The 57,671-nt window shown below is 38.8% G+C and carries 36 protein-coding genes (2 of these 36 only partly in view); 14 read left to right on the plus strand and 22 right to left on the minus strand.

What is annotated here, in order from left to right:
• The 10 genes from VCM39_RS16910 to VCM39_RS16955 all read left to right on the plus strand — a co-directional run.
• Nucleotides 1-1,014, plus strand: partial view of a M16 family metallopeptidase gene (locus tag VCM39_RS16910; protein ID WP_322932733.1) — the end only. It extends 1,803 nt beyond the left edge of the window; 1,014 of the gene's 2,817 nt are visible here — the last part of the coding sequence; the start codon falls outside the window, past its left edge; the stop codon is at nt 1,012-1,014.
• The gene (locus VCM39_RS16915) at nt 1,011-2,498 is read left to right on the plus strand and encodes a DUF5687 family protein (RefSeq protein WP_289293897.1); all 1,488 of its coding nucleotides are present in this window, start codon (nt 1,011-1,013) and stop codon (nt 2,496-2,498) included. The genes VCM39_RS16910 and VCM39_RS16915 overlap by 4 nt, the downstream gene beginning before the upstream one ends.
• Nucleotides 2,499-2,632: 134 nt before the next feature.
• Nucleotides 2,633-3,406: an ABC transporter ATP-binding protein gene (locus tag VCM39_RS16920; RefSeq protein WP_289293899.1), complete on the plus strand. Its 774-nt coding sequence runs from the start codon at nt 2,633-2,635 to the stop codon at nt 3,404-3,406.
• 6 nt (nt 3,407-3,412) lie between these two features.
• Entirely contained in the window at nt 3,413-3,925 is a 513-nt protein-coding gene (locus VCM39_RS16925) for a C40 family peptidase (RefSeq protein WP_221650609.1), read from the plus strand.
• A gap of 15 nt (nt 3,926-3,940) precedes the next feature.
• On the plus strand, nt 3,941-4,831 hold the full coding sequence (locus VCM39_RS16930; RefSeq protein WP_289293901.1) for a TraB/GumN family protein: 891 nt from the start codon (nt 3,941-3,943) through the stop codon (nt 4,829-4,831).
• A 92-nt stretch (nt 4,832-4,923) separates the two neighbouring features.
• Nucleotides 4,924-5,601, plus strand: a complete 678-nt coding sequence (locus VCM39_RS16935) for an HAD-IA family hydrolase (protein WP_289293903.1) — start codon at nt 4,924-4,926, stop codon at nt 5,599-5,601.
• 261 nt (nt 5,602-5,862) lie between these two features.
• Nucleotides 5,863-6,180 (plus strand): 50S ribosomal protein L21, encoded by a 318-nt coding sequence (gene rplU, locus VCM39_RS16940; RefSeq protein ID WP_251235571.1) that lies wholly within the window; start codon nt 5,863-5,865, stop codon nt 6,178-6,180.
• A gap of 21 nt (nt 6,181-6,201) precedes the next feature.
• Nucleotides 6,202-6,471 carry a 50S ribosomal protein L27 gene (rpmA, locus tag VCM39_RS16945; RefSeq protein ID WP_002559523.1) on the plus strand — a complete coding sequence of 90 codons (270 nt, stop codon included), beginning with the start codon at nt 6,202-6,204 and terminating at the stop codon, nt 6,469-6,471.
• 225 nt (nt 6,472-6,696) lie between these two features.
• Nucleotides 6,697-7,971: a serine--tRNA ligase gene (gene serS, locus VCM39_RS16950; RefSeq protein ID WP_289293906.1), complete on the plus strand. Its 1,275-nt coding sequence runs from the start codon at nt 6,697-6,699 to the stop codon at nt 7,969-7,971.
• Between the two features lie 137 nt (nt 7,972-8,108).
• Entirely contained in the window at nt 8,109-10,397 is a 2,289-nt protein-coding gene (locus tag VCM39_RS16955) for a bifunctional dihydroorotate dehydrogenase B NAD binding subunit/NADPH-dependent glutamate synthase (RefSeq protein WP_322932734.1), read from the plus strand.
• An 84-nt stretch (nt 10,398-10,481) separates the two neighbouring features.
• Here VCM39_RS16955 and panD read toward each other — a convergent pair whose 3' ends face one another.
• Complete coding sequence (gene panD, locus VCM39_RS16960) at nt 10,482-10,835, minus strand: aspartate 1-decarboxylase (protein WP_002559520.1); 354 nt, start codon at nt 10,833-10,835, stop codon at nt 10,482-10,484.
• 22 nt (nt 10,836-10,857) lie between these two features.
• Complete coding sequence (panC, locus tag VCM39_RS16965) at nt 10,858-11,706, minus strand: pantoate--beta-alanine ligase (RefSeq protein WP_289293908.1); 849 nt, start codon at nt 11,704-11,706, stop codon at nt 10,858-10,860.
• Between the two features lie 246 nt (nt 11,707-11,952).
• Here panC and VCM39_RS16970 point away from each other — a divergent pair, with 246 nt between their 5' ends.
• Both VCM39_RS16970 and VCM39_RS16975 read left to right on the plus strand, forming a co-directional pair.
• On the plus strand, nt 11,953-12,777 hold the full coding sequence (locus VCM39_RS16970; protein ID WP_221650604.1) for a glycogen/starch synthase: 825 nt from the start codon (nt 11,953-11,955) through the stop codon (nt 12,775-12,777).
• A 24-nt stretch (nt 12,778-12,801) separates the two neighbouring features.
• Nucleotides 12,802-14,391, plus strand: coding sequence for a DUF4270 domain-containing protein (locus VCM39_RS16975; RefSeq protein ID WP_322932735.1), 1,590 nt, complete (start codon nt 12,802-12,804; stop codon nt 14,389-14,391).
• Between the two features lie 270 nt (nt 14,392-14,661).
• Here VCM39_RS16975 and VCM39_RS16980 read toward each other — a convergent pair whose 3' ends face one another.
• From VCM39_RS16980 to VCM39_RS16990, 3 genes are read right to left on the minus strand one after another with little or no spacing between them, the layout of a single operon-like run.
• The gene (locus VCM39_RS16980) at nt 14,662-16,059 is read right to left on the minus strand and encodes a glycoside hydrolase family 57 protein (protein WP_221650602.1); all 1,398 of its coding nucleotides are present in this window, start codon (nt 16,057-16,059) and stop codon (nt 14,662-14,664) included.
• 15 nt (nt 16,060-16,074) lie between these two features.
• The gene (locus tag VCM39_RS16985; protein WP_221650601.1) at nt 16,075-17,343 is read right to left on the minus strand and encodes a glycosyltransferase; all 1,269 of its coding nucleotides are present in this window, start codon (nt 17,341-17,343) and stop codon (nt 16,075-16,077) included.
• A 14-nt stretch (nt 17,344-17,357) separates the two neighbouring features.
• On the minus strand, nt 17,358-19,298 hold the full coding sequence (locus VCM39_RS16990; RefSeq protein ID WP_221650600.1) for a glycogen debranching enzyme N-terminal domain-containing protein: 1,941 nt from the start codon (nt 19,296-19,298) through the stop codon (nt 17,358-17,360).
• Nucleotides 19,299-19,468: 170 nt separating this feature from the next.
• Here VCM39_RS16990 and VCM39_RS16995 point away from each other — a divergent pair, with 170 nt between their 5' ends.
• A complete protein-coding gene (locus VCM39_RS16995) occupies nt 19,469-20,104 on the plus strand; it encodes a rhomboid family intramembrane serine protease (protein ID WP_221650599.1) in 636 nt (211 codons plus the stop codon).
• Between the two features lie 82 nt (nt 20,105-20,186).
• Here the strand turns inward: VCM39_RS16995 and VCM39_RS17000 are convergent, their stop codons facing one another.
• The 17 genes from VCM39_RS17000 to VCM39_RS17080 all read right to left on the minus strand — a co-directional run bounded on the left by VCM39_RS17000 (nt 20,187) and on the right by VCM39_RS17080 (nt 57,346).
• Nucleotides 20,187-24,473 carry a two-component regulator propeller domain-containing protein gene (locus VCM39_RS17000; RefSeq protein WP_322932736.1) on the minus strand — a complete coding sequence of 1,429 codons (4,287 nt, stop codon included), beginning with the start codon at nt 24,471-24,473 and terminating at the stop codon, nt 20,187-20,189.
• Between the two features lie 346 nt (nt 24,474-24,819).
• Complete coding sequence (locus tag VCM39_RS17005; RefSeq protein WP_322932737.1) at nt 24,820-28,536, minus strand: pectinesterase family protein; 3,717 nt, start codon at nt 28,534-28,536, stop codon at nt 24,820-24,822.
• A gap of 32 nt (nt 28,537-28,568) precedes the next feature.
• Entirely contained in the window at nt 28,569-30,521 is a 1,953-nt protein-coding gene (locus VCM39_RS17010) for a GDSL-type esterase/lipase family protein (RefSeq protein WP_322932738.1), read from the minus strand.
• A 218-nt stretch (nt 30,522-30,739) separates the two neighbouring features.
• A complete protein-coding gene (locus tag VCM39_RS17015) occupies nt 30,740-32,623 on the minus strand; it encodes a GxGYxYP domain-containing protein (RefSeq protein WP_221650594.1) in 1,884 nt (627 codons plus the stop codon).
• Between the two features lie 14 nt (nt 32,624-32,637).
• Nucleotides 32,638-35,172 (minus strand): alpha-L-arabinofuranosidase C-terminal domain-containing protein, encoded by a 2,535-nt coding sequence (locus VCM39_RS17020; RefSeq protein ID WP_322932739.1) that lies wholly within the window; start codon nt 35,170-35,172, stop codon nt 32,638-32,640.
• Between the two features lie 3 nt (nt 35,173-35,175).
• Nucleotides 35,176-37,689 (minus strand): glutaminase family protein, encoded by a 2,514-nt coding sequence (locus VCM39_RS17025; RefSeq protein ID WP_322932740.1) that lies wholly within the window; start codon nt 37,687-37,689, stop codon nt 35,176-35,178.
• Nucleotides 37,690-37,708: 19 nt separating this feature from the next.
• Nucleotides 37,709-38,584, minus strand: coding sequence for a hypothetical protein (locus tag VCM39_RS17030; protein ID WP_322932741.1), 876 nt, complete (start codon nt 38,582-38,584; stop codon nt 37,709-37,711).
• On the minus strand, nt 38,577-40,556 hold the full coding sequence (locus VCM39_RS17035) for a hypothetical protein (RefSeq protein WP_322932742.1): 1,980 nt from the start codon (nt 40,554-40,556) through the stop codon (nt 38,577-38,579). The genes VCM39_RS17030 and VCM39_RS17035 overlap by 8 nt, the downstream gene beginning before the upstream one ends.
• 12 nt (nt 40,557-40,568) lie before the next feature.
• Nucleotides 40,569-41,351, minus strand: coding sequence for a DUF3823 domain-containing protein (locus VCM39_RS17040; RefSeq protein ID WP_221650590.1), 783 nt, complete (start codon nt 41,349-41,351; stop codon nt 40,569-40,571).
• Between the two features lie 14 nt (nt 41,352-41,365).
• The gene (locus tag VCM39_RS17045) at nt 41,366-43,165 is read right to left on the minus strand and encodes a RagB/SusD family nutrient uptake outer membrane protein (protein WP_002559503.1); all 1,800 of its coding nucleotides are present in this window, start codon (nt 43,163-43,165) and stop codon (nt 41,366-41,368) included.
• A gap of 11 nt (nt 43,166-43,176) precedes the next feature.
• A complete protein-coding gene (locus VCM39_RS17050) occupies nt 43,177-46,320 on the minus strand; it encodes a TonB-dependent receptor (protein ID WP_322932743.1) in 3,144 nt (1,047 codons plus the stop codon).
• 116 nt (nt 46,321-46,436) lie between these two features.
• Entirely contained in the window at nt 46,437-47,726 is a 1,290-nt protein-coding gene (locus VCM39_RS17055) for a T9SS type A sorting domain-containing protein (RefSeq protein WP_122200916.1), read from the minus strand.
• A gap of 31 nt (nt 47,727-47,757) precedes the next feature.
• On the minus strand, nt 47,758-50,013 hold the full coding sequence (locus VCM39_RS17060; RefSeq protein WP_322932744.1) for a GH92 family glycosyl hydrolase: 2,256 nt from the start codon (nt 50,011-50,013) through the stop codon (nt 47,758-47,760).
• Between the two features lie 6 nt (nt 50,014-50,019).
• Nucleotides 50,020-50,322, minus strand: a complete 303-nt coding sequence (locus VCM39_RS17065; protein WP_221650587.1) for a hypothetical protein — start codon at nt 50,320-50,322, stop codon at nt 50,020-50,022.
• Nucleotides 50,323-50,469: 147 nt separating this feature from the next.
• A complete protein-coding gene (locus VCM39_RS17070; protein WP_407934697.1) occupies nt 50,470-52,959 on the minus strand; it encodes a GxGYxYP domain-containing protein in 2,490 nt (829 codons plus the stop codon).
• A gap of 254 nt (nt 52,960-53,213) precedes the next feature.
• Nucleotides 53,214-55,514: a GH92 family glycosyl hydrolase gene (locus tag VCM39_RS17075; protein WP_322932746.1), complete on the minus strand. Its 2,301-nt coding sequence runs from the start codon at nt 55,512-55,514 to the stop codon at nt 53,214-53,216.
• A gap of 791 nt (nt 55,515-56,305) precedes the next feature.
• The gene (locus VCM39_RS17080; protein WP_322932747.1) at nt 56,306-57,346 is read right to left on the minus strand and encodes a glycoside hydrolase family 43 protein; all 1,041 of its coding nucleotides are present in this window, start codon (nt 57,344-57,346) and stop codon (nt 56,306-56,308) included.
• Nucleotides 57,347-57,568: 222 nt separating this feature from the next.
• Between VCM39_RS17080 and VCM39_RS17085 the strand changes: the two genes are divergently transcribed.
• On the plus strand, nt 57,569-57,671 hold the 5' end (the start) of the coding sequence (locus tag VCM39_RS17085) for a hypothetical protein (protein WP_289293931.1). It continues 2,462 nt past the right edge of the window; the window shows 103 of its 2,565 coding nt (coding positions 1-103); the start codon lies at nt 57,569-57,571; its stop codon lies beyond the right edge, outside the window.

Here is a 57,671-nt window from a genome sequence, read left to right on the forward strand (position 1 = left end):
AGTTACAGTATCGGTGACAAAACAGAAGGTGTAACTGGAAATTGTTCTCCGAAAGACCTTGAAACAATGTTACAGCTTACTTATCTGACATTCACTGCTCCACGCAGAGACGACGATGCATTCGCATCTTACAAAAACCGTAGCAAAGCATCTTTGCAAAACCAGGAGTTGAATCCATCTGTTGCATTCAGCGATTCTATCCAAGCCACTGTATACAATCATCATCCAAGAGCCATTCGTATGAAAGCTGACATGATTGACCAAATTGATTACGACAAGCTTTTGGAAATGTACAAAGACCGCTATAAAGATGCAAGTGATTTTACTTTTATCCTCGTTGGTAATATAGACATCGACAAAGACAAAGAACTGATTGCCGAGTATTTGGGAGCTCTTCCTGCCATCAACCGTAAAGAGACATTCAAAGATACCAAAATGGAAATGCGCAAGGGAACCTGCAAAAATGAATTCACCAGACAACAGGAAACTCCCAAAGCTTCTGTTCTTGTGTTATATAATGGAAAATGTAAATACGATCAGAAGAACAACCTTCTGATGAGTATGACCAGCCAGATTCTTGATCTGATATATACAGAGAAAGTTCGTGAAGACGAAGGAGGTACTTACGGTGTATATGTAGGTGGCAACCTTTCCAAATATCCAAAAGAAAAAGCTTTCTTACAAATCATCTTCGAGACAGCCCCCGAAAAGAAAGACAAATTAATGGAAATCATTTTTGCTGAAGCTGCAAATTTGGCTAAAAATGGTCCGTCAGAAGCTAATCTCAATAAAGTAAAAGAGTATATGCTGAAAAAGCATAAAGAAGATCTGAAAGAAAACAACTACTGGTTGGGAAATATCGACGAATATCTCTTCACAGGAGTTGATATGGTGAAAGACTATGAAAACATTGTTAACAGTATCACAACAAAAGACATTCAGAAGTTTGCTGATGAACTGTTAAAACAGAAAAATGAAATAGAAGTAACCATGGTTAGCCCAGAAAAGAAATGATGCTTTTTAACGAATTGCGCAAACACGGTAAGCTGGCTGCCAAGCGGCATCCGATGTATGATAAAAACCGGTTCGGAAAATACGCCATGTATGCCATGGCGATTTTCTGGGCAGGATATCTGATATTCTTCGGAACAACGTTTGCTTTTGCTCTCGACACGAATAGCATGGAACCTTACCACGTACTGAACAGTGGTCTGGTATTTATCCTTGCACTTGACTTCATCTTGCGCTTTCCGCTGCAAAAAACACCGACACAGGAGGTAAAGCCCTACCTCCTGATGCCGGTCCGGCGGAATAAGGTGATAGACTTCCTGCTTGTCCGTTCAGGATTGAGTAGTTATAACCTCATCTGGCTCTTTATGTTTGTGCCGTTCGCCATCATCACAATTCCGAAATTCTTCGGACTTTGGGGAGTATTTACTTATTGCACAGGTATTTGGTTACTAATAGTTTTCAATAATTATTGGTTTCTTCTATGCCGAACACTCATAAGTGAACGTATCTGGTGGATTATACTTCCCCTGTTAGTATATGGCGGTATTGCGGCTGCGATCCTTATTCCTGAAGATAAAAGTATAGTTACTAACTTCTTTATCAATTTGGGTGAAGGTTATATTGAAGGCAATTGGCTGGCTTTCATCGCTACTCTGGCAGCCATTACTGGAATGTGGTTTATCAACCGGAAACTAATGGCCGGACTGATATACGCCGAACTCAACAAAGTGGAAGACACGAAAGTAAATGCCTCGGAATATAAGTTTTTCGAAAAATATGGCGAGGTAGGTGAATACATGCGCTTAGAATTGAAAATGTTATTACGTAATAAGGCCTGTAAAAACTCACTCCGCATGGTAATTCTGGTCGTAATTGCTTTCAGTTTATTACTCAGCTTTACGGAGGTATATGACGGAACTGGTATGAAGAACTTCATTACCGTTTACAACTTTGCAATCTTCGGTATCCTATTTCTTCTGCAAATAATGAGTTATGAAGGTAATTATATTGACGGACTTATGAGTCGCAAAGAGTCTATCTATACCCTGCTTCGTGCAAAATACATGTTGTATAGTATCGGAATCCTTATCCCGCTTATTCTGACTATACCAGCAATGGTAATGGGTAAAATCAGTGTACTGACTTCTATCTCATGGGCAGTATTCACAATAGGTTTCATCTATTTCTGCCTGTTCCAAATGGCTGTTTACAATGTCAAAACAATGCCATTGAATGCCAAAATCACCGGTCGCCAAAATGCTGGTACAGGACTGCAAAGCTTAATTAGCGCTGCCACTTTCGGTATCCCCCTGTTACTCTATGCATTGTTGAAAATAGGTCTGGGAGAAACAGCTACTTCATGGGTATTGCTTGTCATCGGATTAGGCTTTGTACTTACTTCACGCATTTGGCTAAAAAATGTGTACAACCGATTCATGAAACGCCGCTATAAAAACATGGAAGGATTCAGAGACAGTAGAGAATAAAAATAGTGATTAGCGTTTTAGTGATAAATGATTAGCAGACTGCGCCATTCAGATGCATGGTACTAATCACTTATCACTAATCACTAAACACCAGAGACTTATTACTTATCACTAAAAACTAATCACTAAAAGACATGATTACCATAAATAAACTGCAAAAGAACTTCGGTGAAAAGAAAGCCGTAGATATTGAGAATTACATCATTAACCAAGGTGAAATGCTTGGTCTGGTGGGAAATAACGGAGCTGGAAAAACAACTCTCTTCCGGTTAATACTAGATTTGCTCAAAGCAGATGCAGGTAATGTCACTATTAACGATATAGATGTAAGCAAGAGTGAGGAGTGGAAGAAATTCACAGGTGCCTTTATTGATGATGGCTTTTTGATAGACTACCTCACACCAGAAGAGTATTTCTATTTCATTGGCAAAATGTATGGGCTAAAGAAAGAAGAAGTAGACGAACGCCTGATACAGTTTGAACGCTTCATGAACGGCGAAGTAGTAGGACAAAAGAAATTTATCCGTAACTTCTCTGCCGGAAACAAACAGAAAATCGGTATCATCTCAGCTATGCTACACTACCCGCAACTACTAATACTGGATGAACCATTCAACTTCCTCGATCCGAGTTCACAGTCTGTCATCAAACACTTGCTAAAGAAATACAACGAAGAGCATAATGCTACCGTCATCATATCCAGTCACAATCTAAACCATACGGTAGATGTATGCCCACGCATTGCATTACTTGAACATGGAATCATTATTCGTGACATCCAAAATGAGAACAATTCCGCAGAAAAAGAACTGGAAGATTACTTCAATATTAATATAGACGATTTTATTCAAGAGAAGGAAGTAGCCAATCCTGAAACAGAAGAAGCAACTGCCAGAACAGAAGAATAAATGCAGATGAAGAAACACTTTATATATACATGTGCTGTGTTAGGATTGATATTAAGTCTTAGCTCCTGCCGTTCGGTTGCTCCACGACTTGACTATAAGGCACTGGCCAAAGCTTCCGTTCGTCTTGGAATGGACATCAACCTGGAAGACAATCATAAACTTTACCTTGAAGCCTCCGAATGGATAGGTACTCCCTATCGTGCCGGTGGAGACAATAAACGAGGAACTGATTGTTCCGGATTGACATGCCAGCTATATAAAAAAGTGTATCACACAAAATTACCGCGTAGCACAGATACTCAAAAGAAAGAAAGCAACAAGATAACCAAACGTAATCTACGTGAAGGTGATTTAGTGTTCTTTACCAGCAGTCGCTCCGGAAAACAGGTAGCACACGTAGGCATTTATCTCAAAGATGGTAAGTTTATTCACGCCAGCACCAGTCAGGGAGTTATCATTAGCCGTCTAAATGAACCGTATTACACAAAGCACTGGATATCCGGTGGTAGAATTCGCTAATCAAAAATAATAAATATGAAGAAAATATTAGGAAGCCTTCTCATTTGTTGTTTCGCACTGAGTGCGAACGCGCAGTTATTGTGGAAAATATCTGGTAACGGACTGACACAACCCTCTTATGTTATGGGAACACATCACCTTGCCTCACTCAGTATCAAAGATAGTATCCAGGGATTGCAAGCAGCACTTGATAATACAAAGCAAGTATATGGCGAATTGAAAATGAGCGAAATGCAAAGCCCCACCAAGGTAGCCGAAATGATGAAGAAGTATATGACCATCGAAACAGATACTACTTTCAAATCACTATTTACAGAGGAAGAATACGAACAAATCAATAAGTTTGCAAAAGAGAATCTGATGTTTGACATAGCCATGATGCCTAAAGTTAAACCAGCCTTTCTCAGTAATAATCTGGTAGTAATTCTCTATATGAAGCACGTAGGTGGCTATAATCCACAGGAGCAACTGGACACTTATTTTCAGACACAAGCCACCGAAAAAGGGAAGAAAACAGACGGACTTGAAACGATCGAATTCCAAATGAATTTGCTATATAACCAAACATCCCTGAGACGTCAAGCCGAACAATTACTCTGCATGTTGAATAATGTGGAACCAACCATTGATCAAACCCAAAGAATGACTGCTACCTATATGGCACAGGATTTAGACGCAATGAGTAAAATTGCAGATGAATCGTTAGGAGGTCCACAATGTGAAATGACTCCACAAGAAAAAGTAACGCTGATTGATGACCGTAATAAAAAATGGGCGAAACAATTACCTGCCATTATGAAAGAAGCTCCGACGTTTATTGCCGTCGGTGCTTTACACTTACCGGGAGAAAATGGAATACTGAACCTGCTAAAGCAACAGGGATATACTGTAGACCCAGTTAAATAGAAACCTGATAATCAATAGGAAGTGTACACTTTCACCTTACCGAGTGTACACTTTTAAACTAATCTTTCTACCTTTGCCCAAAAATGGGACAAATGAGCTACACGACCTACTTATTCGACTTTGATTATACATTGGCAGATTCATCCTGCGGCATTATTCTTTGCTTCAGAAATGTACTTCAGCGCCATAACTATACAGACGTTACGGATGATGCTATCAAACGTACGATTGGTAAAACTCTTGAAGAGTCGTTTAGTATACTCACCGGAATTATGGATACCAAGCAATTGGCTGCGCTTAGAAAAGAGTATTCCAAAGAGTCAGACCAATATATGAATATCAATACTCATCTCTTTGACGACACCCTTCCTACCCTACTCAAACTAAAAGAAGAAGGGAATCGCCTCGGAATTATTTCCACCAAATATCGTTTCCGCATTCAAGACTTTATGAGAAAGCAGCTCCCTGAAGAATGGTTCGATATCATTGTCGGAGGCGAAGACGTAAGTCATCCCAAACCTAACCCCGAAGGATTATTGTTTGCCATGAAAAAGCTGAATGTCACACCGGAAGAAACAATGTACATAGGAGACAGTACCGTTGACGCTAAAACAGCCCAGGCAGCAGGCGTCAGTTTCACGGGAATAACAAGTGGAGTAACCCGGTCTGAAGAGCTGGCTCAATATCCACATGTGAAAATAATCAGTAACCTCCGTGAACTAACAGATTTGCCGAAAACACTTTTCTCCTCCGGAATACACGACAGATAGCTTCATGACCTGAAACATGCGTTGTATGTTTACCATCATCTTATTAGCTATACTTGTACTGTAATTAACATAAAGTTTTCTCATTGACAGTAATAGACGGTGAGCTAATAGAGATTGCATAGAAATTAAAGAAAGAAAAATTTGCCCGATAAGAATTATTTCTGTACTTTTGTGCCCGATTATTCCGCACCGGGTTCGACAAAGTGTTCTCTAAGTGATTAAAGACCACCCGACGGAGCTAACTTATACATTTAATATAAGATGTACGCAATTGTAGAAATTAACGGTCAGCAGTTCAAAGCAGAAGCTGGCAAAAAACTGTTTGTACACCACATCCAAAATGCAGAAAACGGTACAACAGTAGAATTCGACAAGGTTCTTTTGGTAGACAAAGACGGAAACATTACTGTAGGTGTTCCTACTGTAGAAGGTGCAAAAGTTGTTTGCCAGGTTGTTTCAAATTTGGTAAAAGGTGATAAAGTTCTTGTTTTCCATAAGAAAAGAAGAAAAGGTCACAGAAAACTGAATGGCCATCGCCAACAGTTCACAGAGTTAACAATCACAGAAGTAGTAGCTTAATCAATTTAAAAGTAAGAAGAAATGGCACATAAAAAAGGTGTCGGTAGTTCTAAGAACGGCCGCGAATCACACAGCAAGAGATTAGGCGTTAAGATATTTGGTGGCGAAGCTTGCAAAGCAGGTAATATCATCATTCGTCAAAGAGGTACTGAATTCCACCCGGGTGAAAACATCGGTATGGGTAAGGACCACACTCTTTTCGCTTTAGTAGACGGAACTGTTAGCTTCAAAGTAACCAGAGAAGATAGAAGATATGTATCTATCATCCCTGCTGAAAAGACAGAAGCATAAAGTTTACATTTAAGAAATAAAGAAGGAGATGCAATCCAGGTGATTGTATCTCCTTTCTTTTTTATGTATCCAAAGAACACCATCTATGTATTTTTATTTATCTTTGCAGAAAAGCGAAAATAAGCTGCACCTTGGCATAAAAAATGAACGAGTTCATTTTATTTTGCTCTCGGTTTGCATTATCTTTGTGCACTCAAAGATAAATGTTCATAAAAAAGTATCGATATGCTTACTATTAAACAAATTACAGAAAATACCGACGCGGTAATCCGCGGTTTGGAAAAGAAGCACTTCAAAGATGCCGCTGCAACTATCGCCAAGGTGATTGAAGTGAACGACAAGAGACGTAATACACAGAATGAATTAGATAAAAATCTGGCAGAAGTTAACTCATTGTCGAGAACTATCGGTCAGCTGATGAAAGAAGGAAAAAAAGAAGAAGCAGAAACTGCCCGTACGCGTGTTGCCGAACTGAAAGAAGGTAACAAAGCATTAGATACTACTATGACAGAAGCTGCAACAGAACTTCAGAACCTGTTGTATACTATCCCCAATATACCCTATGATGAAGTTCCGGAAGGTGTAGGAGCCGAAGATAATGTAGTGGAAAAAATAGGTGGTATGGAAACTGAGCTTCCCAAAGACGCTCTTCCTCACTGGGAACTGGCAAAAAAATATGACCTTATCGATTTTGATCTCGGTGTAAAAATCACCGGAGCAGGTTTTCCTGTTTATAAAGGTAAAGGTGCACAATTGCAACGTGCCCTCATTAATTTCTTCCTGGACGAAGCACGCAAGTCTGGTTATACGGAAATCATGCCTCCGACAGTAGTAAATGCAGCTTCCGGTTATGGAACAGGACAGCTTCCTGATAAAGAAGGCCAAATGTATCATTGTGAAGTAGATGATCTTTATCTTATACCAACAGCAGAAGTGCCGGTTACCAATATTTACCGTGATGTTATTTTAGATGAGAAGCAGCTTCCTATTATGAACTGTGCCTATACACAATGTTTCCGTCGCGAAGCCGGTTCTTACGGTAAAGATGTTCGTGGACTGAATCGTTTGCATGAATTTTCTAAAGTAGAACTGGTACGCATCGACAAACCGGAACATTCCAGACAATCACATCAGGAAATGCTGAATCACGTAGAAGGTCTGTTACAAAAATTAGAACTTCCTTATCGTATTCTCCGCCTCTGTGGTGGTGATATGAGTTTCACAGCCGCTCTTTGTTTTGACTTCGAAGTATATTCAGAAGCACAAAAACGATGGTTAGAGGTTAGCTCTGTCTCTAACTTTGATACTTACCAGGCAAATCGTTTGAAATGTCGTTATCGCAGTGGAGAAAAGAAAACAGAACTTTGCCACACTTTAAATGGCTCGGCTCTGGCATTGCCTCGTATCGTTGCCGCATTGCTCGAAAACAATCAGACACCGGAAGGAATCAAAATTCCAAAAGCATTGGTTCCATACTGCGGATTTGAAATGATCAATTAAAAGGAATTAGTATAGATAAAAAGGAAGCTGCCCCAAAAAGGCAGCTTTTCTTTTATTATTTCCCAAATAAGCTGTATCTTTGCCAAAATATCATTCTGATAGCAGTTACGTAGTAATTCCAACAAATTAATTAGATAATGAACAAAATCATTAGCAAAGAACATTTTTCTGAGAAAGTGTTTAAACTGGAGATAGAAGCTCCTCTGATAGCAAAATCACGTAAAGCAGGACATTTCGTTATTGTTCGTGTAGGCGAAAAAGGAGAACGTATGCCGTTAACCATCGCAGGCGCTGACGTAAAGAAAGGCACCATCACGCTGGTTGTACAGGAAGTAGGTCTCTCTTCTACCCGCCTTTGCGAACTGAAAGAAGGTGATTACATTACCGATGTTGTAGGTCCGTTGGGACAAGCTACACACATCGAGAACTTCGGAACTGTGGTTTGCGCCGGTGGTGGTGTAGGTGTTGCCCCGATGTTGCCCATCGTACAAGCTCTAAAAGCAGCCGGAAATCGTGTGATTACTGTCCTTGCAGGACGTAGCAAAGAGCTCATTATCCTTGAAAAAGAGATGCGCGAAAGTTCTGATGAAGTTATCATTATGACAGATGACGGTTCTTATGGACGCAAAGGTCTTGTGACAGAAGGAGTAGAAGAAGTAATCAAACGTGAAAAAGTAAATAAATGCTTCGCTATTGGCCCTGCCATCATGATGAAATTCGTATGTCTGCTGACCAAGAAATATGAAATCCCGACAGATGTATCATTAAATACTATCATGGTAGATGGTACTGGCATGTGTGGTGCCTGCCGTATTACTATCGGTGGAAAGACTAAATTCGTATGCGTAGATGGACCGGAATTTGACGGACATCAGGTAGACTTCGACGAAATGCTAAAACGTATGGGTGCTTTCAAAAGTGTAGAACGGGAAGAAATGCACAAACTTGAAACACATTGTGAAGCCACCAAAGCAACAGACGAAAACAGCCGTAATGCTATCTGGCGTGAAGAACTACGTAAAAGTATAAAAGCAAAAGAACGTTCTAACATTGAACGTTGCAAGATGAACGAGCTTGATGCCGAATATCGTTCGCATAGCCGTAAAGAAGAAGTGAACCAGGGGCTGACCAAAGAACAGGCTGTTATGGAAGCCAAACGCTGTCTGGATTGCGCTAACCCAGGATGCATGAGTGGTTGCCCGGTTGGAATCGATATCCCCCGTTTCATAAAAAACATTGAACGTGGTGAATTCCTGGAAGCAGCCAAAACACTGAAAGAAACCAGTGCATTGCCTGCCGTATGTGGTCGTGTGTGTCCTCAAGAGAAACAGTGTGAATCAAAATGTATTCATCTGAAAATGGGCAAAGAAGCAGTTGCCATCGGTCACCTTGAACGTTTTGCTGCTGACTACGAACGGGAAAGCGGACAAATCTCTGTCCCTGAAATAGCAGAAAAGAATGGCGTCAAAGTAGCTATAATCGGTTCCGGCCCTGCGGGTCTTTCCTTTGCAGGAGATATGGCAAAATACGGATACGACGTTACTGTATTCGAAGCATTGCACGAAATAGGAGGCGTATTGAAATATGGTATCCCCGAATTCCGTCTACCTAATAAAATTGTGGATGTTGAAATTGACAATCTGGCACAAATGGGTGTAACATTTATCAAAGACTGTATCGTTGGCAAAACAATCAGTGTTGAACAATTGGAAGAAGAAGGTTTCAAAGGTATCTTCGTAGCTTCCGGTGCAGGATTACCAAACTTCATGAATATCCCCGGAGAGAACTCGATCAACATTATGTCATCCAATGAATATCTGACTCGTGTTAACCTGATGGACGCTGCCAGCCCTGATTCTGACACTCCGGTTGCTTTTGGTAAAAATGTTGCTGTTATCGGCGGTGGCAATACTGCCATGGATTCTGTCCGTACAGCAAAACGCCTCGGCGCAGAACGTGCCATGATTATCTACCGCCGTTCGGAAGAAGAAATGCCTGCCCGTCTGGAAGAAGTTAAGCATGCTAAAGAAGAAGGGGTAGAATTCCTTACCTTACATAATCCAATTGAATATCTGGCCGACGAACAAGGACGCGTGAAACAGGTAATCTTGCAAAAAATGGAACTTGGAGAACCGGACGCTTCTGGGCGTCGTAGTCCGATAGCTATTCCCGGTGCAACAGAAACAATTGATATTGACCTCGCCATTGTCAGTGTAGGAGTATCGCCTAACCCGATTGTACCTAGTTCCATCAAGGGACTGGAAGTAGGCCGCAGAGGAACAATCACGGTAAATGATAATATGCAGTCATCTATCCCTACAATTTATGCTGGTGGTGATATCGTACGTGGTGGTGCTACAGTAATCCTTGCCATGGGTGATGGACGTAAAGCAGCAGCAGCCATGAACAAACAACTAAAAAACTAAGATCTGCCCGAATAAGAACAAAGAAACGCCGCTTACACAATAGTAAACGGCGTTTCTTTATATATCAAGAGTAACACTCTCTTTTTACTTCACTACGCTATTCGTTACCGGATCCGGAAAGATCACTGTCGGTTTAAACGATTTAGCTTCTTCAAAATCCATTAATGCATACGACATGATAATTACAATATCATCCGGTTGCACTTTCCGCGCTGCAGCACCGTTCAGGCAAATTTTACCCGAACCACGTTCACCTTTGATAATATAGGTTTCAAAACGCTCACCATTATTATTGTCAGCGATATACACCTTCTCACCAGCAATCATGTTAGCCGCATCCAACAAGTCTTCATCAATCGTAATGCTACCCATGTAATTCAGATTTGCTTCTGTGACACGTGCACAATGAATCTTCGACTTTAGCACTTCAATCATCATAGGGATTTGGTCTTTTTTAGGTTTAAACTTCTTTGTATTTAATATTATCGATCAGCCTCACTTCTCCGCAAAAAACAGTTATACAACCTACTACATACGAAGTATCATTCCAATCTCCAACTTTCTGCAAAGTGTTTCCGTCTACTATTTCAAAATACTCCAGGCGAAGTCCCGGTGCAGCAGCAATAGCATCTTCCACCATCTTTTGCGTCTCACTCACCGAATGAGTGGCTGCAAAGGTACGACTTTTAAATAATGTCTGAGAAATATTTAAAGCATTTTCACGTTCTTCTGCCGATAAACGAGCATTACGGCTACTCAATGCCAATCCATCTTCTTCACGAACGATAGGACAGCCTACTATTTTAAGATCAAACTTCATTTGACGCACCATTTCGCGAATGATAGCCAATTGCTGAAAATCCTTTTCACCAAAATAGGCACAATCCGGTTCCACTATATTAAACAGCTTACTCACAATCTGACATACCCCATTGAAATGTCCCGGCCGAAAAGCACCCTCCATTACTGTATCCAACGGCGCATAACTAAACTGGCGCGTATCCGGCTCCGGATATATTTCCTCTACCGAAGGAGCAAATACCAAAGTAGCTCCACAAGCATCCAGTAACTTACAATCAGCATCCAGCGTACGCGGATATTTCACTAAATCATTCTTATCATTAAACTGAGTCGGATTTACAAAAACACTCACTACTGTTACATCATTCTCATTTACACTACGCTTCACAAGTGATGCGTGCCCTGCATGCAAAGCACCCATAGTAGGTACTAAACCTACCTTTTTCCCTTGGGCTTTCAGTTCCGACAATTCGGCCTGTAAGTCCTTGATCGTATGTATTATTTTCATTTTAATTGGTTTATTATTCTATCTTGTTTAAAAAACTGTGCAAAATAAACCATTATTTACCATATAAAGAAGAAATATCGCAAATTAATGCAAAAGGAAGAGAGGTAAGCAGAACAGGCAAGCGGCAAACAATAACTGATAATCAACAACTTAACAATTCATAAGGAATTATACCGCGCAATAGCTTGCTTTAATGCCCTTTTTTTTTTATATCTTTGCAGAATATTTACGAGAAGGATTGTTATTATGACAAAGGCGAATAAGGTTTTATTTATTACACAAGAGATTACTCCTTACGTTTCAGAATCTGAGATGGCTAATATAGGCAGAAACCTACCTCAGGCTATTCAGGAAAAAGGCAGAGAGATCAGAACATTCATGCCCAAATGGGGAAATATCAACGAACGTAGAAATCAACTGCACGAAGTGATACGTCTTTCCGGTATGAATCTGATTATTGATGATACCGACCATCCATTGATTATTAAAGTTGCTTCCATACAATCAGCCCGCATGCAAGTGTACTTCATTGATAATGATGATTATTTCCAGAATAGAATGCAAACAGCTGATGAAAACGGAGTAGAATACGATGACAACGACAGCCGAGCCATCTTTTATGCCAGAGGCGTATTGGAAACTGTAAAAAAATTGCGCTGGACTCCGGATGTTATTCACTGTCACGGTTGGATGACTGCACTGGCTCCATTATATATCAAGAAAGCATATAAAGACGAACCCTCCTTCCGGGATGCAAAAGTGATATTCTCTGTATATGAGGATGATTTCAAAAGCACTTTAAGCAATGACTTTGCAACCAAACTCATGTTGAAGGGTATTAATAAGAAAGATGTAACTACACTAAAAGAACCCGTAGACTACGCTACTTTGTGCAAACTTGCAGTTGATTACTCCGACGGAGTGATACAAAACAGTGAACACATCAATGAAGACATCATGGATTATGCCCGTCAATCCGGAAAACTGGTACTTGATTATCAGAGCCCGGACGTTTATGCTAATGCTTGTAACGAGTTTTACGACAAGGTGTGGGAAGCTGAACAAAAATAAAATTAGAATCAAGATACGACGATCATGAAAGTAAAATATCTATGGGTAGCCCTATTATCTCTCACTTTTTTTGGATGTGATGATAATACCGGTACATTAGGATTAGGAATGTTTCCGGGTGGTGACCAGACTATTAACGGAAAACTGGCAACGTTTGAAGTAGCAACCGAGTCTAAGCTTGCCGAACAGGTTTTCGCTAAAACAAGTACTGGCTATTTAGGGAAATTTACAGATCAGGAATTTGGTTATTACGAAGCCGGATTTCTAACGCAGCTACATTGTACTGACAACTTCAGTTTCCCGGCAGTATACAATCCGGAAAAACCTGATGACCCGGATGCAATCATGGTCGAAGATAAAACCTATCGTACTGAATTAACGTTAGCTTACAGAACTTATTTCGGTGATTCTTTAACAGCTTCCCGCCTGAGTGTTTATAGATTAGATAAAGACTTAGCAGCAGACAAAGAAGCTGCATACTACACCGATATTAATCCGGAAGACTTCTATCCTAAAAACGATCCTAATTTTTTATTAGGACGAAAGGCTTATACAGCTGTAGATAAATCTGTAAAAGATTCTATTAGAAATCTAAGCGGATATATTCCTTCTGTAACCGTTACTTTACCTTATGAATTAGGACAAGAAATTTACAAGGCAAGTAGAGAAGCGGAAAAAGGAGGCAAAAATTTCGCAAATATATTCAGAGACCTGTTCAAAGGTATCTATGTTAAAAACGATTATGGAGACGGTACTATCCTTTATATTGACCAGATAGAAATGCATGTCATATACCAATGCTATGCGAAAGATAAAGATAGTTACATAAACATTAAGAAGTACAACAGCGAAGAAGACTCCACCTATTATAGTTATCGAACATTTGCTGCAACCAAAGAAATCATTCAAGCCAATTCTTTCAGAAGTGATGAAGATAAAATCAAGGAGAAAGTAAAAGAAACAGGTTGTACATATCTTAAAACTCCAGCAGGAATTTATACCCAGGCTACATTACCGTTACTAAACAACAATAATAATAGCCAAAAGGGCATTTTGGATTCATTGCGTAATGATACACTAAATGTAGTTAGATTAACTTTTACTAATTACAATCAGACCAATGATAAGAATAAATTTAGTATGGGTGCTCCCAGTTATGTTTTATTGGTACGCGAAAAAGAAAAGGATGATTTCTTTAAAAAGAATAAAGTCAATGATGATATTACATCCTATATTGCCCAACATAATGCCATTAATACGAATCAATATGTATTTCCCAATATCTCGAGATTGATTAATACCTGTCGTGCTGAAAGAGATGCAGCAGTCATAGCACTCGCAAACGATGGAAAGATAGAAGGTATTTTGGACGTTGATACAGGGACACCCGTTACCACTATCGAAGCATGGGAGAAAGCTACACAATGGAATAAAGTAGCTCTTGTTCCGGTAACTATCACAAGAGATCAGAATACCAGTACTGCGTTGGGTAGCATTATCAGTGTACTCAATGATTTACAGCCAGGATATACCAAACTGAAAGGTGGATCAGAAGGAGATCGCTTATCAATGGAAATCATCTATACTTCCTTCGATGACAAAGATAAAAAATAACCAAGATACATATCACTGATGTAAAAAGGTGTCCGGAATAAACTTCGAGACACCTTTTTATTTTGACTCATTCGAAAAATGCATTATTCGTTGATATTGTAATGCAAATTTTAACGTCTCGGATTTATATTGTAAAAGTGTGCACTTTAGATAACCACTAAAAAGTAGCATCCTTTCCTCCACAAAGCTCTATAAAAAAAATTGCCTCTCAGAGCTGTTGGCAACTTAGAGAGGCAATATAAGGAATATTCCAGATCTAAAATAATTACACTATTTCTTCTTTGCAGCTACTTTCTTTGTTGCTGCCTTTTTAGGAGCAGTCTTTACCTCCTTTTCTTCAGCCACTTTGGACTTGGCTGATGCCTTAGGTACTTTTGCTTTTTCAGCTTTTGCATGTAACTTATCCAATTCTTTGTGCAGTTCTGCTATTTCCTCACCTTGATTATGAATAGTAGTGAGCAAAGAATTCAGTTCCTCATCGTCAATATCTTCCGGATACAAAGAATTTACTCTCTTAATAAAGTCACCCAAAATATTCATATAGTTAGTGAATGCATCATACGGAGAATCATATATACCACGGTTCAAATAAATACCCGTATTCTTTGTAGTCATGAAACGGAAGTTATTACTTGCTTGCAAATAATCCCAATCTTGTTTAATACGGCGATCATCACACATATGTACACGCTCGGCTACACTATACAGCTTATTAAAAGCTTCACGCTGCATAATATTACCCAGCCAGCTACTTGTATCTCTCTCCTCATCTACCCATGAGATAGGATATGGAACATCTAATTGAGATACCGATTTCAATTTGGTAACAATTTCCGTTGGAGTAGAGAATGTAATCCCCTTCTCTTTCGCACAAGCCGGAAGCGCTTTAAGGAATTCCAATACATTAGAGGAAAGCGGTTGAGCCATACCTAATGCACTCAACTCCATGAAAATATTAATCACCTGCTCTTCTTGCGGCAAAGCATCAATCCAACTAATATACTTATCGGCAAACAATGGATATTCGCTCCAATCAGAATTAGAGAAGCGCAAGCTAATATCGTCAGATAGTTTGTAATCTCTCAACAATAGCTTCAGACTTGGTGCTTGATTACAATGATATACATAGTGAGGGCTCTTCCAACCCAAAATATATTTTGCTCCTTCCGTCAGCATACCCTTAAATCCCATAGCAGCCACCTGTGCACCAATTTCATCAGAGTATATCAAACTGGAATTACGAAATACCTTCGGAGCTTTACCAAACATCTGTTTGATTTTGTCGCTCATACGCATCACCTCTTCCTTAAAGCAGTCTTCATTGGCCAGCGATGACAAACCATGTGAATAAGGTTCTGCCAAAAACTCACAACAACCGGTATCATTGAGTTGATGCAGTAAATCGACTACGGCCGGTGCATGAATTTCAAGCTGTTCAAGCGCAACTCCCGAAATAGACAATGCCACTTTAAAAGCTCCATTGGAGTTCTTCACCATCTCAATCAATGCACTTAAAGCCGGAATATAAGAGCGTTCGGCAACTTCATTCATACCATTTTCATTGGCATAATCATCATAATAGTAATGATCGGCACCTATATCGAAGAAACGATAACGTTTCAGATGAATAATTTGATGTATCTCAAAATAAAGACAGATTGTTCTCATATCTATATTATTTTATTATTTATAATTCTTTATTACTTCTTCGTAAATACCACGAACCTTATATCCGACATTTTCCCATTTGATTTGGTCTACTTCCTTTTTACCCTCATCACGCAGATATTCGTACATCGCAGGGTAAGTACAAATAGAATAAACCGCATCTGCCATGGCATGAATGTCCCAATAGTCTGTCTTGATACATTTTTCCAGTATCTCGGCACAGCCGGACTGTTTAGAAATGATAGTCGGCACACTGCATTGCATAGCTTCCAATGGTGAGATTCCAAAAGGTTCAGAAACAGAAGGCATGATATACACATCACTGGCTTTCAGCACCTCATATACCTGTTTACCTTTCATAAATCCGGGGAAGTGGAAACGGTCAGCAATACCACGCTCGGCAGCCAAACGAATCATCTGATTCATCATATCACCACTGCCAGCCATCACAAAACGCACATTTTTAGTACGCTGTAACACCATAGCAGCAGCTTCTACAAAATACTCCGGACCTTTCTGCATAGTGATACGTCCCAGGAAAGTAACGACCTTCTCTTTGGGATTCTTTTTCGGAACTATATCCTGTATCTCCTGCGATAAAGGCGAAACTGCATTATGTACGGTAGATACCTTTTTGGGATCCTGGAAATACTTATGAATTACCGTCTGACGAGTCAACTCACTCACACACATAATATGATCGGCATGATCCATACCATTCTTCTCAATGGCATATACTGTAGGATTCACATTTCCACGGCTACGATCAAAATCAGTAGCATGTACATGAATCACCAGTGGTTTGCCAGATACCTGCTTGGCATGCAACCCCGCCGGATATGTCAGCCAGTCGTGCGAATGGATTATATCAAACTCTTGCTGACGGGCTACTACACCAGCCACTATGGAATAGTTATTAATCTCTTCATGCAGATTATCGGGATAACGCCCAGAGAATTCGATGCATCCCAGATCATTGGTATTCAAATAATTGAAATCAGCATAGATATGATCACGCAAATCATAATAAAGTTGCGGATCCATATAAGAACCAACACGGCTTTTAACATAATCCCAATCAACATTTCTCCATACTATCGGGGTACTGTTCATGCCGATAATTTTCAAAAAACTCTGATCTTCATCTCCCCATGGCTTAGGGATACAGAAAGTAATTTCCATGTCTTCTTGTAAAGACATCCCTTTCGTCAGACCATAGCTGGCAGTTCCTAAACCACCCAAGATATGCGGGGGGAACTCCCATCCAAACATTAAAACTTTCATCTTCGTCCCTCCTCTTATAAATTATACTTCGATAATAACTTCAAAATACGCAGAATCTCGGCTACGTTCATCGCAAATGATACTGCTCCACGACCTTTAAAAGGTGGGTTACCATCGAATAACTCAGGTAGTGAGCCAATACAGTGACTGGTCATTTCAGCTTCAAAACCAATCAACTGGCGCTCTACAAACGAAATACCACTCATCTTATAAATCCGCAGATAGGCCTCCATATAAAATCCCATCAGCCACGGCCAGGCTGTTCCCTGGTGGTAAGCATAATCACGCTGCAGCTGGGAACCAACATAGTTCGGATTATAACCACCACTTTTTGGACTCAATGTACGAAGCCCTTTCGGAGTAAGTAACTCTTTCGTTACAATATCCAGCACTTGCTTTTTCTGCATACGATCAAGAGGAGAATAGTCAAAGGCTACAGTAAATATCATATTGGGACGTACACTCCAGTCCATCATATTCCCATCTACGTAATCAAGCAAATAACCATATTCATTACGGAATACTTCCACAAATGATGCACCGGTTATTGCAGCTTGTCCATCCAACGAATCGGCCAAAATCACATTTCCTCCTTCGCGTACCAGATCGGCAACGAAACGAAGTGCATTATACCACAGTGCATTTATTTCTACAATGTATCCCGTACGAGGCACTACCGGATGTCCATTTACCGTGGAATTCATCCAGGTTATAGCTTTATCCGCACCATTTGCATAAAGCAATCCATTCTCGTGAAGGAAAAGATTATCATGCTTCCGCTGACGGATAAATTCCATAATAACTTCTAACAAAGAACCATATTTCGTACGGCATTGTTCACGCGAAGTTTCCTTGGCATATTGTTGTAATGCCCATACCGCCCACAACAATACATCCGGATCATCCATTTCATAAATTTTACACCCTATCGGCTCATCATTTATATAATTACGGATAGCTTTTTCAGCAGTCTGCATTACATCTTCAAACTCATCGACTTCGTCCACAGCCAGCGTCAATCCGGGCAACGAAACAAACATATCCCGAGCACGACATTTAAACCACGGGTATCCGGCCAGTATATAATGATTATCTTCTTGCTTATTATGAAACTGATGTGCTGAGTTTTTCAGACAGTGATAGAAGCTATCACGAGGGGTACGATCTTCAGCCTCTGCCTCAAAAATTTGTTTCAAACGACGGGGAGATACTTCTGATATTCCTGCAGAAAAAACAATACTTTCACCCTTCTTTATATCCACTTCAAAATAACCCGGTACATAGAGGTCTTCATTAAAATCATAACCTCTTTCCTGTTCTTTGGGATATTCAATGCCGCGATACCAATTCGGATCAAAATGAAATTCATTCTTTTTATTCAATTGCATGAAAAGCTCCGGATATCCCGGATACATACAGGTTTTTATACCATTCTCCACCAATTGATACTCACGACTTGCCTGTGCATTTTCGTGTGTATACTCCCTTACACTTCTGAAAGCCAAAAAAGGACGGAAACGTAAAGTAGTTGCCGAGTGGGCATCCAATAAAGTATAACGAATCAATATCCTGTTTTCGTGATGTACAAAAATTTTCTCCTTTCGAAGGATAACTCCTCCAACACGGTAAGTTGTAGCCGGAATATGTTCACAATCAAACTCGCGGATATATTTATGCCCGTTAGGACTATAATTATTACCCTGATATTTGTGCAATCCCAAGTTAAACTCCGCGCCGTGTTGAATTACCGTTTCATCAAGAGAAGATAGCAGCACATGGTTCTCATCGTCCAGGTTGGGGACAGGGATCACCAGCAAACCGTGGTATTTGCGTGTGTTACAATCCACAATCGTTGTACAATGATAAGCTCCCGAACGGTTTGTCCGAAGAATCTCTCTCGGCAAAGATTCCTCAAGATTGACCATAAGAGTCTTGTCAAAATGTAAATAACTCATAGTTGTGCATTATTTAAAGGTTAATTATATTTCTGTTATCATAACATATATAATAGTATGATTTCCAAAAATACGAATTATAGGTAAAAACAAAAATAAAAACGGTTTTTATTTTCCATTTTCCTTAAAATATTCGTAGCATTGCGAAGAATTAACGAAAAAGAAGAGATATGAAACAGGATTTACGAAAAATCATTCTGTCCATGATGCTCCCCTTGTTCCTAATTTTTATCCTCTACATAATAAAAATATTAGAGGTTGGCATGGACTGGGACTTCACACGCCTGGGAGTATATCCTATGGAGAAGAGAGGATTGTTTGGCATTTTCGCACATCCACTGATACACAGCAACTTCCCTCATCTATTAGCCAACACACTTCCACTTTTTTTTCTATCCTGGTGCTTGTTTTACTTTTATCGTGGCATTGCTCCATATATATTCTTTATAATCTGGGTGGGTTGCGGGGCCATCACATACCTCATCGGGAAACCCGGATGGCATATCGGGGCAAGTGGTATTATCTATGGACTGGCATTTTTCCTTTTTTTTAGTGGGTTACTGAGAAAGTATACCCCCCTAATTGCAATTTCACTGTTGGTGACTTTTCTATATGGTGGCCTGGTATGGCAAATGATTCCCTACTTCACACCTGCCAACACTTCATGGGAAGGGCATCTGAGTGGAGCGATAATGGGAACACTTTGCGCATTTGCTTTCGTAGGTTATGGGCCACAACGCCCGGAACCACTTGAAGAAGAAGAAGAGAATGACGATGATGAAGAAGAGATGAAAGTTGAAAATTGAAAGCTTATTTAGTTGAAAATTGAAAGTTACTATGCAGCGTGATAGCGCAGCTAACTTTCAATTTTCAACTTTCAATTTTCAACTAAATTAAGACTTTCCGCCTCTTATATTCATTCGGAGTACACTGCATCTGTTCTTTGAATACGCGACTAAAATACTGAGGTGAAGAGAATCCACTTTGATAAGCGACCTCTGATAAACTGTATGAACTGGTATCTAATAATTCCAAAGCACGCTTTAAACGCATTTCTTTAACCAAATCAATGGGAGAAGCTCCTGTAAAGGTTTTAATCTTCCTATAAAATACAGCACGACTCATATTCATTGTTTCTGCCAGATCATCAATTTTAAAATCGGGATTTTGCAAATTATCATCAACCAGCCGGAGGACTTCCTGAATAAATGAATTATTGAAAGCAGGCAATGTCTTTAATATTTGTTCAAGTTGTGTATCAGGTTGTTTATCGACTGTTTTCCCTAATCTTTTCAAGGGCTTCCGGAGATAATAAGCAGCCAGAGAATTACGTTGTTGTATCAATGATTCAATTCGTGCCTTCAGATAAGCAGAATTAAAAGGCTTAGCAATATAATCATCCGCACCATATTGTAATCCTTTGACACGATCGTCAACAGAAGCCTTTGCAGAAAGTAAAATTACAGGGATATGGCTAGTATCACGATTCGCCTTTACTGCCTCCAACAGTTCAATGCCATCCATTTCGGGCATCATCACATCACTAACAATCAGATCCGGCAGTTCTTTTGATATAATTTCCAGCCCTTGTTTTCCGTTAGCAGCCTCCAACACACTGTAACGATCTCTCAAAATAGTAATCAGAAAACGACGAAGCTCATCATTGTCCTCTATTATTAATATACTTCTCTCCTTCTCTCCCTCATTAGACGAATGTACTTCCGGGTGATAGTCAAACTGTATTTCATCATTCAGAATAAACTCAGCCTTCGGATCATTGGCATAGGTTTCATATGTACAAGGCAAAGTTATAGTAAAAGCTGTACCTTGTTCTGGTATACTTTCAACTTGTACTGTACCATGTAGTAAATCTGCATATTCTTTCACCAGTGAAAGTCCTATACCGGAGGAACGATTCGGATCGGCCTTACCAAAGGTAGCAAAACGTTCGAACAAGTTATCAATCTTCCGAAGATCCATCCCCTTACCTTCATCACGAACACAAATAGAGAAACTACCGGACTTCATACAGATTGTCATAGTAATGGCCTTACCATTAGCTGTATACTTAAAAGCGTTGGATAATAAATTAAAAAGTATCTTTTCCAATTTATCCATATCCGTATAACAACGCATTTCCTGCATTTCATGAATTAGGTTGAAATGAATAGAACGTTCGTGAGACAACTGTGCAAAATTCTCACAGACCTGCCGGCATAAAACAATCACATCGCCTTGCACTATACTTAGTTTCATCTTTCTCCCTTGTATCTTTCTGAAGTCCAGAATTTGATTAACAAGCCTTAGCATACGGTTCACATTCCTCCTGACCACCTGAATGTTCTCCGTTCCACTTTCCTGTATTTGTCTCCGTTCTACAATCTCCTCAACTGAACCAGAAATCAAAGTTAACGGAGTACGAAGTTCGTGCGAAATATCTGTAAAGAATCGTAGCTTCAAGTCACTCAGTTGTTCTTCAAAGCCTACTTTCCGTTTCAGATTAGTAATATAGATTATAATACCGGACACCGTCAGAATAAGTATTATAACTATAAACACATAAAGTACCCACGCCCAGATTGTCTCTGTAAAATGAGGCTGGATATGTATATGAAGAGGAGCGATATTATCATGCCACACTCCATCTCCATTGGTAGACTTTACTTCCAATACAAAATCACCAGCGGGCAGATTAGCAAAACCTATGGAATGATTCTCTCCGATATATCCCCACTGATCATTGATACCCTTCAAACGATAGGCATACTGAAGCGCCTCCGAGTTTGTATAATCCAGTGCCGAAAAAGTAATCGTCACATTACGCTCCTTCTTACTCAATACCAGAGAATCTGCCACAAGAATAGAAGTATAGGCAGTACCGTCGCTATTTTGAATATTTACTCCGGTATAGACTATTCGAGGGACAAAATGACTCTTCTTCAAATCATACAATCGAAGACGTAAAACACCTTGGTTCGTACCGATATACATCGCTCCCTGCTCGTCAATAGCCGGATGTGCCTCACTTACCTGCAAATCTGTATGCAGATTTGTACTATCATACGTTTCGAACTCTCCCCGCTCCGGACAGTATTTACCAATATAATTCTCAAAACATATCCAGATATTCCCATCTTTGTCTTCCAGTATGGCTTGTGGCAAGTCGGATGGAAGCCCGTTCTTTTTATTGAGATAGCTGAAATGAATTCGTGTATTCAACAATGAATCTGTATTTGCCAAACAAATCCCTCCACTGTAGGCTGCAATATATAATTTACCATCCCTACTTTCCAACACGTCCATAATATCATTATTACTGAGTCCGTCAGTACAGTCATTGTGATAAAATACAATATCCTCCGGTTTCTGAAAATCATCCGAAAAACTCAATAAACCTTCTGTTGTACCGGCAAGCATAACACCTTCCCGTGTACAATGCAAACTACGTACTTTATGACATAATCCATCGGGATATCCTTTCAACAGATTCCCCGGATGAATAAAACGGGAATTATCCGGAAATCCGGTGAATAGATTAATTCCTCCTCCCAATGTCCCGATCCATATACGGTTTCGAGTATCCTGGCAAATCGTATAAATTGCATCATTACTGAGGCTATAAGAATTTCGTGCATCATGCCGGAAATTCTGAAGAGTAAAAGATCCCTCTTTTTCTGTCGCTACTACAATTCCATGATTACGGGTTCCCAACCAGATACGTTGTTCGTTATCCTCAAAAAAAGTATAAACCTTTTTACCGAACGATACATTCTGATCTTTCAGCAATCTACCTCCGGAATCCATATTACCTATATAGTTACCCTGTGCATCATACACCTCTACCCGATTCTCTTTGGAAGCAATCCACAGACGTTTTTTTGAATCGATAAATACGCCCCGCACTTCCTGTCCACCGGTAGTAGCAAGATAATCATAATTACGATTTGTAAAATAAATCTTATCAAAGCCATATTTACGGCTTACCCACAGATTCTTATGAGAGTCCCGCAAAAAAGCTCTGCCTTCCGTCCGGTAAGGTTCCTTTTGTCCTGTTGTATAACAGTAGGCCGGTTCTAATCGGTTACTTCCGGAATTATAAGTATAAAAACTCCCGTCACGGGTCATCAACCAGATTCCTCCGAATTCATCTTCATGTATATGGCGAAATGTATCTTCACCTGATAGGTTCTCCCGAAAAACAGTCATTTTTCTATCAGTAAATGAATAACATAACACTCTTTGTCCATCCAACATCCAAATCTGATCCTGTTTTGAATGAAAGGCTCCCGTTATATGCAAAGGTACGGTAGTTGCCTGCTTGTATAATTGTTCAAAGCTCTTTTTCCGGGTATCGTAAACAATAATTTTTTCCTGGTCCGGAATCAGCAACCTGCCTGTTTTTATAGTAACAAGTCCACTGACTTCCTTCATGAGGAAAGGGTTAGAGACACTCTGAATACCGATCTGCGGTGTAAATGCGTATAATTCTCCTTTCTGAGTGATAAAAAAAGTATTCTTATCAACTTCCTTTATATACCTCAATTCTACCTTTGTACGTATTTCCGGATGACCGTAAACGAAAGTTCCCCGGTCGGTCAATATCCACTCATATCCTTTTTTATCCTTGTGAACAGAATATATTTTCTTTCCGTGTTCCGCGCAAGAATGACAAGGCAAGTGTACAATTCCATCCGTTTCTCCTAATCGGTCTTCATCAAGCCTGAATAAATCTCCGGCCTGATTACTGAACCAAAGTAAGCCACCCTCCTGCTTATATAATCGCGCTACCCGTCCATAATCAGCAAGATGCGAATATCCGGAAAAGATATTCTGGAAAGTTTCAGTCTGGGTATTAAACAAATAAAGTAAATTATTATAAGTAACACACCATATATTCCCTTTTTTGCCCTCTGCAATCTGTTGAATACGATTGTATTCCAGGCGGGTATCATCTGTAGGATAAGATTTATAATTCTGAAATGTATAACCGTCAAACTTTTCTAACCCGTTCCAGGTAGATATCCAGATGTATCCTTTATCATCTTGCAAAAAATCCGTCACAGTATTCTGAGATAATCCATCTTTAGCCGAATAGTAACGTATATGCATCAAGCTCTGAGCAGAAAGCATAAACGGATAAATAAAAGATATAAGTATAAGAGACAATCTAAACATAACGAATCTTTGAGATAGACAAAGATAACGTATTTCCTGTAATAATGATAAAATTATTGTTGGATAAGCACTTATAATTCGTGATAGAGTTATACTATATGAAGAAAAACAAAAAGGGTAAAACTGTTTGTTTTGCCACCTTGTTGGCAATACTTTGCCATCCCATTGGCAACACCTTGCCATTCTGTTGGCAACACCTTGCCATTCTGTTGGCAACACCTTGCCAATAGGATGGCAGTACAGAGAAATACAGGGCTTAATCTAAAAAGTATGGCTACAGTATAAAGAGAGAGGAAACATCTTTTTCAATGCCCCCTCTCTCCCTCAAGATGACCTATACTATTCATCAGTAAACCAACACCTTGAATACCGAATTATTTGTCTTCAAGATATATTGTCCGGCCGGAACAGAGAGTGATACATTACGATAAACCTCCAGACTTTGTACCAAAGTACCGTTTATACCGTATATATTGATATCTGTTGCTGTTTCAATACCACGTACAGAGATGATTCCCTTACCCCCTATGACACTAATATTGTTTTCCAAAGTAGTATTTTCAACACCAGTACCAATGCTTCCTACTATAAATTCATCAGAAGCCTCACTCAATGCACCGTATTCATTAACGGACTGCACAGTGACTACATCATTCAAATTAGCCTCATAGTGGGTTTCAGTAGTAAATCCGGCTACTTTACCATTAATGTTTACTACATAGCAGATAGCATATTCATCAGCAGTCCAACCGAATGTAGCAGTTCCTTCTATCCCACTAATAACAGGTTTGGCAGTTTGTTCTACCATTGGTAACGGATTCCAGATACCGGTAGCAGCACCACTTCCGTCACCGCTCAATACATTTTCTATTGTATACGAAGCAGCTTCTTCATCTGTAAGGAAGTTTTTGGCTTTACCACGAATCGTCTCACCATTGCTTTCGTACCAATAGTCTTCGATAGATGTTTCGCTCATTTTATATCCGTTCTTGTCCCATATATTGTACACAGCCCAAAGAGCAGGCACAGCACCCATTGTAGGATACCAATAACCATCATACGGTTTCACACGGCATTCCGTATCAATAAATACAGTTTTTGGCTCATTGTGCCAGGGACGTCCAAAATATACCTGTGTTTTATCTTCCTTACCATCGGGAGCAGTAATCTTTGTATTTTTGAATACATATCCCCAACGCGTACTTACTTGTGTAATATTACCCTGATTGTCTTTAAGATCAGTATAATGCGACGGAGCAACAATGTAACCTCCCGATTCACGTACAATATTCAGCGTACAATTATCAAAGTAAACATCACCTCCTCCATAAATAAAATCGACTGCACCTTCAATCATCGTATTACGGAAATAGTTACGGTCATAATAGTGAGGTCGATTATTACCCGTATTCGTATTTCCTGTTTTCGGACTCAGATATGTATCCTGATAAGAACGGATACGGCAGTTGTTGAAAGCTACACGATCTGCTTCTACATACAGAGACAATGCTTGCGGACCACGTGTTTCATTCCCTTCATATTTAGTCCACCACTCATTATCAATCGTCAGATTCTCTGCATAGAAGTCATTTGACTTAATTACCAGTGTGGCACCTTCTGCCACATTATACCAAGGTTGACTCTTATCAGTAGCATTACTTCCTGCAATACGGTCTTGTGCGATCGTTACTTTATTTACATCTTCACCAATGAGATGCACAAACGGACGATCTACCACTATAATACGGCTGTCTTCCGAAGCAGATAGTTTGCCACTCTGATCTTCCCAGGTATATTTCCCGGTAGAGAATGTACGGTTATTCAAATCATTATAATATCCGGCTTTTATAAAAATAAGCCAGGGTTTGTTATTAGTCACCGGCACAGCATCAATAGCTTCCTGAATCGTTTTATATTGACCTATTGCAGTTGAGGTCGGCATAACACTAACTTCCAGACTTTGATCTACTATCGCATTAAAAAGACGGGCTTCCGGTTTAATACGCTCCATCACAGCGAAATTACTGCTGACAGCTGGTGCATTATTGCCGGAACGATCAGTCACGTACCCTTCCGGAAGCTCCAAAGTATATGTGCTCGTATAAGCCAAATTTACATAGCGGAAAGAGACAGAAAAACTTCCATATTCCGGTTCGAGTGTAATCGTTTTACCGTTTCCAGTCAATGTAGCCTCTCCTGTACCAGCCTGGATACGTTCATTATAAGAAATCGTAATCTTACCACTGGCTGATACACCAGTAGCTTTATCTGCCGGAGCAATAGCTTTGATAGCAGGTGCCTCATGATCTTCCTCAACAACCGGAGTGCCAAATACATAAATATTACCCAAACCGGTTTCACTATGGTCGGTATAATTCAAACCACTTTCCGAATCGACTTTATCGAAGTTATATTCACCATTGTTATCATTAAGAACCTCATCACCTGTACCGGTAAAGCGAATGTATACCATTTCTTTATCAGCAAACTCCTCACCCGACAATTCAAAATCAACACTTGTAGCCAGTCCGTTGACCAATTTATAAATCAACTCTTCGTTATTATTCGTAACAGGTTTATAAATAGTACCATCTGTGGAATAAAGCACCTTCCAGTTTACAGCTGCGGCATTCTTTGCAACCAAAGCTGCAGTGAAACGAACGGTTGTAAAGTTCCTGGTTGAAAACTGAATCTGCATTGCCACATCCGTACTGCGATATCCGTTCATATACAAACCATTGACCGAACTTATGACAGCTCCCTTGCGCATACGTACTACCGGAGTACCACTCGAATTACCGTTCAATGAACTTCCGGCATTCACTTTCACAACAGAAGCAGTAGCATTACGTTCTGAATCCCAGGTATAATCGGCAGCAAACGGATAATTCCCTTTGTTTGCCCAAATCTCTGCTTTATCGGAATTATAAGCGGCAATGAAATCCTGAATCTCATAATTTGCAATAAGTTCCGTATTTTGTTTTACCGTCACACTGCGCTCGGCAGTTGTAACACTGGAATTTTCAAAATCATCTTCCCAATTCAAAAATCGTGTAATTGGAAGTTCGTTTGCTGTAGCAGTTACTATCACACCTTCTTCATACTTCCCTTCAGTTGGTTCCGGGTTCAATGTAACAGAACCAATCTGCATTTCCAGATCATTGATGCAACGGGTAGAAAATGTATAAGTGTTCACTTCCCGGAAAACAGCTTTCAATGAAGTATTACTTCTTACTGCAAATGAATATGGATTTTCCGCCGACACTTCTTTACCACTATTATCCACCCAATTAACAAAATGAAAACCAAACTTTGGAAAAGCTGTAACAGTTACTTTCGTATCTTCATCCATCAAACTGCCTGCCGGCATCTGATTAACAGTACCTGCACTTTCCGGTTCCATACTTGTTGCTACATTATATTGCGGAACTTCTACGGCTGTACCATTTACTGTACCTGTAACCATCACATTACTAAAACCTATTTCTTTATTATTTGCCAGACTATATACACTGATAATCAATGATAGTTCTTCATCAGTTGCCGACATACTACCTAAATCATATGTACATTCAGTGGCATTTACAGAGGTTCCGGAACGATTGGGTTTGATAGTACCTGCCACCGTTTTTTTAGTCCCATCGGCGTACTTCAAATAAATATCGACCATACCACCTCCTGTGCCAAATACACCCATTTTGAAAGAAATCTGTCCTGGCTGAAAGGTCAATCCTTTAGCTGGTTTTATAGAGTAAATCAGATCATGTCCATCTGTTGCCCCACTCATTTGAGCGCTCGGCTTATAAGTATTCATACTCAGATTTTCGTCAAGCCCTTTATACTCTTGTTGTTTGGAGAAGGTCATCTCTCCACCCAAGACAAAAGCAGTTGTACTAAAAGCCTGTTCATTACTGACAATAGCCTGCGATGGTTCATTCGCTCCACCGGACATTCCCCATGTCGCTGTCACTTTTTCGTTATCAAAAGTTTGAGCTATAACCATTTGTGTAGCAAGCCCCAATATTCCAGCCAGACAGCCTTTTAATAAAAAATTCCTATTCATGATATATTATTTTATTATTCATAAAACTCATTTCATTTTTTGACGATACGTATTGTTTGCATCTGAGTTCCCGTAACTAACTTACAAAGATAAACTCCATCAGAAAATCCTCTCAGATCAATTTCGTGTGTGTGAATTCCGGTTTCCTGATTCTTACTATAATTCAGCATAGTACGTCCTTCTATACTGTATAAAGTAATATCTACCAAGCCTGGCTCGGAAAGTTCGTAATACAAAGTAGTCCGGTCAGCAGTTATCGCCGGAGTACAATAAGCTTTCTTCATACTGTCTACAGTTCTTATAGAAGTAATCTCTCCTTCTGTTACAACTCCTTTCACTGTGACGCCATAAAGACAAATTGATTTCCGATTGGATTTACTGCTATACCAGGGATATACACGTAAATAAAGTGTTTCTTCTCCTTGAAGTTCTATAATCTCTTTCAGAGAAATGGGATACATAGTATTGGATACATTAGAGGGACGGTTACTTATCAGTGTATACTCACCAAATCCCGGATCTTTAGAACACATTACCCGGAAACACATACCATTACCACCAGAACCACCGGCATACAACCCGATAGAGTCGATATTGAAAGTAGTTCCTGCATTGGCAGTTACAGAAAATTCAATATAACGACTATAGTTTACATCGATTTCATTCTCCGGCCAGTCATCACCTTCAATAATGTTTCGTTGTGTTTTTGTCTCCGGATCTACCAATCCATCCATCCAGATAGTCGGATTACCCGGTTTAGCATAACGATCAGCGTACATCTGGCTAAAAACCTCTTCTGCAGCCAATATCGGACCGGTAACAACCGCCTTGGTATCCTGATTTAACTGCCAATAAGCCTGAGCTTCTACTCCTCCCTCAAAAGAGACTCCCTCACCAGTCAGAGTTGCAGTTTTAGTACTTATACCGTTACTCACAGTTAGCGTCCCGCTTTTTACACCTTTCTCTGTTGGCAGGAATTTTACATAAACAGAAGTCATGGGCAGGTTTCCATTTTCATACCCAATCTCTGCTACAGAAGCAAAACCTCCGATAGCATTCAAAGAGATTTCAAATCCCTCTGAAGCAGAGACTGTTACTTTACCGCTACCCGGTGTTAAATCAATGCCACTGATTGAAAAGGCATACACAGAACCTGCATTCAGATAACTCTTTCCAAAATGATGAGTCGTCGGATTAATCAATACATCCGGATTGGCATTAAAATACTCTGTCAATAATCCTTTTGCCACCAGTCCTTGTACAGCCAGACGAGCGTAAAGAGTGGCTCCGTATTCTCCGATATGGGTACCATCTCCTACATTATATATAAGTTCTTTTGCTTTCTCCTCTCCGTATTCATCGCAGATTTCACGTGTCAGAGCAGTATGATCCACCAATGGACAATTCAGTTCCCGGGCAACCTCTTTCATGGCAGCTACATAATCCAGATCTTTGCCGGAAGACATTATTACATCTGCTCCTAAGTTATGAGCTCCTTTATCCGTTATTTTATTTCCACTGAAATAACCACGTACAATAGGAGTAAACAAAATTGGATTAGCCCCCAATTCTCTAACTTCATTTACATACTTTCTCAAATACTCCTGATAGGTAGTCCATGGGTAAGTTCCGACTTCTCCATCCGCTCCTGCATGCTTTTCATCGTTGTGCCCGAATTGGATAATAACATAATCTCCCTCTTTAATCTGTGGTTTTACAGTTGTCCAGAAGCGGCTCTCTTCATAAAATGTTTTAGAACTTGTTCCACTCTTAGCACGGTTATTCAGTGTAGCACCGTTAACCATAAACTGTGGGAGCATCTGAGGCCATCCCCGTTGGCCGTTAGTATTAACAGAAGGGTCAGTTGATTTCTCTTCCATCGTAGAATCGCCGATGGTATGAACTGTCGGGGCTTGCGCAAAAGCAGAAGCAAGCCCAAGGCTGCAAACAGCAGCCAGAAGAAAAGATTTGAATTCGTTTTTCATGATTGATATGAATTGTTTTTCGAAAGACAAAGCTAATGCAAGCCTTTTCTTTTTTATTGCACATTCTATTCAATCTCCCGATTGAACAAATTGTGCAATAAAATCGAATAACAATCGATATCCAACCAATCAATTTTTCCACATCACGATCAAAAAGCACCACACAAAATACTTATATACAATATTTTGTATTGCTTTCAGACAAACTCAAACAGTTTTTATTCTATCACTGAATCATGTTCTTTCAGATAAATACGTAACAGTTCGAAAAACGCAGGAGCATCCAACAATATAATATTCTCATCCTGTGCTTTCACCTCATCCATCACTTCACAATACCAGGTAGGTTGCTTCAGAATATTACGAAACCAATGAAAAGGTAATGCCGAACGCTCTTTCACACGTTCTACGATTCTTTTGGCTGCAACTTTCGGATCATCGTCATTGATGTCCCAATCGGCACGAATCACCGGCATATCTCCATGCATCAATGCCATAGGAGCTTTTTGCGGAACGATACCATTCGGACTGAAAGAAGCATAACAGTCCAACCCTTGCCGGTTCAAACCAGGCGCCTCTCCGTCTATTACAAATCCGGTAATGGTCAATCCCCATTTATCATAATACCGCCTGCAATGTTTTGCCCACACCGATAATCCCGAAGGAAGTCCGGACAATTCACGAGGTTCTTGCAACATGCCCGGCATTATATATCCCGCACCATTATCGGCCGAAGCAAAATAATCATTAGAGGTAGCCGTTGTACGGAAGTTATGCATAATATGCGGTACACGTTCGGCCAATACAGGACTGATACACCACATCAATGGTAATTTTCCCCGGTTAGGATCATCCCAGATAGAAGGTGTGCGTTGTGATATCCATGCGGAAGCATCATAATCGCCGACATAAAAAATAATAAAATTCCTGCCGTCCACATTTACTTTACCATCTGCTGTTAGTAATCCTCTTTTTTGTAGTTCTTTATGAGAAATCCATGGTTGGGAATACTTCTTCTCCGTAGGGAAGTGCTGCCAAAAAGAAGCATTTGCCAAAGCTCCATACCCAATGGCATCTGCATCCTTAAAGGCATTGTAAGCACTGATAACACGGCTGAATTCCCATTCAGTGGGAACATCGTCATGAATACCCGAAGCATGCATTGTATATTTATAAGCCCAGGAAGGGAAACCTCCGATATAACACATCCTTTCATTTTTATTCTGTTGGTAAGCTAACAACAGCATTTCTTTTAATGTATTCAAATCTGCACCTATCGGTTGAGCCGGTTCGTCAGTAGCAGGTTCATCTCCCCAGGGAGATAAATCGAAGAAAAAAGCCTTCTTACTGACAAAAAAATCATGATTACTCAAAGTATGATGATTTCTTACGGTGGCAAAAGGTTTTTGTTTCCAATATTGATCAATATAATAAGCCGCAAATTCCGTATTGCATTTACCGGTTTTCATATATTTTTCTATAAACCATACATAAGGATCATTTTTCAAGGATCCGGTAGACATACGTTCTGTATCTGGAATTTTAGTTCCTTTTTTACCGGTAAACATAGAGGTTCCATCCGGATTCAGTAACCAGATTTTCACTGGAAGTTTAGGACCGTTTAATATTAAACGGCTATATAAACTTCCCGGAGTGACATCATAACGAATAGCTACCAAATTTTCGATACCTGCTACAGATGAAGCAACATTACTGGTAGACGGTACATGTCCATCATATACCACCACTCCATTAATATAAGATGCATATGCAGTGAACAACTCTTCCATCGTTTGGAACTTTTGTGTGTCACGCCCATATAACCACTCTCCTTTCCGAGCATATTTATTCCACCAATAAGCATCAATATCATTTGTACCTTCCATCACAAAATAAACATATAAACGAGGAGTTTCTCTATTTACTATTCCTTGCAGAGTAGATACAGCATGAACATCATCCCAAGCCACGTTAAGTCCTTCCAAAGTTTTCAAATCAGTTTGAAGTGTATAACGCAAATCATAAACACCAATTTTATCTTTGGCAAAACCTGTGTTTACAACTAATAAAAATGCAACTAATATTTTAAAATATTTATTCATTACTATTTGATTTATTATTTATTTTCACACGGTATTCTCAATATAGTTAGCGAATTGGCCTGACAATTCACATTAAATGTACTACCAACTCCTAACAGTTCGGAAACTTTAGGAACAACCTTCAACGGATCACTAAAACTATTCTCTTCAAATCTGTCGTCTGCTCCTAATACGATTTTAGTTCCTTTCGAAGCTATATCCCTCGCATTATCCAGTTGCAATCTAACTTTCCAGTTCTCGGTCTCTGCATTTACCAATTTAACAATAACTTCATTCCGCTCTCTGTCATAACCCGATACAACATAATGTTTCTTCTTAGGAGCATAAGTATATTCATATTGTAGTTCATCATTAAGAAAACATTTCCAATGAGCACCTTCGATTTCGATTCTTACCGTATACCACTGATGCGCCTTGATAGACGTAGTATTACGATAATCAAATAAAGAGATAGAGCCTTCATCATTCACCTCACGAAAAATAACCGACTCATTGGTATGACTTCCCATATCCGCCATAAAATAATTATTAGGATCAGTTCCACCAAACACAATTCTGAATCCTTCCGTTCCGGATATTTTTTTAGCTTTTAATTCAATTGTACAATCTTCAAACTCCCTGTTTTTAAGAATTGCAAAAGCATCTATTCCCTTCTGACTCTGAAGCAAAAGATCTCCCTGTGTTTTCCAATCTCCACGAATAATATTCCATTTATTCACAAAATCGTCCCATCCGGAAGTATACATTTCTTCACCGTTTACAATAATTTTCAGGTCTTTAAATTGAACTTCTGTATTATTTGTTCCCAAACCAATGAATCCTTTCGTCCGGAATGACGATTCAGGAAAAGCAAGTTTCAAATCCGTATGCAGATTCACATCCGGACGATTCTCGGAAAACATTTTCAATACATAATAATTAGTACGGCCATAAACAGAATCATTTTTCAACACCAGCAAATGATCTCTTCCGTGGGCTGCATTCTCAATCAGTGGGGCATAAGACACCATTTGAACTTTATCCGCATTCCTTTCCACTCCTGTCAGATAAGCTGCTTCTGCCAAAGATGAATAGAGAGAAGGCCTACCGATAGCTGCATATTCTCCTACATAGATTTTATACGGAGTATCATCGGGTAATTTATCATAAACATCTGCATTATTATAGAACCAACCGGCCGTTTCATAATAATGTGGATCTAATATCTCTATTTTCTCTGCATCCTGAATATAAGGGCTGAACATGAGTGCGCATATGACCTCTATCTGAGGATATTTTTCTTTGATTGCTTTATAAAAGCGATTATAGTTTTCCACATAACGAAGGCCTATATTTTCGTTTCCTACCTCTACATACTTTAATGGAAAAGGTTTCGCATGTCCATTCTCTGCTCTCTTTTTTCCGTAAACAGTGGTAGTGTCACCTAACGCATACTCAATAGCATCCAAAGCTTCCTGAATCAAATCATTTATCTGCTTCTCTCCCTCCCAGTAATCTCCATTCCGAAACAGACAAGACATACCGGCATTGCAAACAAACATACCTTTGGCATTAATATCTTCACAGAACTGCAAAAACTCATGATACCCGAACCCATACGTACTGCGATAGCCCCACAAGTTATATTCTCCCGGGCGCTTGATGATATCTCCTATCGTTTCTTTCCATTTGACGCGGTTATCCATTGTTAAACCTTCGACTATACATCCACCCGGCCAACGAACAAAATCGGGATGCAATGCTTCAAGCATTTGGGCAACATCTTCTCTCAACCCATTCTTATGCCCACGAAAAGTATTCTCAGGAAACATAGATACAAAATCAATGTATACTTTCCCTCTATGAGGCAACAATAAGGCAAAACGAAGATCGTTTGCTGTTGTATCGACAACAAAAGTTCCTTCATAACGATTCCAGGAACCAACTTTTCCCACCTGAAAATCCTTAGAAGCTACAATTTGTTCCTCACTATCCAGAAGGACAGCTTTCACAACAGCATTTTCCAATTCTTTCGTAAACAAATGAAACTGAAAATTATACTTTTGTCCTTTAGTAACAGCTATCCCCCAATAACCGGTATTAATAACCAGTACATCAGATTCCGATTCATCCAAATTTATAAATAAGGAGTGGGGAGTAGCACTATTCAAAGGTCTATCCTCCGTTATTTTATAAGAAGGGGTAGTTGTACCGGAAACGCACTTCACTTCCCATCCTTCCATAAAAAGTGAATCACCCCATACAATACTAAAATGATTGATGGAATCATTGGAATAACAATGCAAGGGTTTTGCAACGGCTCTCCCCTCTTTCAATATCGTACCAGAAGGTAAAGTTCCATCTTCAAAGCCACGATTCCTTATCATTTCCGCATATAAACCTCCATCGCCAGAATGAGTGATTTCTTCAAAGAAGATGCCATATAATGAAGAAGGGATCGCTGCCTCTTCACGTGACAAATCAATTGTTACTACATCGACAGGCTGATTGCAGGACAGCAAAGTAATCAAGCCTCCAAGCTGTAGTATTTTATTTATCCATGCTTTCATACTTTATTTCCTTTTATTCTTTAGATAATAATCCAGTGATTTCATAAAAACACCTCCGACAACCGAGCGTGCACGAAAATTAATATAATCAGCATTCAACGTTTCATACCAATCGCCTAAAGGGACTCTTGAGGAAGTTTCATTCACATATTTCCAAAGCGGGCGTATCAATTCCTGAAAATCACTTTCCGAATCAGCCATAGTAGCACTCCATACCGTATCGTCTGTTTTTCCCCACGTGAAACGATAATCTAAAGGTAATCCGTATTTATTCTGATTTTTTAAATAGAAAGCAACTTCTTTCTTCATTATCTCATCCGGCAATATATTTAACCCCAAAGTTTTGTCCCACACAAAATTATACTTCTGACTCCAAGTATTCGGTTTATCAAATGCCAACCGGTAATGATCTCCATCGTTAGCTTTCTGCTCCCATTCAATAGCCATTTTTTTGGCCATTTCGGTATATTTTTTAGCCTCCGGTTTATTCAACATTTCAGCAAGGCGACCATAACCTGCAATAGCCATAATAGCCTTAGCCGACAAATTTGCATTATATGCCAGATGACCTGCAAAATCTTCGGTACACAACTGATTCTCTGGATCCAGCCCCTCTTCTGCCAGATAGTTACTCCAGATGGTCAGTGTTTCCCAATGTTTTGCTGCATAGTCTGCGTTCCCATCGGCAATAGCAATTGCGGTTGTCATTATCAACATATTCCCTGTCTCTTCCACAGGCATGTCCTCCTGATAAGTTTGTCCGTTTGCTAATGGATATGTGCCAATATCATGTGCAGCAAAAGGTTTTGTCCAACGACCGGACTCACTATAATCGAAAATAAAATTCAGCATAGCTTTCATTATTTCCGTATTATATCGGATAAAAACAGGACAAGAAGGATATGTCACATCCACTGTACCGATAGACCCATTGCTGTTATTCTCTTTGGAAAAGAAAAATAATTCATCATCAGGGCCCGAAACTAATTTATGGGCAGCTACTGCCTGGCGATAAGAGACAGCACATAGTTCAGCATACTGTTGTCCGCCAGCTTCAACAGCGTCTTCCATTACTTTACGATCCCATGCATCACATTTCTGTATTGTTTTTGCATAATTCTTCCGGGCATCAGCCAATGCAGCCTCCATCATTGGATATTTTTTCTTCCAATATGCTTTCAGATTTTTACCAAAGTATTGTATGGAAGCAATATCATCATAGCCAATCATCAGATATCCTTCTGCTTTTTGATTCTTTACACTACCCAAATTCTCGCTATATGCCAAAAGTATTTCTTCCCTGTCTAAGCGTACAGATGTTCGAGTAGTTTTAATATCTGGTAGTATTCCTTTTTCAACAAAACTCCCTTGAATAAAATCTGGAGCTCCCATAGATATTTCAGAAAATTCCGATTGTTTACCTGCCAGATAGAAGTATCCCCAGTCTATACAAATAATATCCCCGCTTTTACCTAAAACATTCTGCTCTAAAGTGCCCGTTTTTAAAATACGAATACCAGAAGATTGATAACTCTCCACACTTACCTCCTGTTCCAGACTGTTAACAGCCCATTGGGGAGTTACAGAGAAATAAATCTGTACATCATGTGTATGTTTATCTAACGACTGTACTTCATAACTAATATAATTCACCGGACTACTCAATAAATCCAAATCATTCAGAACCAGTGGACTCGTAAATTTCAGATTTAATTGTACCGGACCACAATAAAAAGAATAATAAGTTTGGGTAGGTAATACATTCACCTTTATTTGTTCGGCCTCCATACTGAAAAAAGACCCTATTTCATCCTCGGTAAAAAGACCAAAATCAACATAAGCTCCTCCCTTTGTATTGTGGCAATGAGCTGCAATAAGATTATCTTCTGGCATCAGAGATTTCACTTGTTCTGCATCCAAAGGTTGTATCACATAATTTTTCCAACTATACCCTGTACTCACCAACATTTGCCCATTCAGATACAGCTCAAAAATATCATCATGTGAATAAACCAGATATAACTTTTTCTTTGTGACATTCTTATTATCAATCGAAAACCTCCGACGTATCCAAATGTCGCCCTGATTCCATCCGGTTTTAACATTAGGCATATCAGCACTTCCAAATGCTCCTATACCTTCCTGCCATTCTGCATCATTATATTCTTTTTTATACCAATCGGCATAAGGCAATGTATTCGTATATTTGGCTTGCCATTCTTCGTCATGGGCATCTTTCAATATTGCTCTTAAAGTCTGTTTATCTTTTCCCATAAAACGATAGCATTTACCATCCACCCTTAAAACACCTACCAAAGGATGTTCTGTTCCTGTCCAATGCCTGACATCATCTTCATATAATTCATCAGTATGTGACCAAGCTGAGATATAAGGATCGATTGTAATCAAAGGATAGGCAGAAGCTCTTAAATTAGAAGTTGGTATTTCCTTTTTATTCCCGGCTTCCACAAAAAAAGATAAAAAACTTAATAGCAAAAGCAAAATATTTTGTTTCATGGTAATGTTTTTCGTTTGGTCATTCTGTCACTAATATTTTCTTCACAATTATTTCTCCATTATCTCTTGTTATCCGAACAATGTAAAATCCGGGAGTAACAGATACGAACTCTGAATAATCAGTAGACAGCAATTCTTCCACTTTTAATCCTTCTGATGAATAAACCTCAACTTTACCTATCGGTGTTGCAGCATTTATTCTAAAACCGAATTTATCACTAAAAACAGATAGATTTTCCTCCTCTACGTTCACAACAGAAGTTATATTACTTTTATCCAAATAAACATTAGCTACAATTGCATTATTTCCACGCCAAACCATTTTCAGACGGTGTTTACCAGACAATACTCCAAAAGTTCCTTTACTAAATTTATATTTCATCAAAGATCCTGTACGAACCAGCTCTACACTTGTAAAAGGAACCAATTCATTTGCACCAAACGTTTTTAGACAAGCTGAATGGTTCCTCCACCGGACATATACTGCATGAGAACCAATAATATTCACATTTAATGAAGCAGATACTTCTTTATATTCTCCTTCTTTAGTTTGTTCCACAGGTATAGATGCTACAGGGACTGCAGTATCTTCTATATAAATATCAAAGAAGCCATCTTTACAATATTCAGGATTGGTATATTCAATCATAAACTGATTATACAAACCATATCTTGCATTACCAAAATCAATATCTCTGATACGTATTCGCGTTCCCGAACTAGTGTTAATTATAGATTCGGTCTTTCCATCATACTTAGCTCCTTCTGCTCCCTTATCTACGATAACGACCTGATAAAGTCCTCCCCCCCTGGCCGGAATACGAATATTATCGGCATACGTAGACGTTACAATAATGAATAAAGACAGAACTAAAAACAGAAAGAATTTATTCATGTTTGCCTCCTCCATTCTTTTCAATATATTCTTTCAGCGTAGCACAAAGATCCATTGGTAATAAAAACTCATAAGTATTAGGTAAATAACTTTCAACACGCTGTAATTCACGAATTAACCGTTCATACCCTTCTGCACCACCATAATTGGCCGCAATCAGATAAACATTCCGGAAGACAGGCTTTTGCCCATTGGGTTTTACACTTATCAAATCTTTATACACATCGCCCTCTTCCCAGCAATGTGCTCCTTGTAGAATACAAACAATGCCTTCGTCGTCTTTACCAACCTCATAACGTTCTTTGTTGTTTTCAAAACCATCAAAAACACCCTGCAAGCCACAGGTATTCATATATCTACCAAAACGTTCTTTATTGGTTGTATTCCACAAACAAGCTGTATGAAAGCCGGCCGTTTCCATCCATTTTTGATTTATATCCAACCATTTTTCATAATTATTTTCATTATATTTATCACCATAAATAAACTGAAATCCGGAAGGTCCTGCCACTAATTCATCATTCGGAGTCAGATTTTTATAAAAATACTCCAATAAAACAGGATTCAACTCCTGCAAAGATGCAGCCATTGTCATGCCTACCGGGACCTTTCCCCTACATCTGGCATTCTTAAACATATTGTACATCTGATTAGAGTCAAACTGCACATTATCTCCGTCACTCCATATAAGGCTTACATAGATTTTACCGGGTAATGCTTCTACAGCCTGCCCCTTGCGCTGTTGAAATGCTTTTCGTGGGAACGAACACCAAAAGCTCCCGTTTGCGTAATAATCACTGACCATAAATCCCACATTATGGGGATTGGTGGCATTATTCAGAGCATCTCCATCTTTCCCGGCACCATACCCCATTGTAGAAGAACCCGGTTGATAATTCATTTTCTTACAAATCTTTTGGATCATGGCAAATTCATCAGGTTCCGAATCTTTCAAAAAGAATACAAACCCTTTAGAGGCTACTGCATAATCATAGATTTTCCAGGGGTTGGTTATATAATCACTACGTAAACCGGCAGAAAAACTTAGAGTCTTATGACATCCTTCAGCCAAATTATCAATAGCCCATTGATAAGCCTCCAATTTAGTAGCCCATTTACCGGTAATATCTTCACATTCTATGTTCCAATTCAGTTCATTATTAAAAAAGTCCTTTATCTCCTTAGTCACCGGAATCCCTTTTTGCTGAGCACAGATCATTTGTGCTAAACACCAAGTCCATTCCTTATCCGGATCCCAAAGAACCATTTTTTTAAAACGATCTTTGTACTTATCAACAAGTGTAGCCAATCCTGCATATTTTTCTTTAGAATAATCTCCACGCAAGAGATTCCATGTTTCTCCTTGTTTCCCATAAACATCTTCGAACTGTGTCTGATGATGACCTTCATATACCAAGTAAACTTCGGCATTACTCTGATTCAACACACCTTGAGCAACTGCCGCGGTTATTTTACCATAACTATCATCTCCGCTAACATTAAACACCGAAATCTGATTTAAAGGTACATTCTTATTTTTGAAAAAAAGACCTGTCTGAGGTTGTTTATCGGATTCATAAGAATCGAGATGAGGAAGTTCCTGAGCAATTTTGAAATCTGTTTTAGGTTCTAAAAGCATATCATCCAAATAAAAATCGAATCCGGTCTGTCCAGTTGGTTTCATAATATTGGCCATCTCAACCCAAATACTACTATAGTCTCCCGAGCCGAAATCTATCTCCCCCAAATCTAATGTCAAACCATCACTTGTACCTTTTACACCTTCATCCGTGAAAGATACCGAGTTCTTGGGATCATAAATTACTGATACTTTTGCCTCTTCCATTGGCAGAACTATTGCATTCTCCGAAGGAGAATCAATATCCTCTTCTGTTAGAGGAGCAGACTGTGACATTACTGCCACAGTGCTACTCAAACCAAATGCCAATATTATAGCATACTTTATATTCATATTTTATAATTTTTAATTTTCAGCACTTTCTGCCGGAACAACAATTTCCTTTATCGGACTAAAATTATATCGTTTTTGAGGATTAGCAGTACGTACTCCAATACGTACCCAATATTTCCCCGGATTCAATTTCTTTACATTCTTTTCTACCACTTGGAAAGGTATTCCAGGTTCATAATCGCCACGTTCAAACTCTTTTTTAGCCTTTATAGTATATTTGGTTTCCGAATTATTCATTCCCACATTCGGAGATTTGCTAGAAATAAAAACTTGGGCTTCACTCAAAGTATATAAACCTTCGTCCAATCCTTCCGTATTGATTTCCTTTTCTGTATCTTCAATCGTATACTTAATTTCCAAGTTATTCTGTTTACTACCAACCAGAGTTATTTCATCTATATTCACACGTGCATAAGGTATCACAGAATAATCTAACCGGGTCAGGCGCTTCTTTTCCAAATACACAATCTCCGGTTCGGGAGCATAAAATGCTCCTTCTTTCAAAGTAACCCGATATTTTCCGGCAAAAATCTTTGTATTCAAAAAAGTACCATCATCTTTTCCCCAAAAAAACTGAGATTGAGTATTGGCATGCCCCGCCTCTTCCCAACTTAATTCATAATATTCAACTTTATAGCTATTAGCAGCTTCTGCCTGCAAAGGTTCGTTTGTTTTACGGTCAACAACGGTTCCTTCCAAACCGGAATTCGGAGCTTCATAATTATCATATTCAAAGTATCCACAGGAAGAAAAGAGCAATGCAGACAAACCAAATATATAATATAACTTTTTCATATTCTATTACGTTTTTAATTATAATACGGATTTTGTATCAATTTCTCATTCTTAGCAATTTCCCCGTCAGGAATTCTCTCATAATACATTTTTGTGTGGAATGTATAGTAGTATTTATTGGCATTGGCTTCTTCATATACATATTTCTGTTTGTTAATATCGAAATATGGATACAAAGCTGTATACTGCTTAGCTTCAATCTCTTTATCAGCAATTCTCCAGCGTCTTAAATCCCAGTAAGTATGATTCTCAAAAGCTAACTCAATTCTACGCTCGTGTCTAACCCTGTCAACTGTCAAATCATCCTGAGCAAGTAATTTGATATCAGCACGTTTACGGATATCATTTATCCAGAGCAGGGCATCATCCAAATGTTGTCCCATTTCTACTGCCGCCTCAACACCATTCAAAAGAGCTTCTGCATATCTGAATTCAATCCAATGTTGTTCAGAGTAATTTTCAACTACTTCAGGTTGCGGCATACTTTCATTCAGGTACTTACGCATAAAGAAACCGGTCATATTACCAGAATAATTTCCGCATCCACTTTTCCCTACAATATGATAAACCTTTCCGTCCTTAGCTGTATAAACAGCATTCTCATAATTTGTAGCATTCTCTTTTTTGGTCCCATCTTCTATTATCAATCCCTTCTGAATAGAACAAAGTTCACCTTTGAAATATGCATTCGGATAAATGATAGAACCACCAAAACGAGCATCCATATCTTTAAACAAATCAGAAGGATCATCAAAATAGGAATCTCTCGCCCTTTCTGCAAAATTTGCAGAAGTACCATCTTTGCGCTCAAACATTTCAACAAATTCCAGTGTAGGATTCATATTAGAAGAATACCCATCACCACGGTATTGATAAGGAACAAAATAAACATCCCAACCATGTGCATTTGTATTACGTTGGAAATATTTACAGAAAATATTTTCAGGACTATCTTCGGCAAGGAATAACTCTGCAAAATTCTTCTCTTTGTCCGAATTCTTTTGATACAATGAAAATTTCTTTGATTTTTCAAGTTCTTTTACAGCATTATAAGCCAATTCAAAATAATTATTTGCCAATGCTTTATCAATACCGACCAAACCATTCAAATCAATGTTTCCATACCGTGCAATACTACCGGCATACAGCATAGCGCGAGATTTTAATGCCAAAGCAGCATATTTAGTGACACGTCCTTTTCCCAAAAGTTCTTCATTATCAGGTAGCAAACGAATAGCTTCGTCTAAATCTTCTGCAATAAAATCATAACAATCTTTTTCCGTGTTTCTCGGAACCTTTAACGATTCAATATCACCGATATACTCTTGTGGTTCTTTCAGTATAGGTACTCCACCATATCTTTTTACCATCGCAAAATAGTAGTAAGCCCTGATAAAATAAGCCTCTCCCAACCATGCATCAGCAAGAATCGTATTCTGAAAATTAGATTTATATGCCGGAAATTTCTGCAAGAAGTAATTCACTCGACGAACTTTCCCATAATCCCAACAGCCCCACCAGGTTCCATCACCAATAGTAGCAATATCATCACTGGAACTACACATGGCCTCCCCCGAAACATTCGGTAGACGCCCTTGCCCTTTACCTACTACGTTGAATCCTTGTTGTGTATAACGAAAATCCTCTATCGGCAAATCATAGTAAAGAGTAGTCATATAAGACTTTATTCCCGATTCTGATTTAAAAATCGCATCATCTTGTATAATATTAATTGGTGGTACATCCAGATAATCACAAGAACAAAATGATGTTGCCATCACCAATACTGATACTAATATTTTATTTATTTTCATAGTATTTCAAATTAGAATGCTAAATTCAATCCAAAGTTAAAGTTTCTCATAATTGGATACAGATATCCATAAGTCCCTTCCGGATGCTCGGGATCGACAAAATCCAGATTAGATAATGTAAATAAATTATATCCGCTTGCAAATATCCTCAAACGATCTACCCTAAATTTACGTGTAAAATTCTGTGGTATTGTATAGCCAATTTCCACACTCTTCAATCGTAAATAAGAAGCATCATACGTAGTCTGTTTACATCTTGCATAATTTGTTCCATAAGATCCGGCATCACGGGTTGTCGGCCATTTCCCGGAAATCCAGTTTCCGTTTTCGTCCTGATGATATCTGTCATAAAAATGTGCCAACCCATTTCCACTAAAGCACAACGGGTATTGCAATTGCTCAAAATAGATTACATTAAATCCACCGCCACCCTGAAATAATAAGTTCACATCAAACCCTTTCCAGGCAGCAGTAATAGTAGCTCCAAATGTCATTTTGGGATTTCCGTTATCATTGGAGTGCTCGTATGTATTCGGATAAACATCGTTACCATCGATAATTCCATCTCCATTCCAGTCTTCATATTTCCAGTCACCCGGCAATTGGGTAGCACCACCCTGACCATCCTGAATAGGAGAATGCCAAATGTCGTCCATCGAAGTAAACTGTCCATTAGAACCATAAGTCCATCCCATATCAGCATAACGGTTTGAATACTTATTTCTCCATCGATCATAAGAATTCACAGCATCTCCTTCCTGCAAACGTCTGTTCAGACGACGAGTCAATGCAAAATTTAAATTTACAGAATAATTAAAATCATTAATTCTATTGCGATGCCCCAATACTATTTCAAAACCTTTATATAAATCCTGATTCATGTTTTCTTCAGGTAATTCGGCTCCTAAAGTTCCGGGGATTTCACCACTTCTTTTTGCAAGCAAACCATCTCTGTATCTCCAGAAGAAATCTACCTGTGCTGAAAGTAGTCCATCCCAAAGTTCAAGGTCGGTACCAACATTCAATGTTTTTGATTTATACCAAGTTATCAATTCATTTGGAATTCCTCTGAATCCTAAGCCTTTATTGACAACATTACCAAACACATAACTCGCTCCCGGATAATCATATCCGGACAAATATTGATAGGATGAGGAACCATCATCACCCATAACACCATAAGATGCTCTTAACTTCCAATTCGTGATAAAGGATAGTTCATCAAGTTCTTTAATAAATTTTTCCTCAGAAATTCGATATCCAACAGATGCCGACGGGAAAAATCCCCAACGATGCCCCTTAGCAAACTTGGAAGAACCGTCATAACGAAAGCTAACTTCTGCCAAGTATTTAGATTGATAATCATAATTGATACGTCCAACTATACCCATATTTGTTACACGATAAATCTGACCGGCATCTGCATTACCGATTTGCTTTTCCTCAGAACCTGCAAAAAGTTCATCTACAGCATCCATCTCGAAGTTTCTTTTTGCCCACAGATTATCCTCTTCCTTTGCACTTTGTTCGTATAAAAATAGTACTTTAAGATTGTGTTTCTCTGCAAAAAGACGCTCATAATTCAGAGATGCCTGTAATTGATTTTGTGTACCTTCCCATGACTTTCTATAAATAGAAGAAGGAGATGAGTAAATTTGAGAATTATAAACATCCTTTTCTTTATCATATTTATATAAAGTATATTGTTTCTGGAATTCTTTCTGTTGAGAGTTCTTATAATCAAAACCATACAAGAACTTAGCACTTAATCCTTTCAAAAAAGGAGCATTGTAAGTCAATGAAAATGTAGTATTTAGGGTCCGGTTCACCTTACGTTTATAACCAGATTGATCGGCATCTGTGATCATAAGCGGATTCAGGCCATACATCACGTCATTTGGAAAATTCTCATTATTATTGGCATATGGAGTTTCCGTAGGCTTAAGCATCCAAATAGCTTTAAATTGTTCCCAGGTATCCTTATAAGGTTGATTTTTTTCATCGGACATTACACTTACCAACATTTCCGCCTTCAGATTTTTTGTAACATCAAACCCCAGATTAGAACGAATATTATAACGATGATAATTCAAATCGCCTGTTTTCCAAATACCGTCTTCTCCATAGTAACCAAAAGAAAGAAAATACTGTGCACGCTCTCCGCTTCCACTTGCTGTTATATTGTGATGTGTTTGTGGAACCAAATTTTTCATAGCCAAATCATACCAATCTGTAGCTCCTTCCCGGCGAAAACGTTCTACATCTTCCTCTGTGAAAGTTGTATTAATACCTCTGCCCATATTCTTATCTGCTTCACGAACAAGTTCAGCATATTGAGAAGCATTTAAAACATCCGGCAGACCGGAAGGATTCTGAAAGCCAAAACTCCCGGTATAATCAATTCTGGTTTTACCGTTTTCTCCTTTACGGGTTGTCACTAATAATACACCATTTGATGCTCGCATACCATAAATAGCAGCAGATGCATCTTTCAATACAGACACACTCTCAATATCATTAGCTTCCAACCGTTGAAAATCAGAGACTTCTCTCACTATCCCATCAATGACTATCAAAGGAGTACCCAGACCACGAATATCCATTTTAGCATCATAACTGCCTGGCTCTCCTGTACGTTGCTGAATACGTACGCCCGGCAATTTACCAGTCAGCATATTCTGCACATTCGAAGTTGGAGTAGCTGTCAGTTCATCTGTACCTACCGTACTGATAGCGCCTGTTAAAGTTGCTTTTTTCTGTGTACCATAACCTACTACTACCACTTCATCTATCATCTGAGTATCTTCACTTAAAGTTACATTTACCACAGTTTTCCCCTTCAGAGCAACATCTTTTGAAGCGAAACCAATCAATGAGAATTTTAATACTGCTTTGTCACTGGATACATTCAAGCTAAAAGCACCATCTATATCAGTTATCGTACCTGTATCTGTTCCTACCAATACGATATTAACCCCTGGTAAAGGATCACCCGCCTGATCTCTCACAACCCCGGAAATCTTCTGCTGCTGATCATTTCCCGCTAAAGCTGTAGCACAACTCACCACAACAAAGAACAAAAGCAGAAAAGAATGAGAGTAGTGAGAAAGCATTGAAACAGCTTTTTCATGTAAAGAAATTGTCTTTTTTTTCATACGTCCTATTAGATTATTGTTATTCAGCCATCACTTTAACAAGCAATTCTAAATTAAAAAAATTAAAAGAGATAGAAAAGAAGGGACCGACTGAGCGTATCCCCTCCTACTTTGATTTATTTCACAACTTTAAATGCCTGAGAAGCTTCGTTTGAAATAACATTGACTACATAAATACCTTTTTCTGTCAAAGAAATATCTTCTGTTGTATTTTCAGCTATCTGTTTAGCCACCAATACACCATTCGTTGTATAAACATAAATCATTTCATTTCCATTCAGACCTTCTGCCCGAATACCTTCCGTAGTCACATAAACGTTATAAGTAGCCTTTTTAATATATTCAATTCCAGTTGTTTTTGTCTGCCATTTAAATATCGGATAAGGAGAAATATTCGAATCTATTTTCCATACCTCATCAAAATCCCAACCCAAATCATCTACATAAAATTCTTCTGTCAATTCCTCTACTGTTTCTCCATTATCAGTATCAGCTCCGGTTCCTTCTGTCACAGATTGACCATTCAACAAAACTGAAGAGTGTGCATAATTGTCAGAAACATCTCCACCATTTCTCTTACCCACAATCCGGTGAGTCACTTCAACCTCCCCTTTAATATCTTTGTTTAAAGACAAACAAGAAGTAACCGTAGCTCCATCATTAGCACCGACAATACCTCCGACATTTGTTTTACCTTCAATAGTAGAAGTCGAATAACAATACATTACTGTAGCATTCCCAGAACTTACTATTCCACCAACGGCATCTCCGGTCTCACCATCTGTAGATTTAGCCATTACATTGCAATCAATTGTATAACAGTTAGTGATTACAGTAGTACCGGCACATGGTCCAGCGAGTCCACCGGAATTAGAACCGGTTCCAATATTCGAGCAAGAACTGTTGATAATTCCTATTTGCTCAAACGTAGCATTACGAGTAAATCCCGACACAATGCCTAAACGTCCGCCACCAACAACCGTCACATTTTCAAGCAATAGATTTTTAATTGTACCACCGTCGACAACACCAAAAACACTCATATCATGTGCACCGGTATCATCACCATGTTTGGCCATCAAATTAGATATCTTATATCCGTTACCATCAAATGTACCACCAAAACGAGCATCCGAACCATCACCGCTTCCCCATTCGGCTAATGGCCACCAGCCCCCTTCCTTTTCATAAGAGGCAAAATCCAAATCAGCCATCAATTTAAAATAAGCACTACGATTCTCGCGTATGGCATCAAATTGAGCAGGTGTTTCTATTAAATAAGGGTCTGCTTTTTTCCCACTACCTCCAGCATATAAGTTTTCACTTTCCTGTGCCAAAACACCTGAAACCAACATCATACTGCAAAAACAGGATACAACAATCTTTTTGTAATCATTCTTTTTCATAATACTAAAAATTTAATTATTAATAATGCACTTATTTTATAGTGGATTTCGGACGGCAATCCATATCCGCCCCAAATCCCTTATTCGGCTCATTTCCCATTGTAATAACTAATGTTCCACCATTCATTATATCGGCATGAGAGATATAAGATTTATTATACGGTAGATCGTTCAACTTAATAGACTGGATATATTTATTCTCCCTCGAATTGTTTATCGTACTTATTTCAAATATCTTATTTTCTGGTAATTTCAAAGTAACCTTGTCAAAAATCGGCCTACCGAAAACATAGATTCCATTAGAAGGATTGACCGGATAAAAACCTAATGCAGAAAATACATACCAGGAAGACATCTGCCCACAATCCTCATTCCCCTGTAAACCATCCGGTAAATCACTATACATTCGTGACAAGATATAATCTACCTTCTCTGCTGTTTTCCATTGCAGACCGGCATATGCATAAAGATATACTGTATGGTGCCCAGGTTCATTACCATGTGCATATTGCCCGATCAGACCGGAAATATCAGGAGAAGCCTCATCACCCAAATCGGCATTAACTAAAAACAAACTATCCAATTTTGAAACAAATGCATCCTCACCGCCAAACAAAGAAATCAAGCCTTCCACATCATGAGGTACCAGCCAGGTATATTGCCAGCCGTTTCCTTCACAATAAGCATCATTCCGGTGAGTTGAATGAACTGGGTTAAACGGGGTAAGCCAAGAGCCATCCTGATTTTTACCTCTGAAAAAATGTGTCTCCCCGTCCCAATATTTTTGATAAGCCAAGGCACGCTTTGAAAAATATTCATAATCTTCCACCTTACCCAACTTTTGAGCTACCTGTGCTACTCCCCAATCAGCAATAGCATATTCCAATCCCTTAGCCACTGATTCCTTCTCTTTATCTGCAGGAATATATTCAAGTTTTGTCACATACGATAATCCCTTATAATCAGACATCATTGAAGCTTTCATTGCCTGATAAGCTCGTTCGTAATTAAATCCTTTCACATTCTTCAATATAGCATCTGCAATGACAGGAACCGACTGAATTCCAATCATTTCATTTGTATCTGAACCATACAAATGCCACACCGGCAAACGTTCTTGCTGTTCATAAATAGCCAACATTGAATTAATAAAATCGGGGACACGTCCCGGTTGTATCAATGTATACAGCGGATGAGCAGCACGATACGTATCCCACAATGAGAATACAGTATAATTAGTAAAACCCGGATCACCATACACATTTTTATCTGTACCTCTATATTCCTTATTATAATCATTGAACATGGTAGGTTGTATAAAAGCATGATATAAGGCTGTATAAAAAATACGCTTTGCTACCGTATCTGTAGTCGTCACCTGCAACTTGGATAATTCAGCATTCCATTTGGCTGTTGTTTCACCGACAATCCGTTCAAAATTCCAATCCGCTATTTCTTGCTGGATATTAGCTGCTGCATTCTCCATGCTTACCGGAGATATTCCCACTTTCATGTCAAGCTTCTCTACATCAGATGCAACAATTATATTTCCCTTCACATCTACTCCCTGTAAAATGCTTCCTTGTACCGATATTGAATCATGATACAAAGCCAAATGTACCGGTTCGGAGAAAACAGCTGTAAAATAAACCTGCTGCTGTTTAGACCATCCTGTAGAACAACGATACCCTCTGACAGTAGTATCATTCACTTGTTCCAAATAAGTATCAGTAGGACGATCGTCTCCATTAGCATCTTTTAAATTAATCATCACATACTTTTCTGCAATCTTCGGAAAAGTGTATCTATGAAAGGCAACCCGATCTGATGCTGTCAATTCTACTTTTATATGGTGGGTCTCTAATAGTACTTCATAATATCCAGGTAAAGCCTTCTCATTACTTTTAGAATAATAAGAAGCATAACCGGATAATGGATCATCCTGGGTACCCGGCTGTGTACGCACTTTCCCTGTATATGGCATAAACAACAGATCACCAGTATCACTACAGCCAGTTCCATTGAGATGTAAATGTGAAAAACCAATTACAATCGAATCAGAGTAATGATACCCTGAACACCAATCCCACCCTTTATTTATATTATTAGGACCGATCTGTACTGCTCCGAACGGAGTAGCAACTCCTAAAAATGTGTGCCCATGTCCTCCGGTTCCAATATACGGATCCACATAAGCTACTGGTTCCATAACATCTGATTTATCCATGTTACTACAGCCCAAAGTAAACATGAAACAGCTTAATAGTAAAAACTTCTGTAATTTCATCTATGTTTATTTATTTTCGTTACTTAAAGAATAAGGGAAGTCTTTAACATTTTTCCCCCGTTGCATACTCGATGAAGCGTTCATGTCAAAATCAAGAACCACACCATTCAGTAGTCCGTCATGTTTCAGCCAATTATGATTATATTCTTTTCCATCTATTTTCAAAGAAGGTGGATTTCCCGTAGATAACGTAATTTTAGAGAGTGTTCCTACCAACGGATTCACATAGTCCACCGGAAAAAATATCATCGATTTGATAGTTTCCTTTTTTACTATAGATAAGAATACAATTAAAGGAGCTTTTTTCATTATAACATTTTTGTTTGATGCAAAAATAGGTTTCGAAGATTAACAGAAACATTAACAATACATTAATAATCGATGATACAAGCATATGTAAAGCATCTTTTTATTCCAAAAGCATTAACAAAACATTAATGTATTAGTCTTTCTATTTCAATTCACTTTTCCGGTCATTCCTCCAACATTTATAATTCCTTCTATCCGACAATTTGAGTAACAATCAATAATCTTACTATCTTTACTCATGGAGCTGGATATCCCTCCTACACAATCTTTCGCATAGACATTACCTCCCTGTATAGAGCAAGATTTTACCACCGACCTGTAAAGTGGTCCTGTCAGTCCTCCGGCATTCGACCCATGGTCCGATAATCTGTTTTCACATTGACTATTAAGTACACACACCTGTTCTATCTTTGTAGAAAATGTAGCTCCAGTTAGAACCCCTAAACGTCCTTCTCCAATGATCTTACAATTTTCAACCTTCAAGTTTACAATCTCCGCTCCTTCTGTCACTCCAAAAATACTCAGATCATGAGCTTTTCGTTCTACCGACAAATTCCTAATCGAATACCCGCTACCGTCAAAGAAGCCACTAAAACGCTCCAATGCTTTATCTCCACTCCCCCATTCTCCTAAAGGCCACCAGCTTTGTCCATCCTCCCGGACATAATCAGAAAAATCAAGATCATTAACTAACTGAAAGCATTGGCTTCTATATCTCCGTATATTATCAAACTGTTGCGGAGTAGAAATAAGAAAAGGATCTTCTCTGCTCCCTGTCCCACCTGCAAAAGGAGCATTTTCCTTTAAATAAATCCGTAAAAGCTCAAAAAAAGACGGTGCATCCAACAAACAGATACTCTTATCCATTTTTTTCATCTCCTCCACCACCTGTACATACCATGTAGGAGATTTTATTATATTTCTAAACCAATGAAAAGGTAATTCTCCCCTTTCTTTTATTCTATTGACAATGGCTATCGCTGCTTCTTTAGGATTAACATCATTAATATCGTAATCCGATCTCAACACGGGCATATTTTTAAAAAGCATACTCAGAGAAGATAGTTTTTGAGGAACAATTCCATTAGGACTAAAAGATTTATAACATTCCATTCCCTCCCAATTTAAACCAGGAGCATAGCCATCGACAATAAAACCAGTAATACTCAATCCCCATTTTTCATAATAAGGTTTACAATGCTCTGCCCACGATTGTAATCCAGAAGGTAATCCTGAAATAGGTCTAGGTTCCTGTAACATTCCGGGACTCAAATATCCGGCTCCATTGTCTGAGGCAACAAAATAATCATTTTTAGTAGCAGTTTTTCTAAAATTATGCAACACATGAGGTACACGCTCCTGTAATACCGGGCTTATAGCCCACATCATCGGTACTTTACCTCTATTAGGATCATCCCAGGTAAGTGAAGTAAATTGGCTCACCCAGGATGAAGCATCATAATCCCCAACATAAAAAATGAGAAAGTTCCTTCCTTTCATGTCAACCTTACCATCTGAAGTCAACAGCCCTCTTTGTTTCAATTCATCATGAGTAACCCATGACTGCAAATACTGTTTGTCTAAAGGGAAATGCTGCCAGAAAGATGCATTTGCCAATGCACCGATTGCAATTGCATCGGCATCTTTAAAAGCATTGTAGGCACTGATAAGACGTAAAAACTCCCACTCAGCAGGAACATCATCATGAATACCTCCGGCATGTTTTGTATATTTAAATGCCCATGAAGGGAAACCACCTATATAACAATACTTTTTCCCTTTATTCTGCTGATAAGCCAACAATAGCATTTCCTTAAGGGTTGCCAGATCAGTTCCGACCTTTTGAAACGGTTCGTCCGTTGCTGGTTCGTCTCCCCATGGTGATAAATCGAAAAAGAAAGCTCGTTTACTAATGAAGAAATCATGATTAGAAAGGGTATGATGATTCCGTACTGTGACACCAGGGTTTTGCTTCCAATATTGATCCAAATAATAAGCGGCATATTCCGTATTACATTTCCCTGTTTTCATATAATTCTCTATATACCAAATGTACGGATCATTTTTTATAGATCCCGTACTATTTCTATTCGTGCCCGGAATCACCCCTAATCCCGTAAACATAACACTTCCATCTTCATTAACTAATCTGTGTTTTATTTTTAATTGGGGACCACCCAGAACCAAGCGACTATACAAACTCTCAGGAGCAGGATCATAACGTATCGGCAAAAGGTCTTCAACACCTGAAACAGCAGAAGCTACGTTACTTGTAGACGGAACTCTTTCATCATAAAGTACCACCCCTTTTACATATCCGGCATAAGCCGATACTAAATCTTCAATAGTATTATAAGTTATTGTTTCTTTTCGATACAACCACTGTCCCTTCTTACGATATTTATTCAGCCAATATTTATCAATATCCAAATGATCACGATCTACAAAAAAAACATACAGTTGTGGAACATCTCGATTGACAATTCCTTGCAAAGCTGAAACGACGTGTACATCGTCCCAAGCTATATCACGTCCTTCAGAAGTTGATAAATCGGTTTCTAAAGTATAATGCAGATCATAAAGCCCGATCACCTCTTGCCCAGCTACCTTATAGCAACCAAACAACAAAAACAGCATTCCATAAACAAAAATATTTTTCATAATATTATTCCCCTATTAAATTTTCCAGCTTTTTGTGCTAACGCCATTAAAGGTTATTTCTACATATTTTAGTTCTCATTTCCCATCAAAAACCATAAACACTGAAAAAGTGAAGGGCTGTTTTTATAAGCCCACCGGATTTATAATTTCCAGCTTGTCTGCACCAGTACACCCGAAAGCGCACATGAGAGAGCTTAACAATAAAAATTTCTGTAAATTCATTTATGCTCTTATTTATTTTCGTTAGTTAAAGAATAAGGGAAATCTTCATCATTCACTCCCCGTTGCGTATTTGGTGTATGACTCATATCGAAATCAAAAACAGCACCATTCATTAATTCCTCATGTTTCAACCAATTATGGTTGTATTCCTTGCCATTTATTTTTAAGGAATGTATATATCTATTTCCATTTGTGTTGTCGGGAGCATTCAAAATAACCTGTTTTCCATTTTCCAACGTAAGAATCGCTTTTTTAAAGAGAGGGGCTCCCATTACATACTCTCCAGAGCCCGGGCATACCGGATAAAAACCTAAAGCAGAAAATATATACCAGGCAGAAGTCTGGCCGTTGTCTTCATCTCCACAATATCCGTCCGGATAAGGGGTATACAGTTTATCCATTACTTCCCTTAACCAATATTGTGCTTTCCAGGGTTGTCCGGCGTAATTATAGAGATAAATCATATGCTGAATCGGTTGGTTGCCATGTGCATAATTGCCCATATTCATAATCTGCATTTCCTTTATTTCATGGATACACTGTCCATAGTAGCTGTCGTCATAGACAGGAGGGACCACAAAAACTGAATCCAACATAGATACAAAACCCTCTTTTCCTCCCATCAGATCGATAAGTCCCTGTACATCATGGAATACACTCCAGGTATAATGCCAACTGTTGCCTTCGGTAAAAGCGTCTCCCCATTTATACGGACTGAAAGGAGACTGGAACGTGCCGTCTTCATTCTTTCCACGCATCAGTTTGCTATCTTTATCAAAAACGAACCGGTAGTTTTTACTTTTTTCCCGATAAAGGTCTATTTCTTCCTGTGGACGATTTAGTTTCTGCGCCAGTTTCATGATACACCAGTCATCATAAGCATATTCCAAAGTACGGGCAACATTTTCATTAATACCTACATTATAAGGCACATAACCCAATCGGTTGAAATATTCATATCCTAATCTTCCAGTTGAGGGAACCTGGGGATGTACATTATTCGCTCCATGCAGAACGGCTTCGTACAACAGGCTGATCTCTTCTGCCTGACATCCTTTCAAATAAGCATCTGCCACAACAGAAGCTGAATTATTACCCACCATACAGTGACGGTGTCCCGGGCTGGCCCATTCGGGTAAAAATCCACTTTCTTTATAAGTATTCGCCAACCCTTCCTGAATTTCTTTGTTGACGGAAGGATACATCAGGTTCAAGAATGGAAACAAAGCACGGAACGTATCCCAAAAGCCGGTATCAGTATACATATATCCACGCTTCACTTCACCGTTGTAAGGACTGTAATGGACAATATTTCCGGATTTATCTATTTCATAAAACTTACGTGGAAACAACAAGGAACGATATAAGCAAGAGTAGAAAGTACGAAGTTGTTCATCCGTACCACCTTCCACTCTCACTTTGTTCATTACATCATTCCAAGCATCCCGGGCTGCACCTTTTACCTCATTAAAATCTTTATTACCTATTTCTTCTAAATTCAACCAGGCCTGCTCTTCATTAATAAAAGAAGAACTCACCTTCACACCAATCTTTTCACCTTTGCTTGTCTTGAATCCTAATACAGCTCCGACATGGTTATCCTTTACCTCTTTTTTACCTTCTATAATTTTATCTCCACTCCACACTTCTGCCGTGACGAAAGGTTTATCAAATTTCATCACGAAATAATTTCTGAAATTATCCGGCACTCCTCCGCTATTTTTCGTTGTATAGCCGGTTATCGTATTGTGTTCTTCATCTATCTGAATGAAAGAGCCGTTATCAAATGCATCTACTACAATATATGAACCTTCGCTTTCCGGAAAAGTGAACATAAAGTAAGCCGAACGTTCTGTCGGGGTTATCTCTGTTTTCACATCGTGATCGGCCAGATAGACACTATAATAATAAGGTCTTGCCGTTTCAGCCTTATGAGAGAACCAACTTCCCCGTTCGTTTTGAAGAAACTTTTTAGCCCCGGTCACCGGCATCAAAGAAAACTGACCGTAATCATTAATCCACGGACTGGGCTGATGCGTTTGCTTAAATCCTTTTATCTTATCATCAGTATAGCAATAGGTCCATCCGTATCCCATATCTCCCGTTTGTGGTGTCCAGAAGTTCATTCCCCAAGGCAGTGCAATGGCCGGGTAGGTATTACCTGTAGATAATGTAAATTTGGATAATGTGCCAACCAACGGATTCACATAATCAACCGGAGAAAAAGAAGCAGAATCGGTAACCACCTCTTTACTTCTACATGATATAAGTAAAACAGATAAGAACACAATTAAAGGAACTTTTTTCATGGTATCGTTTTTATTTTTTGTTTGATGCAAAAATAGGTTGATGCAATTAACGAAACCATTAACAGAACATTAATAATCGGGGCTACAAATGCTTTCAGAGTACATTTCCGAATTGAAAACATTAACAAGACATTAACCGCTTTCCATAAGGAGGGATACAGCGAGAGATAGGGATATAAGTTCAAGTATGAACGGTTTCACCACAGAGTAACACAGAGTTTTAAAGCTTTATTGAAATGCAGATAAATAGTGCTCCGTGAGACTCTGTGAAACTCTGTGGTGAGTTCAGCTCTTTTCGGATCAGGTTTGAACTAAATATCCAACCACCGATTCACATTATTATTTGAAAAAGCCTGTTATTGATATAGACTCTATCAATAACGGTTCTCTGTATATTTTTTCTTCAACGATTTAGTAATGAAGAATCAAAGTCATCCTCTGCTTAGACATATATGTAAGTAATTCAGCAATAAAAATCCCCAAAAAGAAACAGAATCGCAGGTTTAAGCAATTGAAAATTAAGGACAAACAACAACTTGCATAAAGATCTGATTAACAAACAATTAAAAACCGCATATTTTTCTCTACGAGGAATGAGTCGTTTCTCTACGACAAACGCCCCGATCTCCGTAGAGAAACGAGGCGTTCATCGTAGAGTAACCAATCAAAGAGTCATAAGATATGACAGCAGGTATAAATATCCCAAATAGAGAGTGTTTATTTTGTAAGGAAAATACACTCCTATCAAAATAAACACTCCCTAATAACAATGATATTCTATCGCTTCGCGCTTAATCCGGCAATCTATTCACACCAACACCTTTAAAAGTCATTTCCACCGGTTTTATAAACCCATTCTCATCAAAATACATACGGTCTATACAAACCTCTCTATGATTCGGAGCTGCATCCCCCAACGGATGGCGATGATAAACAATATACCATTCATCTTTTCCGGGAATTTGAATTACCGAATGATGCCCTGCTCCTGTACCCACTTTTTCATCTTGCTGCAATATTTTTCCGATACGCTTAAAAGGACCAAATGGAGAATCTGCAATAGCATAGGCTACACTGTAATCTGAGCCACCCCAACTGCCCTCCGACCACATAAAATAATATTTATTATTCCGTTTCAGCATAAAGGGTCCTTCCACATAATTCTCAGGAGTGACAGATTTATAATACGAACCATCATCAAAAGGAACAAGACTCAATAAATCCGGACTCAACTTTACCATATTGCAATGGTGCCAACCACCATAATACATATAATAACTACCATCATCATCTTTAAAAACAAACTGATCGATAGGCTGGGCACCATTCACAATTTTATCAATCAAAGGTTTACCTAAAGCATCTTTAAAAGGACCGGCCGGATGATCGGCTATGGCTACACCAATCCCCCCATACTGTTCGTCATTCTGTATATCATTACCTCCGAAAAACAGATAATATTTACCATTCGCCTGAACAACAGAAGGTGCCCATAAAGCAAATTCCAACCATTTTATATTTTCAATAGACAATACTTTGGGATGTTTAGTCCAATGTACCATATCTTTGGATGAAAAAGCATCCATATAGGTCTGGATATTATAAACCTGATGGATGGCCCGCGTTTCCTTTTGCAAGCCGACAAAATCTACACTATCGGCTCCGGGAGGAAGATCGGACAAAGTAGGATATATCCAATACTCATTATCAAACACGACTCCTTCCGGATCAGCATACCATCCCTCAACAATAGGATTGCCGCTAAACTCTTCTTTATTACTACATGCCACTAATAATAGCATCAACCCCAATACTGTAACAACATTTTTCATATTTCCTTTTTTAATTAACAAGTAGCAAAAATAGCCCCTGACCGTTAACAATAGTATTAATAATTCATTAACAAATCCCTCCCAGACCCCAATAAGGAGAACCTGAGCATTAACATTTTATTAATTTTTATAATCCCGTGAAAGGTCATACAAAAATATAAATCTTTTTTTTGCAAATCTCATAAACCATATTACCTTTGCATAGAAACAACCGTGAGTATTATGCAAAAAACGATCCTTTTTCTGCTCTTAATATTAAACCCGATACTATTTAAATCACAAAATATTTCATCCGGATTATATTTTGCTGCCCATAGTGCCATTA

This window comes from Bacteroides mucinivorans (assembly GCF_034654355.2).
Taxonomy (GTDB): Bacteria; Bacteroidota; Bacteroidia; order Bacteroidales; family Bacteroidaceae; genus Bacteroides; species Bacteroides nordii.

Bases quoted from the DNA above. Each gene is read 5' to 3' on its own strand.
- VCM39_RS16935 (WP_289293903.1), top strand. From the start codon at position 4,924: ATGAGCTACACGACCTACTTATTCGACTTTGATTATACATTGGCAGAT.
- VCM39_RS17055 (WP_122200916.1), bottom strand. From the start codon at position 47,726: ATGAAAAAGAATGATTACAAAAAGATTGTTGTATCCTGTTTTTGCAGT.
- VCM39_RS17015 (WP_221650594.1), bottom strand. From the start codon at position 32,623: ATGAATAAATATTTTAAAATATTAGTTGCATTTTTATTAGTTGTAAAC.
- VCM39_RS17025 (WP_322932740.1), bottom strand. From the start codon at position 37,689: ATGAAACAAAATATTTTGCTTTTGCTATTAAGTTTTTTATCTTTTTTT.
- VCM39_RS17065 (WP_221650587.1), bottom strand. From the start codon at position 50,322: ATGAAAAAAGCTCCTTTAATTGTATTCTTATCTATAGTAAAAAAGGAA.
- rpmA (WP_002559523.1), top strand. From the start codon at position 6,202: ATGGCACATAAAAAAGGTGTCGGTAGTTCTAAGAACGGCCGCGAATCA.
- panC (WP_289293908.1), bottom strand. From the start codon at position 11,706: ATGAAAATAATACATACGATCAAGGACTTACAGGCCGAATTGTCGGAA.
- VCM39_RS17000 (WP_322932736.1), bottom strand. From the start codon at position 24,473: ATGTTTAGATTGTCTCTTATACTTATATCTTTTATTTATCCGTTTATG.
- VCM39_RS17070 (WP_407934697.1), bottom strand. From the start codon at position 52,959: ATGCTGTTTTTGTTGTTTGGTTGCTATAAGGTAGCTGGGCAAGAGGTG.
- VCM39_RS16925 (WP_221650609.1), top strand. From the start codon at position 3,413: ATGAAGAAACACTTTATATATACATGTGCTGTGTTAGGATTGATATTA.
- VCM39_RS16975 (WP_322932735.1), top strand. From the start codon at position 12,802: ATGAAAGTAAAATATCTATGGGTAGCCCTATTATCTCTCACTTTTTTT.
- serS (WP_289293906.1), top strand. From the start codon at position 6,697: ATGCTTACTATTAAACAAATTACAGAAAATACCGACGCGGTAATCCGC.
- VCM39_RS17010 (WP_322932738.1), bottom strand. From the start codon at position 30,521: ATGAAAAACGAATTCAAATCTTTTCTTCTGGCTGCTGTTTGCAGCCTT.
- VCM39_RS16990 (WP_221650600.1), bottom strand. From the start codon at position 19,298: ATGAGTTATTTACATTTTGACAAGACTCTTATGGTCAATCTTGAGGAA.
- VCM39_RS16930 (WP_289293901.1), top strand. From the start codon at position 3,941: ATGAAGAAAATATTAGGAAGCCTTCTCATTTGTTGTTTCGCACTGAGT.
- VCM39_RS17080 (WP_322932747.1), bottom strand. From the start codon at position 57,346: ATGAAAAATGTTGTTACAGTATTGGGGTTGATGCTATTATTAGTGGCA.
- VCM39_RS17045 (WP_002559503.1), bottom strand. From the start codon at position 43,165: ATGAAAATAAATAAAATATTAGTATCAGTATTGGTGATGGCAACATCA.
- VCM39_RS16915 (WP_289293897.1), top strand. From the start codon at position 1,011: ATGATGCTTTTTAACGAATTGCGCAAACACGGTAAGCTGGCTGCCAAG.
- VCM39_RS16980 (WP_221650602.1), bottom strand. From the start codon at position 16,059: ATGAGAACAATCTGTCTTTATTTTGAGATACATCAAATTATTCATCTG.
- VCM39_RS16920 (WP_289293899.1), top strand. From the start codon at position 2,633: ATGATTACCATAAATAAACTGCAAAAGAACTTCGGTGAAAAGAAAGCC.
- VCM39_RS17075 (WP_322932746.1), bottom strand. From the start codon at position 55,514: ATGAAAAAAGTTCCTTTAATTGTGTTCTTATCTGTTTTACTTATATCA.
- VCM39_RS17060 (WP_322932744.1), bottom strand. From the start codon at position 50,013: ATGAAATTACAGAAGTTTTTACTATTAAGCTGTTTCATGTTTACTTTG.
- VCM39_RS17040 (WP_221650590.1), bottom strand. From the start codon at position 41,351: ATGAAAAAGTTATATTATATATTTGGTTTGTCTGCATTGCTCTTTTCT.
- VCM39_RS17020 (WP_322932739.1), bottom strand. From the start codon at position 35,172: ATGAAAGCATGGATAAATAAAATACTACAGCTTGGAGGCTTGATTACT.
- VCM39_RS17030 (WP_322932741.1), bottom strand. From the start codon at position 38,584: ATGAATAAATTCTTTCTGTTTTTAGTTCTGTCTTTATTCATTATTGTA.
- VCM39_RS16970 (WP_221650604.1), top strand. From the start codon at position 11,953: ATGACAAAGGCGAATAAGGTTTTATTTATTACACAAGAGATTACTCCT.
- VCM39_RS16955 (WP_322932734.1), top strand. From the start codon at position 8,109: ATGAACAAAATCATTAGCAAAGAACATTTTTCTGAGAAAGTGTTTAAA.
- VCM39_RS17005 (WP_322932737.1), bottom strand. From the start codon at position 28,536: ATGAATAGGAATTTTTTATTAAAAGGCTGTCTGGCTGGAATATTGGGG.
- VCM39_RS17050 (WP_322932743.1), bottom strand. From the start codon at position 46,320: ATGAAAAAAAAGACAATTTCTTTACATGAAAAAGCTGTTTCAATGCTT.
- panD (WP_002559520.1), bottom strand. From the start codon at position 10,835: ATGATGATTGAAGTGCTAAAGTCGAAGATTCATTGTGCACGTGTCACA.
- VCM39_RS17035 (WP_322932742.1), bottom strand. From the start codon at position 40,556: ATGAATATAAAGTATGCTATAATATTGGCATTTGGTTTGAGTAGCACT.
- VCM39_RS16995 (WP_221650599.1), top strand. From the start codon at position 19,469: ATGAAACAGGATTTACGAAAAATCATTCTGTCCATGATGCTCCCCTTG.
- rplU (WP_251235571.1), top strand. From the start codon at position 5,863: ATGTACGCAATTGTAGAAATTAACGGTCAGCAGTTCAAAGCAGAAGCT.
- VCM39_RS16985 (WP_221650601.1), bottom strand. From the start codon at position 17,343: ATGAAAGTTTTAATGTTTGGATGGGAGTTCCCCCCGCATATCTTGGGT.